This is a genomic window from Shewanella sp. SM20 (genome assembly GCF_025654545.1).
Lineage (GTDB): Bacteria > Pseudomonadota > Gammaproteobacteria > Enterobacterales > Shewanellaceae > Shewanella > Shewanella oncorhynchi.
The window spans coordinates 1-57,671 of sequence record NZ_JAKKRK010000009.1 but is presented as its reverse complement, the minus strand read 5'-3'; the positions used below and the strand labels follow the sequence as shown (position 1 = coordinate 57,671).

At 44.8% G+C, this 57,671-nt stretch carries 47 protein-coding genes, 1 tRNA gene and 1 pseudogene (1 of these 49 running past the window's edge); 34 read left to right on the top strand and 15 right to left on the bottom strand.

The window, feature by feature from the left end; all coding sequences use genetic code 11:
- The 3 genes in view from L5M18_RS05805 to L5M18_RS05795 are tightly spaced (at most 11 nt apart) and all read left to right on the top strand, a layout consistent with a single transcriptional unit that may run on beyond the window.
- Positions 1-1,002, top strand: the 3' end of a protein-coding gene (locus L5M18_RS05805) for a pilus assembly protein (protein ID WP_263196199.1). Its footprint begins 2,505 nt before the window's first position; only the last 1,002 of its 3,507 coding nucleotides appear in the window; the start codon falls outside the window, past its left edge; its stop codon occupies positions 1,000-1,002.
- Positions 1,003-1,013: 11 nt separating this feature from the next.
- Entirely contained in the window at positions 1,014-1,406 is a 393-nt protein-coding gene (locus L5M18_RS05800; protein ID WP_263196197.1) for a type IV pilin protein, read from the top strand.
- Entirely contained in the window at positions 1,403-1,708 is a 306-nt protein-coding gene (locus tag L5M18_RS05795) for a TapY2 family type IVa secretion system protein (protein ID WP_263196195.1), read from the top strand. Before L5M18_RS05800 ends, L5M18_RS05795 begins: the two co-directional genes overlap by 4 nt.
- 91 nt (positions 1,709-1,799) lie before the next feature.
- On the opposite strand, the gene L5M18_RS05790 is transcribed toward L5M18_RS05795, so the two are convergent.
- Both L5M18_RS05790 and L5M18_RS05785 read right to left on the bottom strand, forming a co-directional pair.
- Positions 1,800-2,294, bottom strand: a complete 495-nt coding sequence (locus tag L5M18_RS05790; RefSeq protein ID WP_028760913.1) for a GspH/FimT family pseudopilin — start codon at positions 2,292-2,294, stop codon at positions 1,800-1,802.
- Positions 2,295-2,437: 143 nt separating this feature from the next.
- Positions 2,438-2,950, bottom strand: coding sequence for a GspH/FimT family pseudopilin (locus L5M18_RS05785; protein WP_113941308.1), 513 nt, complete (start codon positions 2,948-2,950; stop codon positions 2,438-2,440).
- Positions 2,951-3,191: 241 nt separating this feature from the next.
- On the opposite strand from L5M18_RS05785, the gene glnB reads away from it, so the two are divergent.
- Both glnB and L5M18_RS05775 read left to right on the top strand, forming a co-directional pair.
- Positions 3,192-3,530 (top strand): nitrogen regulatory protein P-II, encoded by a 339-nt coding sequence (gene glnB / locus L5M18_RS05780; RefSeq protein ID WP_028760911.1) that lies wholly within the window; start codon positions 3,192-3,194, stop codon positions 3,528-3,530.
- Between the two features lie 196 nt (positions 3,531-3,726).
- Positions 3,727-5,016, top strand: coding sequence for an NAD(P)/FAD-dependent oxidoreductase (locus L5M18_RS05775; protein ID WP_263196193.1), 1,290 nt, complete (start codon positions 3,727-3,729; stop codon positions 5,014-5,016).
- A 49-nt stretch (positions 5,017-5,065) separates the two neighbouring features.
- Here L5M18_RS05775 and L5M18_RS05770 read toward each other — a convergent pair whose 3' ends face one another.
- Positions 5,066-6,082, bottom strand: coding sequence for a LacI family DNA-binding transcriptional regulator (locus tag L5M18_RS05770; RefSeq protein ID WP_263160894.1), 1,017 nt, complete (start codon positions 6,080-6,082; stop codon positions 5,066-5,068).
- A 388-nt stretch (positions 6,083-6,470) separates the two neighbouring features.
- On the opposite strand from L5M18_RS05770, the gene L5M18_RS05765 reads away from it, so the two are divergent.
- The 3 genes from L5M18_RS05765 to L5M18_RS05755 all read left to right on the top strand — a co-directional run bounded on the left by L5M18_RS05765 (position 6,471) and on the right by L5M18_RS05755 (position 11,508).
- Positions 6,471-9,149, top strand: a complete 2,679-nt coding sequence (locus L5M18_RS05765) for a TonB-dependent receptor (protein WP_198573931.1) — start codon at positions 6,471-6,473, stop codon at positions 9,147-9,149.
- A gap of 95 nt (positions 9,150-9,244) precedes the next feature.
- Complete coding sequence (locus L5M18_RS05760; RefSeq protein WP_198573932.1) at positions 9,245-9,949, top strand: SapC family protein; 705 nt, start codon at positions 9,245-9,247, stop codon at positions 9,947-9,949.
- Positions 9,950-9,969: 20 nt separating this feature from the next.
- Complete coding sequence (locus L5M18_RS05755) at positions 9,970-11,508, top strand: tryptophan halogenase family protein (RefSeq protein WP_263169573.1); 1,539 nt, start codon at positions 9,970-9,972, stop codon at positions 11,506-11,508.
- A gap of 54 nt (positions 11,509-11,562) precedes the next feature.
- On the opposite strand, the gene L5M18_RS05750 is transcribed toward L5M18_RS05755, so the two are convergent.
- On the bottom strand, positions 11,563-13,089 hold the full coding sequence (locus L5M18_RS05750) for a tryptophan halogenase family protein (protein ID WP_263196192.1): 1,527 nt from the start codon (positions 13,087-13,089) through the stop codon (positions 11,563-11,565).
- 14 nt (positions 13,090-13,103) lie between these two features.
- Positions 13,104-14,021 carry a sulfite exporter TauE/SafE family protein gene (locus L5M18_RS05745; protein ID WP_263196191.1) on the bottom strand — a complete coding sequence of 306 codons (918 nt, stop codon included), beginning with the start codon at positions 14,019-14,021 and terminating at the stop codon, positions 13,104-13,106.
- Positions 14,022-14,516: 495 nt separating this feature from the next.
- Here L5M18_RS05745 and L5M18_RS05740 point away from each other — a divergent pair, with 495 nt between their 5' ends.
- The 8 genes from L5M18_RS05740 to nagP all read left to right on the top strand — a co-directional run bounded on the left by L5M18_RS05740 (position 14,517) and on the right by nagP (position 26,138).
- Positions 14,517-15,509, top strand: coding sequence for a substrate-binding periplasmic protein (locus L5M18_RS05740; RefSeq protein ID WP_263196190.1), 993 nt, complete (start codon positions 14,517-14,519; stop codon positions 15,507-15,509).
- A complete protein-coding gene (locus L5M18_RS05735; RefSeq protein WP_263196189.1) occupies positions 15,509-16,996 on the top strand; it encodes a methyl-accepting chemotaxis protein in 1,488 nt (495 codons plus the stop codon). The genes L5M18_RS05740 and L5M18_RS05735 overlap by 1 nt, the downstream gene beginning before the upstream one ends.
- A gap of 28 nt (positions 16,997-17,024) precedes the next feature.
- A complete protein-coding gene (locus L5M18_RS05730; RefSeq protein WP_263196188.1) occupies positions 17,025-19,853 on the top strand; it encodes a family 20 glycosylhydrolase in 2,829 nt (942 codons plus the stop codon).
- A gap of 222 nt (positions 19,854-20,075) precedes the next feature.
- On the top strand, positions 20,076-21,011 hold the full coding sequence (gene nagK, locus L5M18_RS05725) for an N-acetylglucosamine kinase (RefSeq protein WP_263196187.1): 936 nt from the start codon (positions 20,076-20,078) through the stop codon (positions 21,009-21,011).
- Positions 21,012-21,028: 17 nt separating this feature from the next.
- Positions 21,029-22,027 carry a glucosamine-6-phosphate deaminase NagB-II gene (nagB-II, locus tag L5M18_RS05720; RefSeq protein WP_259513229.1) on the top strand — a complete coding sequence of 333 codons (999 nt, stop codon included), beginning with the start codon at positions 21,029-21,031 and terminating at the stop codon, positions 22,025-22,027.
- 55 nt (positions 22,028-22,082) lie between these two features.
- A complete protein-coding gene (nagA, locus tag L5M18_RS05715; protein WP_263196186.1) occupies positions 22,083-23,219 on the top strand; it encodes an N-acetylglucosamine-6-phosphate deacetylase in 1,137 nt (378 codons plus the stop codon).
- 137 nt (positions 23,220-23,356) lie between these two features.
- Positions 23,357-24,511, top strand: coding sequence for a transmembrane glucosamine N-acetyltransferase NagX (gene nagX / locus L5M18_RS05710; RefSeq protein ID WP_263196185.1), 1,155 nt, complete (start codon positions 23,357-23,359; stop codon positions 24,509-24,511).
- Positions 24,512-24,839: 328 nt separating this feature from the next.
- The gene (nagP, locus tag L5M18_RS05705; protein WP_263196228.1) at positions 24,840-26,138 is read left to right on the top strand and encodes an N-acetylglucosamine MFS transporter NagP; all 1,299 of its coding nucleotides are present in this window, start codon (positions 24,840-24,842) and stop codon (positions 26,136-26,138) included.
- Positions 26,139-26,220: 82 nt separating this feature from the next.
- On the opposite strand, the gene L5M18_RS05700 is transcribed toward nagP, so the two are convergent.
- The 4 genes from L5M18_RS05700 to L5M18_RS05685 all read right to left on the bottom strand — a co-directional run bounded on the left by L5M18_RS05700 (position 26,221) and on the right by L5M18_RS05685 (position 30,420).
- Complete coding sequence (locus tag L5M18_RS05700) at positions 26,221-26,943, bottom strand: TorF family putative porin (RefSeq protein WP_113941294.1); 723 nt, start codon at positions 26,941-26,943, stop codon at positions 26,221-26,223.
- Positions 26,944-27,126: 183 nt separating this feature from the next.
- Positions 27,127-27,492, bottom strand: coding sequence for a cupin domain-containing protein (locus L5M18_RS05695; protein ID WP_219234048.1), 366 nt, complete (start codon positions 27,490-27,492; stop codon positions 27,127-27,129).
- Between the two features lie 30 nt (positions 27,493-27,522).
- Positions 27,523-29,013 carry a CoA-acylating methylmalonate-semialdehyde dehydrogenase gene (locus L5M18_RS05690; RefSeq protein WP_263196184.1) on the bottom strand — a complete coding sequence of 497 codons (1,491 nt, stop codon included), beginning with the start codon at positions 29,011-29,013 and terminating at the stop codon, positions 27,523-27,525.
- 69 nt (positions 29,014-29,082) lie between these two features.
- Entirely contained in the window at positions 29,083-30,420 is a 1,338-nt protein-coding gene (locus L5M18_RS05685) for an aspartate aminotransferase family protein (protein ID WP_263196183.1), read from the bottom strand.
- Between the two features lie 280 nt (positions 30,421-30,700).
- Here L5M18_RS05685 and L5M18_RS05680 point away from each other — a divergent pair, with 280 nt between their 5' ends.
- The 6 genes from L5M18_RS05680 to L5M18_RS05655 all read left to right on the top strand — a co-directional run bounded on the left by L5M18_RS05680 (position 30,701) and on the right by L5M18_RS05655 (position 35,971).
- Positions 30,701-32,197 (top strand): aldehyde dehydrogenase, encoded by a 1,497-nt coding sequence (locus L5M18_RS05680; protein WP_263160875.1) that lies wholly within the window; start codon positions 30,701-30,703, stop codon positions 32,195-32,197.
- Between the two features lie 440 nt (positions 32,198-32,637).
- Complete coding sequence (locus tag L5M18_RS05675) at positions 32,638-33,045, top strand: hypothetical protein (protein ID WP_263196182.1); 408 nt, start codon at positions 32,638-32,640, stop codon at positions 33,043-33,045.
- Between the two features lie 106 nt (positions 33,046-33,151).
- Entirely contained in the window at positions 33,152-33,547 is a 396-nt protein-coding gene (locus tag L5M18_RS05670) for a hypothetical protein (protein WP_105249914.1), read from the top strand.
- Between the two features lie 261 nt (positions 33,548-33,808).
- Positions 33,809-34,222: a septal ring lytic transglycosylase RlpA family protein gene (locus L5M18_RS05665; RefSeq protein ID WP_173246207.1), complete on the top strand. Its 414-nt coding sequence runs from the start codon at positions 33,809-33,811 to the stop codon at positions 34,220-34,222.
- A 276-nt stretch (positions 34,223-34,498) separates the two neighbouring features.
- The gene (locus L5M18_RS05660; protein ID WP_263196181.1) at positions 34,499-35,356 is read left to right on the top strand and encodes a sulfurtransferase; all 858 of its coding nucleotides are present in this window, start codon (positions 34,499-34,501) and stop codon (positions 35,354-35,356) included.
- A gap of 108 nt (positions 35,357-35,464) precedes the next feature.
- A complete protein-coding gene (locus L5M18_RS05655) occupies positions 35,465-35,971 on the top strand; it encodes a DUF2937 family protein (protein WP_105249911.1) in 507 nt (168 codons plus the stop codon).
- Here L5M18_RS05655 and L5M18_RS05650 read toward each other — a convergent pair.
- Entirely contained in the window at positions 35,955-37,262 is a 1,308-nt protein-coding gene (locus L5M18_RS05650) for an NAD(P)/FAD-dependent oxidoreductase (RefSeq protein WP_263196180.1), read from the bottom strand. The two genes, L5M18_RS05655 and L5M18_RS05650, sit on opposite strands and share 17 nt — an antisense overlap.
- 236 nt (positions 37,263-37,498) lie before the next feature.
- Between L5M18_RS05650 and L5M18_RS05645 the strand changes: the two genes are divergently transcribed.
- The 7 genes from L5M18_RS05645 (at position 37,499) to L5M18_RS05615 (ending at position 45,608) form a co-directional block, all read left to right on the top strand.
- Positions 37,499-38,047, top strand: coding sequence for a cupin domain-containing protein (locus L5M18_RS05645; RefSeq protein WP_028760885.1), 549 nt, complete (start codon positions 37,499-37,501; stop codon positions 38,045-38,047).
- A 713-nt stretch (positions 38,048-38,760) separates the two neighbouring features.
- Complete coding sequence (locus L5M18_RS05640) at positions 38,761-39,522, top strand: gamma-glutamyl-gamma-aminobutyrate hydrolase family protein (protein WP_105249909.1); 762 nt, start codon at positions 38,761-38,763, stop codon at positions 39,520-39,522.
- 2 nt (positions 39,523-39,524) lie between these two features.
- Entirely contained in the window at positions 39,525-40,880 is a 1,356-nt protein-coding gene (locus L5M18_RS05635) for a glutamine synthetase family protein (RefSeq protein ID WP_028760883.1), read from the top strand.
- Positions 40,881-41,479: 599 nt separating this feature from the next.
- Positions 41,480-42,580 (top strand): polyamine ABC transporter substrate-binding protein, encoded by a 1,101-nt coding sequence (locus tag L5M18_RS05630; RefSeq protein WP_028760882.1) that lies wholly within the window; start codon positions 41,480-41,482, stop codon positions 42,578-42,580.
- Between the two features lie 177 nt (positions 42,581-42,757).
- Positions 42,758-43,894, top strand: coding sequence for a polyamine ABC transporter ATP-binding protein (gene potA / locus L5M18_RS05625; protein ID WP_028760881.1), 1,137 nt, complete (start codon positions 42,758-42,760; stop codon positions 43,892-43,894).
- Positions 43,891-44,796, top strand: coding sequence for an ABC transporter permease subunit (locus L5M18_RS05620; protein WP_028760880.1), 906 nt, complete (start codon positions 43,891-43,893; stop codon positions 44,794-44,796). The genes potA and L5M18_RS05620 overlap by 4 nt, the downstream gene beginning before the upstream one ends.
- Entirely contained in the window at positions 44,793-45,608 is an 816-nt protein-coding gene (locus tag L5M18_RS05615) for an ABC transporter permease subunit (RefSeq protein ID WP_105249905.1), read from the top strand. The genes L5M18_RS05620 and L5M18_RS05615 overlap by 4 nt, the downstream gene beginning before the upstream one ends.
- On the opposite strand, the gene L5M18_RS05610 is transcribed toward L5M18_RS05615, so the two are convergent.
- Positions 45,609-45,764, bottom strand: a complete 156-nt coding sequence (locus L5M18_RS05610) for a hypothetical protein (RefSeq protein WP_263196179.1) — start codon at positions 45,762-45,764, stop codon at positions 45,609-45,611.
- A gap of 105 nt (positions 45,765-45,869) precedes the next feature.
- On the opposite strand from L5M18_RS05610, the gene L5M18_RS05605 reads away from it, so the two are divergent.
- From L5M18_RS05605 to gabT, 3 genes are read left to right on the top strand one after another with little or no spacing between them, the layout of a single operon-like run.
- Positions 45,870-47,156, top strand: coding sequence for an NAD(P)/FAD-dependent oxidoreductase (locus L5M18_RS05605; RefSeq protein ID WP_261273644.1), 1,287 nt, complete (start codon positions 45,870-45,872; stop codon positions 47,154-47,156).
- Between the two features lie 60 nt (positions 47,157-47,216).
- Positions 47,217-48,665, top strand: a complete 1,449-nt coding sequence (gene gabD, locus L5M18_RS05600; protein WP_220777569.1) for an NADP-dependent succinate-semialdehyde dehydrogenase — start codon at positions 47,217-47,219, stop codon at positions 48,663-48,665.
- Between the two features lie 32 nt (positions 48,666-48,697).
- A complete protein-coding gene (gene gabT, locus L5M18_RS05595; protein ID WP_263196178.1) occupies positions 48,698-49,975 on the top strand; it encodes a 4-aminobutyrate--2-oxoglutarate transaminase in 1,278 nt (425 codons plus the stop codon).
- 144 nt (positions 49,976-50,119) lie between these two features.
- Here gabT and L5M18_RS05590 read toward each other — a convergent pair whose 3' ends face one another.
- Together L5M18_RS05590 and L5M18_RS05585 are read right to left on the bottom strand one after the other, a co-directional pair.
- Positions 50,120-51,127, bottom strand: a complete 1,008-nt coding sequence (locus L5M18_RS05590) for an LLM class flavin-dependent oxidoreductase (protein ID WP_263196177.1) — start codon at positions 51,125-51,127, stop codon at positions 50,120-50,122.
- Between the two features lie 525 nt (positions 51,128-51,652).
- Complete coding sequence (locus tag L5M18_RS05585) at positions 51,653-53,218, bottom strand: peptide MFS transporter (protein ID WP_263196176.1); 1,566 nt, start codon at positions 53,216-53,218, stop codon at positions 51,653-51,655.
- 426 nt (positions 53,219-53,644) lie between these two features.
- On the opposite strand from L5M18_RS05585, the gene mak reads away from it, so the two are divergent.
- Positions 53,645-54,541 carry a fructokinase gene (mak, locus tag L5M18_RS05580; protein ID WP_028760873.1) on the top strand — a complete coding sequence of 299 codons (897 nt, stop codon included), beginning with the start codon at positions 53,645-53,647 and terminating at the stop codon, positions 54,539-54,541.
- A 230-nt stretch (positions 54,542-54,771) separates the two neighbouring features.
- Positions 54,772-56,892 (top strand): methyl-accepting chemotaxis protein, encoded by a 2,121-nt coding sequence (locus tag L5M18_RS05575; RefSeq protein WP_263196175.1) that lies wholly within the window; start codon positions 54,772-54,774, stop codon positions 56,890-56,892.
- A gap of 243 nt (positions 56,893-57,135) precedes the next feature.
- On the opposite strand, the gene L5M18_RS05570 is transcribed toward L5M18_RS05575, so the two are convergent.
- Both L5M18_RS05570 and L5M18_RS05565 read right to left on the bottom strand, forming a co-directional pair.
- Positions 57,136-57,212: transfer RNA gene (locus L5M18_RS05570), tRNA-Ile, on the bottom strand.
- 223 nt (positions 57,213-57,435) lie between these two features.
- Positions 57,436-57,671: pseudogene (locus L5M18_RS05565) on the bottom strand (IS4 family transposase); the annotation flags it as partial.

The following is a 57,671-nucleotide window of genomic DNA, read 5'->3' as shown; positions in this document are numbered from 1 at the left end:
CCTTCATCTTCTCCGGTAGGTCGTGCGGTTTATATTGTCGATGCAGAGAAGGGAACTTTGATTCATTCATTTGGTGGCTCTGCATCGGGTGCAACAGTACTTTCTGGTATTCAGGATAGCATTCCAAACTCAGTCGCCGTACTTGATAGTAATAATGATGGGTATACAGATAGGATTTATGCCTCCGATGTCGGTGCAAATGTCTGGCGCATTGATCTTCCAAGTGCAAGTAAGTCGAGTTGGAGTGCATTTAAATTTGCTTCTTTAGGTGGTACAGATAGTAATAATCGTCGTTTTTATGCAGAACCTGTTGTAGCACAAACGATGTTTACTAATTTATCCGAAGTTAAGGTGACAACAGAGAGTGGTACTACTACGACTAAAACTTATCAAAATGTTCCCTATGATGCGGTGGTGATTGGAAGTGGAACGCGACCCCACCCATCATCTACTGATATCAATGATATGTTTTTTACATTGCAAGATCGTAATGTGGTGACTAAGAGTTTTACTGGCGGTGATGTTCCCGAGGCGATCACAATCAATGATCTCTATGATGTGACTTCTAATGCACCTGCGTCTGAAGCCGACAACATAAGTTTCGGTAAAAAACTCGGCTGGTTCTATGATTTTAGTGGTCTAGGTGAAAAGAGTTTAACAGCTGCCTTGATTGTCCAAGGCAAAGTTTATTTCACTTCTTATTCTCCCCCTGCAGACTCGGTTGCCGATAACGTGTGTTTGGTGTCTGGTTCTGGCAAATTATATCCGTTCGATCTGCACAAAGGAACGAGATCCTTTTCTCAATTATATTATGAACTGGGTGAACGTGTACCGGATACACCGCAGATTGTTATTCCTGCACCTGAATCCGGTAAAGATCCCTATATCTATATTATTGGAGTTGGTAAAGGTGAGAAAAATGAAAATGGGGATTATACAGGTACAATCAACGTTGCTTCTGGGTTAGGTGTTAATAAAATTTATTATCATATAAATGAATGAGTTATTAATTTATGAAGGTTCAACTTAAAGGTTTTACCCTGATAGAGGTGATGATCGCCGTCGTGATCATTGGTATTTTGGCATCGATTGCATACCCTTCTTATACGCAGTACATTGCTCAGAGTGCAAGATCAGAAGGGTTAGCTGCTTTGATGCGTATAGCAAACTTGCAGGAACAGTATTATCTCGATAATAAAAAATATGCTACTGATTTAACAAAACTTGTAGGGGCCAACCCTTATATCACTGAACACAAACATTACTCTGTATCATCAAGTGGTGCATCAAGCTTTACGATTAAGGCAGTTGCTCAAGGGGGTCAGGCTAGCCGTGATGCCTCGTGCTCTCCTTTAACAATATCAGATACTGGGGCAAAAGGTCCGAGTGCGGAGTGTTGGAAATGAAATTAATAAACCTCTTTATAACGGTGGCTTTCTTACCAAGCTTAGTTTGGGCTGACTCTGGAGCAACAGTCAGCGAACAAGACTTCAAATGCTACATTACATCAAAGAAAAGTGCTGAGATTGCCTTCTATCATTGGAAGAGTAGTGAAATGAATGTGAGAATGGCTAGCCTTGTTGGTACTACTCGCCAATCAAATGATGGATTGAAATATTACATCTATAGTGTTGAGGAGTGTGTCGCATTAAACGCTGAATTTACTAATACTAAGGCACAAGTTTTGGATAAGTTAACACCTAGATAAACATCAGCATGTATTTTTAAATGTTAACAACGAACGATTTAAGGATAATATTATTTTAGGGTAGTGAACGATAGATTTAGTCTCCCATATTTTATGTGCAGCTTTTCCCATCTGCGCCCTCTTTTATTAAACCTGAAGTGCTAATGTTTATGCTTTTAGAATTGTCACTTTGCCCATTTGAACAATAGATAATTGATGTTTCAACTGAGACTAAACCATCGGGTGTAAAATCAATTTTTTTATCGGCGGGCCCTGATAGGGAAATTACATCGTGTGTATTGAAACTATCGATCACTTTCAATACATTCTTGGCACCTCCATTGTCAATATATACACTGAATCCTTTATTCCAGTCTGTGCCGCATGGTGATGCCGCGTATGGGCAGACTGTTACTGTTGCGCCATAGTTGACAGCTTGGTTTCTTGCAAAAGCAAACACATCACTAATTTTTCGTATTTCATTAGCGCTGCGTGTCCCTTCGTATAGCGACGTAAGTGATGGAACCCCTATGGCTAGTAGGATTGCTGCTACGGCAATTGTGACCATCAGTTCGACTAAGGTAAATCCTCTTGAAATAATTAACATGTAGCTATCCTCGTTAAAACTTAGCTAAGTATATGCGAGGAGACTCTAATGGTCAGTATCTATTCTATATTTTCAATATACCCAATAAATTGATTTTCTTGCTTTTATATAATTAAATTTAAATAGGGAGTATATATTTAAATTTAATCGCAATTGATATTCTTTGCGGTAGAAAGGCGAACTCTACCCGCCTGATTAACAACGATTGCACGGGAATTTTTGCTATCAATTGTTCGTGGGCAATACTTGAAAGTACCATTACTTCCAGAAGCTAACCCATCAGGTTGAAACTTTATCGAACTTTTATTGTATGTTAAAAAATCTTTCGAATCGAATTCATCAATGACCCTAATAATTTTATCGTTAGCATCGAAGCTTTCGACTACACCTGTATCAATGAAAATTGTTAATCCCTTTTGCCAATCTTGAGTACATTTCCCATTTACGAGTGGGCATACTGTGACCCTATAACCATAACTAACAGCTGTATTTCGCGCAAATTGAAGTGTCTGCTGGATAGTTTTAATATTGGTATCAGCTCTTATCTGATCGCTGAGCTCGGTCAAGGAAGGAGCTCCAACTGTTAACAAGATTGTTGAAATTGATATCGTAGTGATAAGTTCTATCAGGCTAAAGCCTTTTCGATGGGAGTTCATAACAGATCCTTGTTATTTTTCGCTTGCATCCCGCGAGCGAGTTAGTGCTGACTAGAATGTAAGTATAAAATCTGAGGCAATATTCATAGTACTTTTTTTAGACTTTTATGTGCTAAAAGCGATTTTATAGAAACTGTGTTTTATGAGTAAAGCACTACATTCACTTCAATATTGACGTAACCCCGTGTAAGCTAGTGTTATTCTGTTTGTTTATGTTATTGCAAGGGATGAGGAATTTTTAATGAAAAAAGTTGAAGCCATTATTAAGCCATTTAAGTTAGATGATGTGCGCGAATCACTTGCAGAAATTGGTATAACTGGGATGACGGTACTGGAGGTTAAGGGTTTTGGTCGTCAGAAAGGGCATACAGAGTTGTATCGTGGTGCCGAATATATGGTGGATTTTCTGCCAAAAGTAAAAATAGAGTTAGTGATCCAAGACGATCTGCTCGACCAAGCAATTGATGTCATTGTTGAAACGGCCCGCACAGGCAAAATTGGTGATGGTAAAATTTTTGTCACTGATGTTGAACGTGTTATCCGTATTCGAACGGGTGAAGAAAACGAAGAAGCGGTATAAACTGCTTACGAACGATTCTAAAGGGCCTAGTGGCCCTTTTTTGTTGCCTAAGCATATGGAAAAACTAAGTAGTACTGCTGGGTTTCTGAAATATCTTTAATGGAAAATCACCTGTTTTACTCAACTAATGTAGTTATCTCTTATCTGTAACATGGTATAACTTAGCCTCGCAAATGAGTTTTATGAGGTTGTCATTTTGGCTACAAAAAGAATAGTGATCGTGGGTGGTGGTGCTGCTGGTTTAGCGCTTGCATCGAAGTTGGGCCGTAAATGGGGCGGTAGTGATGTCGTCGATGTGTGCTTAATTGATAAAAGTCCTATTCATATATGGAAGCCTAAATTACACGAAGTCGCTGTTGGTGTGATAGATCAATCTATTGAAGGTTTACTCTATCGCGATCATGGACTTAAAAACGGTTATCGCTATATTCGTGGTGAGATAGAGCAGTGTGAGCCGGATGCTAAATCGATTCAGTTAGCCGCAGTCTATAATGATGAAGGCGAGTTGCTCCTAGAGCAGCGACAAATCGATTATGATTTTTTAGTCCTTGCATTGGGTGGAGTTTCTAATAGTTTCAATACATTAGGTGCTGATGAGCATTGTATTTTCTTAGACAGCCTTGAAAATGCCAATTTATTTCATCATAAATTACTCGACGCTTTACTCCAATTAAATGAAACGCAAGAAAGAGTCAGCATTGGTATTGTCGGTGCGGGTGCGACAGGTGTTGAATTGGCAGCAGAGCTTCATCATGTCATTGAGTCTGTTAAAGAGTACGGTTATCTGAATATCGCTAAGCATCATCTTGATGTGCATTTGATTGAAGCATCACCCAAAATCCTTCCTCAATTACCAGAGCGTGTAAGCGCTAGGGCTCAAGCTGTTCTTGATCAGATTGGTATACGTTTACATATCGGTGTTCAAGTTAAAGAAGTGACTCGTGATGGTTTCATTACCCAAGATGGCGATGTGATTAAAGCAGGCTTAAAAGTATGGGCTGCCGGTGTAAAAGGGCCAAAAGCATTTCAGCATTTTGCAAAACTGCCCATTACTCCGCGAAATCAGGTAGAAGTTGATGATTGTATGCGAGTTAAAGGTCATCAAGATATCTACGCCCTTGGCGATTGTGCTCTATTGCTCCAAAGTTCTGGTCAGCCTGTTCCACCAAGGGCGCAAGCAGCAGCTCAGATGGCTGATACCTTGTTTGATAATATCGTTAATCGATTACAAGGTAAGCCTGAAAAGGCATTTATTTATAAAGATTACGGCTCATTAGTGTCTTTAAGCCGCTTCTCTGCGGTAGGCAATTTAATGGGGAACCTACGCTCTGGCACTTTCTTTGTTGAAGGCCATATAGCAAGATTGATGTATATCTCTTTGTATCAGAGGCATTTAGCCAGCCTTTATGGTTGGTTTTCGGCAATTGTGTATCGAGTGGCACAAAAGTTATTGAAGTGGCAGCGTCCGAAGCTCAAATTACATTGATTTCTATGTGATTTAGGAGATAGAAAGAGAGCATATATGCTCTCTTTTTTTATTGTTTAGGAATTGCCGACGAGTCACGAATGATAGGTTCAGGAGTAAAGGTTTTAGAATATATGGCATCTTGCTCGCGACGTTTTGCTATTAATAATTCAGTAGCAACCTGAGCTATTTCTGCGTTTGGCTGATGTACTGTGGTAAGTTTAGGCCAGGTTTGACGTGAGAATGGGCTATCTTCGAAACCGACAATTGATAAATCAACGGGTATGTCTAAACCCGCTAAACGAGCCGCAAAAAGTGCACCAGCGGCAATTTCATCGTTACAAGCAACAATCGCCGTCGGGCGATTTTTTAGTTTGATGAGCTTGTTAGCACCATCAACACCGGACTCAAATGAGTACTTCCCTTCAATTATGTAGTTTTCATTCAGCTTTAGGTTATTTATTGTTAATGCCTGTTTAAAACCAAGTAATCTCTCTTTGGTGGATTCATGGTGTAAATCTCCGCTTAAAAAAGCGATATGCTTGTGGCCTAAATCAATCAGATGCTGGGTGATTTGAACTGCACCGAATTTATCGTTGACTAAAATAGTCAATCCATTCTGATCGTTGTCTTTTTCTCCCGCAATAATGCGCACATAGTTAGCATCAATTTCAGTGAGTGCTTTGAGTACTTTAGGATCTTCTGACAAGGGAGGTGTTAGTACTAATCCTGCGAGCCTAGAATATTTGACTAGTGCTGTAAGCTCATCACATATGGTCTCTGATTTGGCATTGCAAGGGTGGATGACAAGTTCATAGCCCTTGTCTTTACAGGCTGACAAGATCCCATTTTGCATATCAATAATATAGTAAGCGTTTGGGTTATCGTAAATAAAACCAATAGCATAGGATTTAGTTCCTGCTAGATTTCTTGCCGCTAAATTAGGTTGGTAGTTAAGTGCTTTTATCGCCTCGTTCACTTTGTCAACGGTGGCCTGCTTCACTGAAGGTTCGTTATTGGTTACACGGGATACTGTCTTGATAGACACTCCAGCATATTTAGCTACGTCGTTGATAGTGACTTTCATTGATGTAAAAACTCTTTGTCTAAGGTCGCGAGGGGTTTAACTGTTCTATGAACGTAAATTCTTTACCAGCAATTTACAAGCTTACATTTTTTATCAGTTTTTTCTGACTTATACATCTTATAGTGCGAGCTTTTGATGTGCTTAGCAATCCTGAATTGTTACAAATTGGCGTTAATTTATCATTGTTACAATTATGCTTGGAGTTGTAAGTTTACGTCATAATATTAAAGCTCATGTTTTATAATGATTTTTAATAAAAATACTGATTCAACATTCTGCTTTATGACATTTTTTTGCTTCCATCGTTATTTTGTTGTGGCAAGGCTGTTAATTATTGTGTAATGTTTGCACTAGACATGACAGCGTTGTCATTCCTCAGGGAATGGTTATGAATACTAAAACGATAATAAAGTTATGGAAGGGAAACGAGATGCGACCATCAACCTTTAAGAAAACTGTACTAGCTACAAATATTGCTATCCTACTCGGCAGTGCTGTATCCATCAGCGCTGTTGCTGCAGACGCCGTGGCAACCACCGCAGCACCTGAAAATATTGAAAAAATTGAAGTTCGCGGTATTCGCGCTTCCCAGCAAGCTAACTTAAATGCTAAACGCTTCTCAGACAGTACTGTGGATGCGATTACTGCTGAAGACATTGGCAAATTTCCGGATAAAAACGTTGCAGAATCTCTGCAACGTATTCCTGGTGTCACGATCCAGCGTCAATTTGGTGAAGGCGCGGGTGTTTCAATTCGTGGTGCGGGTCAAGATCTGACTTTGACAACTCTGAATGGACAAAACGTAGCTTCAACAGGTTGGTTTGTTCTTGAGCCTGCAAAACGTTCATTTAACTATGAATTATTACCATCTGAATTAGTTGGTAACTTAGAAGTCTATAAATCATCTCAAGCGGACTTAGCTGAAGGTGGTGTGGGTGGTACTGTTGTAGTTAATACCCGTAAGCCATTGGATATGGATTCAATGACTTTCTTTGCTTCTGCTGAAGCTCAATATCAAAGCGATTCGGGTGAAACAGATCCACAATTTTCAGGCTTAGGTAGCTGGAAGAATGATGATGAAACTTTTGGTGTATTAGTTTCTGGCGTTATGCAAAATCGTAGCTTGCAGCGTCAAGGTGATGAAGCTTTTTGGGAATGGGGTGCTGGCCCTGTCGCATTTGAACAAGAGCGCGAACGTTCAGCTATTGCTGCAACATTCCAGTATGCCCCGTCTGATTCATTAAACTTTGTGTTTAACGCGATGGACATGCAAATGGCCGCGGACAACACCAACTACGCATTATGGTTTACGCAAGCTGACACTTCATGGTCAGGGGCTCCAGGTTCTGGTGCTTGGGATAACACGGAATGGATTGGTGGCTGCGGTTTATGTGGTGGTGATAAGCCAGATGCATCACAGTCAGGTTCTCAAGTTGCAGGCCCTGTTAACTTAGCATATTGGCAAGCTCGCCCTCGTGAAGCGACAATGAAGTCTCAAGTTTTCGACTTGAAGATGGAATATAGCGGTGATGGATACCAGTTTACGACTCAAATCGGTGATACAAGTTCTACTGGTGGTACCGATTTTGAAATGGTTGTTGAAGATGGTCTGGGTGGTACAGCATTAAATGGTGCGACTTATGACTTTACCAATGGTCATCAAACTTGGGATTTAAATGGTTTTGATACAGCCACTTATGATCCAGGTTCGCTTGCAATGGGTACTGGCAGTAACTTTAATAAAACACCAAAAACAGATGATGAAACTTATATTCAAGCAGATATTAAGTTTGATGTAGATCTAGGTGTGGTTAATGCCATTAAAACGGGTCTGAAATATGCGAAGCATAATACAACGAGTCGCCGTTTTGACTTTGTACAAGCCGATGACTTTAATCCCGTCATATCAACAGCAGGCTTAAATACTGGTACTTTTGCTGTAGGAACAAGTGAATACGATATTATTCGTTTTGATCCAGATGCACTAAAAGATTGGGCTAAATCGAGCATCATCGGTGAGACTGAAGATTTTGGTTCATACCGTGAAATTGATGAAGATAACTATGCTGCTTATGTGATGGCTAACTTTGCATCAGAAGGTGTACGCGGTAACTTTGGTGTGCGTTATGCGGGTACTGAAGCGACCTCAACGTACTATGTTGATGGTAAGAAAACCGATGCTTCAGCTAATTATGGGGAATGGTTACCAAGCTTAAACGTAGCATTCGACTTAGCACCAGATCTCATATTGCGCGCATCAGCGGCTCGAGTTATGGCTCGTCCACAGTATGATGACATGTATGTTAACCCTAACGTTTTAGGTGCAAATGATGATGTGCCTAATAACCAAAAATGGGTTGTTGGCAATATCGGGTTAAAACCATTTATTGCTAATCAAATAGACTTAGGCATTGAATGGTATTTCAATGAAGAGTCATTACTTTCTGCGGCTTTATTTATGAAGGATGTTAAAAACTTCGTAACCTTTAGTGAGTACCATGCAGATAGCGCCGATATCCCATTTACTGGCACGTTAAAACCTGATGAAGTTGCTGGTGGTTGGACTGTGCAAGAGAAAGCCAATGGCGAATCTGCGACAATCCAAGGTTTAGAGCTGCAATATCAACAAGACTTTGGGAACGGCTTTGGCTCAATTGTTAACTACACTTATACTGATAGTGAAACTAGCCCAAATACATATACAGATCGCAACCCGTTCTTAAGCGATAGTTCAAAGCACTCATATAACTTAACTGGTTATTTTGAAAACGATTTGTTCCAAGTTCGTTTAGCATATAACTGGCGTAGTGAATATATGATCCGTGAAACTGGTTCATACGGTAATCGTTTACACGATGCATTTGGTAGTTTGGATTTGAGTGCAATTTGGCATGTTACTGATTATATGGATATTAAACTTGATGGTAATAACCTGTTAGAAGAAGGTTCACGTCAGTTTGGTAACAATCAGTTCCAATCTAATCTAAGTGGTTTTACGGATGGCTTCCCTGTATTTGAATACAACATGGCCCGCCGAATTACATTAGGCGCTAGCGTACGATTCTAATCTCGGTTTAACTCAGGTATAAATGAAAAAGGGAGCTTGCTCCCTTTTTCATATCTCAATAATATTCAATCAGAAGAAGCCCTCAAGGAGCTCATATGACTAATTCAATCACCCCACTTGACTCAGCAAAACATGCGCACCTGAAAGTGACTCCTACCACTTATGAACATGTTGCTGCGCAACACTTACTACCCATTTCAATTTATGAGTTTGCCTTTGCTGCTGTAGATGCTCCTGTTGTTTTTGTTAAAAATAGTGAAACAGGAGAATATCAGTCCGTAATTATGCTTGGATTAAAACCTGGACAGAATTTGAAGCAAAAAGATGGCAAATGGTTAGGGCTGTATATTCCAAATATACTTAAAAACTATCCGTTTGGTTTAATGTTGAGTACTGAACAGCAGGATAAAGTATGGGTGGGGATACGAGAAGAAAGCGCTCATGTGAGCACTGATAAGGGAAATGCATTGTTTGAAGGAGGAGAGGAAACTGCGTTTTTAAGATTGCGTAAAGACAGTATTATAAAAAACTTCGAACAAGAGCAAATGAGTAAGGCAATTATTGCATTTTTTGCTCAAAAAGAATTATTTTCTCCCCAAAGTCTTACCGTTGACATCAAAGGCGAAAAACGCGGCATAAATGGTATCTATTTCATCGATGAAGCTAAGTTAAATCAACTCAGCTCAGATGAGTTCTTAGATATCAAGCAACGAGGCCTTTTAGCGCCAATTTACAGCCATTTGAACTCATTACATCAAATTAATCGCCTAGCGAAAGAAGAAATCGAGTTGAGCGTTTAAGTAATCAGCAGGCATAGGTCATGACTTCAATAAAAAATATAAAGAGTGTCGTCATTGTTGGTGGCGGAACTGCAGGTTGGATTTCTGCCTGTCATTTAGCTAAAAAGTTGAATGCTAGAACACCTAAAATACAAGTTATGTTAGTTGAGTCCCCGAACATTCCTACTATAGGCGTTGGTGAAGGGACAGTGCCTATGTTACGCGAAACATTAAAGTATTTTGGTATTCGAGAAGATGAGTTTATTCGTTGCTGTGATGTAACATTTAAGCAGAGTGTTAAATTCATTGATTGGAATAAACCCAATTCAGGGGAGTACTATCACCATTTATTTGATTATCCCTACTTTAAAGACGTTACTTCAACGTGGCTTAATAAATCTCTTTCAGATAGAGGCCGCTACGCTGATCTTGTGTCAGTTCAAGGTCATTTGATTGATGCGGGACTTGGACCTAAAGTGATGACACAGCCTCAATATCGAGGTGCTATGCATTACGCGTATCATCTCGATGCTGCAAAGTTTACCAAGATGTTGACCAAATTTGGTGTTGAACAGTTAGGCGTTAAACATCTTCTTGCAGAAGTCATTGATACAAAAATAGACGCTCAGGGACATATCTTAGAGTTACATACTGATAATGCTGGTGTATTGAATGCGGACTTGTATGTTGATTGTACTGGATTTAGTGCTCAACTCATTGGCAGCGCATGTAACGTTCCCTTCGTTGATAAGAGTGACATTTTGTTTGTCGACTCAGCATTAGTTGTGCAGCTTCCTTATGAAGATAAATATACGCCTATCCCTTGTTTCACTAAATCAACAGCACAAGAGGCTGGCTGGATATGGGATATCGGTTTGTCTGAACGTCGTGGTGTTGGTTATGTGTATTCCAGTCAATATTCATCAATAGAGCAAGCTGAGAGTGTATTGCGGGAATATCTTGGTAAAGCAGAACAAGTCTCGTTTCGACACATACCGATGAAGGTGGGGTATAGAGAGAAATCGTGGCAAGGTAACTGTGTTGCGATTGGTTTGTCGAGTGGTTTTGTTGAACCTTTAGAAGCGACTGGTCTGCTTATGTTTGATGCGACAGCCAGAATGTTAGCTGAATGTTTTCCTGCTAATACTGACGTTATGCCACTTGTGGCTAATCGTTATAATCAGCGAGTATTGAATGCTTGGAATCGGGTGATTGATTTTATTAAACTTCATTATGTCATAGCCAAACGAATGGATACGCCATTTTGGGTTGATAATAAAAATGAAATAAGTATTCCAGACACATTAAAAGAACATTTAGAATTGTGGCGCTATCACATACCGACTGCCTATGACTTTACTTCTACGCTAGAATTTTTCAATTTAGAAAATTATTTATATGTACTCTATGGCTCAGACTTTGAGTCAAAATTAGAGAGGAAATTAAATGATGAAGAGGAAAGGCTTTTCACGGTAATGACCGAGAAATTAGGCAAGCAGGTTACATTACTCAAATCGCAATTATTACCCCATAGAGAGTTAATTGAACGTATTAAGTTGTATGGCATCCAACTTAATTAATGGTTGAATTAAATGGTAAGTAGAGCAAGATTTTTAATCTTGCTCTTTATGATTTTAAATATTTTTAATTTTCGCTAAGAATTCTTGATGTGATAAAGATTGCTCTTTTGCTCTAAACTGTTGTGTTTTTAAGTTGTCGAGTATTCTTGATATTTCATTTTTTGGACAAGGTATATGGATTTCAGGAATATGCTGCATACCATAAAGTACGTAGCGATAATTCTCATCTGTAAAAACTGAACTATATCCATTGGCAAGATCGACATACTCACAAACCTTGTCTTTCCATAGTGTCATTTTTTGTTCTAGAGCAGGTATGAATGCTGAGCTTTGTGCAGCTTTTTGCCAGAATTCATTATCATCTCTATCAGTTAAACAGTAATGAAGTACGATAAATTGTCTAAGATCGGTATACAATCCGTTCATTGCGATATTATATGACGTCCTTATCGCTAGGGAGGGATTAGATGAAGTTAAATGCGTCGCTAGCAATCTTGCTCCTAAGTTTATAAGATGCAAGCCTGTCGATTCTAAGGGTTCAATAAATCCACCTGCGAGCCCCATTGCAATACAATTTCCAACCCAAAATTCACGTCTACAACCTATCTTCATATCTAAGTGAACAGTTCTTATGATCTCTTGTTCATCGCCAAGATAAGCTTTTAATTCAGCCTCAGCTTGCTCCCTCGTTAGACTATGTCCATCGTAGACATAACCCGTTCCTTGACGATTCGTTAGGTCAATTTCCCAAGCCCAACCATGACTAAGTGCTGTTGCTGTCGTATAGGCTCTTGGTAGCTGGTGAGGCAGATATTCCCGCTGCATTGCAACGGCTTTATTGCAAGGTAATTCGGTTTCGAATGATTGCCAGTTATCATTCTTTAGGCTTTGAATTAAAAGCCCTTTAAAGCCTGTACAGTCGATAAATATGTCACTCTTGAATGAGCCTTGGTCAGTTACAACCTCTATGATGTTGCCATCATTAACCAGAACGTCCGTTACATTTGCTTCAACATGATCTACCCCTGCTTGGGTGGCTTTGCGCTTTAAAAAGGTCGCCATAAGTGTCGCGTCTAAGTGGTAACCATAGGGGACAATACCTTGATATTGATTCAAGTATTGCGTTTTAGGGCTTAAGTTATTTTGCATTAAGCTAAATGAAAGGCTTGTTGCTTCAGCAAAGGAAGTGCTGTTTGATTCATTAATCTGATTATTTAAAATCCAAGCACTTGCATTATCAACTTTTCCAGATGGTTTTTGTTGCTCAAATGGATGGAAATACTCATGAATTTTGCCATCGACTGGTTTCATCCAGTTACGAAATAAGATGCCAGTCTTTAATGTTGCGTTAGTTTCTTTAAGTAGTTCATTTTCATCTAATCCCATAGCTGCAAAGAAGAATCGTAGACTATGAACTGTAGCTTCGCCAACGCCAATAATACCAATTTCTTTACTTTCGATAAGTCTAATATCTATGATATTAGATGAGTGGTTATATAACTTACTCAAGTAGAGAGCCGTCATCCAGCCTGTGCTACCGCCACCGACAATCGTGATACTTTTTAGCGGAGAATTATTCATCTTAATGTTTCCTATTAACTCGCCAACATGACGCTACCCGTCAAAATGATCCAAATGGAGAAAAAGTGTTTTAATACTTTTACTGGGAGAAAGAGTGCTAATTTACGAGCGAGTAATCCTCCGATAATGGCGCCAGGGCCTGCGAATAACACTAGCTCAAAGAGGGCATGGCTATTTGTTGAAAAAATATGGATAGGGCTTGCTGACCAGACTGTAATCGCAGAAACAACAACGCCAGTGGCGACCGACATTTTGGCGCATAGTCCCCTTATCATGAGATAAATGACGACTAATTCACCGACGCCTACCGATAACCAAGCTGTGATAATACCGCCGAAATAGCCAATGAGAGCGAGCCAAAGAAAATCGACCGGCATTATAGAGCGAGTGATTTGTGTGCTACTTTTGCTACTGATAATGATGGCGATACCAAGCACTATCGAGAAAATGCTAAAGCTGGTGTGTAGCGAAGAGGGCGAATTGAGTTGTAGTAATTGGCTACTCCAGAAACCTAAGACAGAAAAGAAGGCTGCAAGTAATGATGCTTTTACAAAACCAGACCATGCATCATCTTCTCGGTGGTGCTTTTTATAATGCAGTGACCATGAAATCGCGCCTGCGGTCATGCCAAAGCATTGGATCATAAATGAAGTCGAGACACTTTGAGACTCACTAAAGTTGAGGCTCGAAAATACCGGAATAAAGATGACTCCACCGCCAGCTCCAGTCGAGTTTGCAAATATCGCTCCTGTGATGCCTAGAAAAACGAAGCGTCCATATTCTTGGATAAGATCAAATAGCGAATGAAAATGGCTCGCCCAAAATAACCAAGTTCCACAGAGTAGCAATACCAAACTGAGGTTTAGGTAATACCGATTTAAGCGCGGAGCAGGCTGGGTATTATTGGGCACAAGTGTGTTAATGGGATTCATCAATAGCTACCGTGATCTTTGTCATGTTATCGCTATGTTATCAATGAAAGACAGCGTTGTCACATAAGCTTGAATAAATAAATTAAACATTTTAAGTATATGAAAAAATAGCATTAATTATGTCTATTCATAAAAAATAACAATAATTGTCAAAAAAATGTAGAAATCCTGTTCTTTCTTGTGTACTTTAATAATGACAACGCTGTCATCTGCTTGTGTGACGCGTTGTTTGTAAGGTCTGCATGAGAGGATGAGGTCTCCTTATCATGTGTTTGGCAGGAGTATTGCTGTCGGGCGGCGATACGTTTGTCTTTGATATTTTGATAGTCTCTCCCCAGAAACTAGCGTGGGCTGGGTACTGTAAGCAGTGCCCAGCCATTTTTTTAGGATGTTTTTACGGTATTACTCAATTGCCTACCTCAGCACTTGAACGTTAGCGGCATAGATAAATAAAACTCACTGGTATAAACCAGATAATAAAAGAGGCTGCAATTTATGGCGATTCATTTAACGGCTGCGATGCGTGTCATTGCTCATGTCACCGCACGCATCATGACAAGAAGAACGGTTTGCATCCCCCTGTTTATAATGGCATTAGCGTTTTTTTCGGCATTTTCCTCTTTTGCTGTATTTGCTGCCGACACAGCCACAAATAATTTAGCTTTAAATTCTGATGTGTCTAAATCGTCTGCACAGGTTTCAAAAACAATCACCACCGCGATACAGCAGGAATGGTTGCTAAAGTTACTTGATGAAGCACTGCGGCGCTCGGATTCGGGTTATCAAGCGCAAGAAATGTCGACTCAAATGAATCAAAAGCGCAAGGTTGAAGAAGCACTCGCTGGGACAGTCGACGTGTTTTGGAGCATGACCTCAAAAGAATTGGAAGAAACTGTGCTTCCCGTGCGCATTCCATTGTTTAAAGGGTTACTTGGTAATCGGCTGCTGATTATCCGTAAATCGGATGAGGCACGATTTGCTAATGTGAAAACCATGGCGGATTTTAGGCAGTTAAAGGCGGGGCAAAATCGTTATTGGCCCGATGCCACGATTTTAGAAGCCAATGGATTACCCGTCGTCACTAGCTATCAGTACACCAATTTATACTCCATGTTAGAAGGCGGGCGTTTCGATTATCTTGCCCTCGGCGCTCAGGAAATTGGCGAAGAACTCGCAAATCACCCCGATCCCGCACTTAAGGTCGATAGCCATATCCTACTGCAATATCGCTCGCCAGCTTATTTCTTTGTTTCCCCTAAGCGCCCCGAACTTGCTGCGGCCATTTTAGCCGGGCTTGAAAGTATGGTAAGCGACGGCTCTTTTGATGAGATGTTTAATCGCGAGCTTAAAATTGAGCAACTGTACTGTGAGGCTAAGTTTGAACAACGGGTGATTATCCGTCTTGATACACCTGATTTAAGTCCATTAACACCAATAGAACGCACAGAATTATGGTTAGATCTTTTTAGTATGCAAGGTGCAAAATAATGAAAACATTAGCCTTAAAAGTACAGATTGGATTAGCGGCAGCAATTTTTATGATTGTTAGCGTTCTGTTCGGTGCATCTTACTGGTTGGCGAGCGATAAATTGGCTGCCAGTGAAACTGAGTTTGAAGAAAATACCGTCGCCAATTTACAAGTGACCATGGCGCAGCCCATCTTCACCTACGACTATGAACAAATCCAAGCCGTGTTGTCTGTGATGCTTAAATCTGCGCAAATTTATCATATTGTCGTGAGTGACCATCGCGGTAAAGTATTAGCCGAGAGTCAACAGGCTCAAACAGTGGCCGATGAGTATCTAGTGAAACGTGAAATTCAATTTGCTGAGCAAGGTAACCCAACGGGCCAATTGGTCATTCAGTTTTCTATGTTACCTATTCGCGCTCAGTTGTCAGATTTACTCTTAGGTTATTTCTTGCAGGCGTTGTTAATTCTCGGTGGCAGTTTAATTGTTATCTTCATTATTCTTAAACGTTTAGTGATTAATCCACTTGGGAATGTGGTCCGTGCTATGGAAGAAATTGCCAGCGGTGACGGTGATTTATGCCACAGATTACCCGTCGAGAGTCAGGATGAGATTGGTCAGCTTGCCAAGGCATTTAATGGTTTTGTTGAGCAAATTCACGGCACGATTTCCAGAGTGCACGAAACCTCAGGGCAATTACTGGGCGATGCCAAAGTGCTGGGGTCTCTGTCGCAAACCAACAATGATCGTGTGCAAACCCAATTAAAAGAAACCGAGGCGGCAGTGACGGCTGTAACTCAGCTGAGCGCCAGTGCCAATGAAGTCGCCATTAATGCGAAACGCACCGCGGATGCGGCGAGTCAGGCCGATAAAGCGGTCGATGACAGCCAGCGGCAGTTCGATTCGGGATTAGACATTACTCGTAAACTGGCATCTGAATTAGCCCGCTCGGCATTGTCCGTCTCACAGTTACAGCAAGAAACGCAAAAGATTGATGAAGTCGTTGTAGTCATCAACAGTATTGCCGAACAAACCAACTTACTGGCGCTTAATGCTGCCATTGAAGCGGCAAGGGCGGGTGAACAAGGGCGCGGTTTTGCTGTGGTGGCCGACGAAGTGCGTACGCTGGCGAGCCGAACCCAACAGGCAACTGGTGAGATCCAGAAAATGATCCAGCAGGTCCAGAACCGAGTGGCTGAAACTGTCACTGTGATGAAAGCGAGCCAAGCACTCTCAACTCAGGGCGTTAACCGCTCAGAAGAAATTAAGTTAGTGCTTACTAAAGTGACTGATTTAGTCTCAAATATCAGTAATATGAACATCGAAGTTTCCCATGCGGCACAGGAGCAAACCTGCGTCACCGAAGCGATTTCTCGTACGTTAAATGATCTTGCCAATGTCTCAGGTTCAGCCTCACTCGATAGCGAGCACTTAGCGCACTCGAGCGAGCGACTGTTTCACCAAGGGGAAAGACTGCGGACGTTAGTAACTTCCTTCAGATTGTAGCCATTTCTGGAGCTAGATAAGGATAATCATGAAAAAAACACTTTCAGCAAGCGCCATTTTACTGGCTTTAGGATTAGCGGCCTGTTCCGAGGCGCCTGTGACGCCTTCCGCAGCGTCAGCCGATAAGGCTGTGGCTCAAACACAGCAAGCTCAGGACGCATTAACTCAAGCGCAGCAAGCTCAGGACGCATTAACTCAAGCGCAGTTACAACAACTCGGGGATTCGTTAGTCGTAACTTACCGTGTTGTGACCAATGTGCCAGACGATAAGTGCCTAAAAGATAAAGCCGATGGTCGCTGTTTTGTCGCTCAAATTGATTTCGTGCCCGGTATGGATTTAGCCAGCCAAGATTGGGAAATTTATTTAAGCCAAATGCGCCCTGTGCAATCGGTTGAAAGCGGTGAATTGACGATAACGCACGTTAAAGGCGATTTACATCGTATTACGCCAACGGCTGCTTTTAAGGGGTTTGTTAAGGGCGAGAAAAAGCAATTGACGTTCCGTGGTGAGCCGTGGCAATTGGCTGAAACCGACGCTATGCCAAACTATTACCTCGCAGCAAAAGGATTAGAACCCGTCATTATCGCCAGCACTCAGGTGGGTAAAGATGCTGAAACGGGTTTAGAGACGCGTCCGTATGTTGAAGGGGTTACGAATTTTCAAACCCAATATCAACGCACTGAAACAGATAAACTCGCACCAGCCGATGCCGCGCAATTATTTAAAGCTAATCAAAGCGTGAGTGAAGATGCCGCCTTGGCTGTGGATACCATTATCCCAACGCCACAAAAGGTGAAGATCCATTCAACCGATACACCAGTATCCCTTGCTGGTGGTATTAAGCTCGAATATCAGCAAGATAACCCTGAGCAAAAGAGTCAAGTTGCGGCGGCTGTGGCACGTTTAGCTCGCCTGGGTGTGGCTGAATCTGCGAGTGGCATTATCGTGAAATTTGCCAGCCAAAAAGGGAATGAGGGCAGTTATCGCTTAGATATTCAGCCAACTGAAATTGTGATTACTGCTAATGATGCGGCGGGCTTCTCTTACGGTTTGTCATCATTAGCAAGCCTTGTGGATGTGAATTCGCTGAAAGTGAATGCTATGACCATTGAAGACAGCCCACGTTATCCGTTCCGTGGTATGCACATTGATGTAGCACGCAATTTCCACAGTAAACAATTGTTGCTGGATTTACTCGACCAAATGGCGGCATATAAGCTCAATAAACTGCATTTACACATGGCTGACGATGAAGGTTGGCGACTCGAAATCGACGGGCTACCTGAGTTGACCGACATCGGCAGTAAACGTTGCCATGATTTAGATGAAAATAGCTGCCTATTACCGCAGTTAGGCAGTGGGCCGTTTGGCGATACTAGCGTCAATGGCTACTACACCAAACAGGACTATATCGACATAGTGAAATATGCCGAGGCGCGTCAAATTCAAGTGATCCCATCGATGGATATGCCGGGTCATAGCCGCGCCGCGATTAAAGCGATGGATGCGCGTTTTCGTCGATTACAGGCTGAAGACGTAGAGCTTAAAAACACGGGCAAAGTGCAGGTTGTTCCTGTGCAGGAAACGGAAAATCAAGCTAGCACAGCGGTAAAAGCGTTAGATGCGGGCGCTCGTCAATTGCAAGCTGAAGGGAAAACCACTGCAGCTGAGCAATATTTGTTATCCGATGCAAACGACAAAACAGTTTATTCTTCAGTGCAATATTACGACGACAACACGCTTAACGTATGCATGGAATCGACTTATCACTTTGTCGATAAAGTGATTGATGAAATTGCCAAGTTACACCAAGCCGCGGGTCAACCATTGACGCGTTACCACATTGGTGCCGATGAAACGGCGGGAGCTTGGAAACAATCTCCGCAGTGTTTAGCATTTGTCGCCAATAACGATAAAGGCGTTAAGTCGATAGATGACTTAGGCGCTTATTTTATTGAACGAATTTCGACTATGTTAGCGGCAAAAGGCATTGAAGCAGCAGGATGGAGCGATGGTATGAGCCATGTTCGCCCTGAAAATATGCCCGCTAAGGTGCAGTCTAATATTTGGGATGTGATTGCCCACAAAGGTCATTCGCGCGCCAATCAGCAGGCGAATCTCGGCTGGGAAACCGTACTTTCTAATCCTGAGGTATTGTACTTTGACTTCCCCTATGAGGCCGATCCTAAAGAGCATGGCTATTACTGGGCGAGCCGCGCGACCAATAGCCATAAAGTCTTTAGCTTTATGCCTGATAATTTAGCCGCTAACGCCGAGCAATGGACCGATATTGAAAATCAGCCATTCGAAGCGGATGACAGAATAAAACTTGATGAGGCGGGTAACAAAGTCTCGGGTCCAAGGGAGAAAGGCAAACCCTTTACTGGCTTGCAAGGGCAGGTTTGGAGTGAGTCGATTCGCAGTGACGATACGATTGAATACATGGTGTTCCCGCGTTTGTTGATGCTGGCAGAGCGGGCTTGGCATCAAGCCGAATGGGAAGTGCCCTATCAGTATCAAGGCGCTGTGTATAACCAAAGCTCGGGGGCTTTTACCTTAGCCATGCGTGATGCACAGGCAAAGGAGTGGCAACAACTTTCGAATACCTTGGGCCACAAAGAGTTTATCAAGCTTGATAAAGCGGGGATTGATTATCGCGTACCGACGGTCGGCGCCGAGATCCGTGACGGAAAACTGTTTGCCAATATTGCCTATCCCGGGCTTAAACTCGAATACCGAAGCCTCAATGGGCAATGGCAAGCTTATCAAGCGGGATTGGCGGTTACTGCACCGATTGAGATCCGCGCCATTGCGGCCGATGGTATTCGTAAAGGCCGAAGTTTAATTGTTAACTAAATCATTTTTATATCTGGCTGTATTTTAAAGATAAAATACAGCTTTTTTGTTTTTCTGTGTCAGTGATTTCCGAAATTTTATTTTAGATGAAGAATTGCCTTAAAAAGTAAATGACAACGCTGTCATTTTTGCTGTAACATTGAGTTAACTAAAGTTGAGCGCTGTATTAACGGCAAATAATAAGCAACGGTAGCGCTGCATTGATAGGTGAAGAGGGGTGTCATGGGGTTAGTCCAGACAAAAGATCAACCACTGTTTATAGGTGTAGATGGAGGTGGTAGTAAATGCCGAGCCACCATCTACTCAGCAGAGGGTACCGTTTTAGGGACAGGTGTTGCAGGACGTGCAAATCCACTGCATGGTCTCACACAAACATTTGAATCCATTGAAGCATCGACTCGCCTGGCGTTGCTGGATGCGGGCATGAACGAGAGCGATAGTCACTTGCTGGTGGCGGGTCTTGGTCTTGCTGGCGTAAATGTCCCTAGGTTATATCAAGATGTTATCAACTGGCAGCATCCTTTTGCGGCCATGTATGTCACCACAGATCTGCATACCGCTTGTATTGGTGCACACCGCGGTGCCGATGGCGCTGTGATCATCACGGGCACAGGTTCTTGCGGTTATGCCCATGTTGGTGATACCAGCTTGAGTATTGGCGGTTATGGTTTTGCATTAGGTGATAAGGGCAGCGGTGCTTGGCTTGGATTAAAAGCCGCCGAACACGTGTTGTTAGCACTCGATGGCTTTGCCGTACCAACCCGATTAACCGACATGCTGCTGAGCTACTTTAAGGTCACCGATGCGCTCGGTATTGTCGAAAATCTAGCGGGTAAATCATCAAGTTGCTACGCCGCATTAGCCAGAAGTGTGCTCGATTGCGCCAGTGAAGGTGACGCGGTCGCGACGGCGATAGTGCAAGAGGGCGCAGATTATATTAGCGACATGGCGCGTAAGCTATTTAGCCTAAATCCGGTGCGTTTTTCGATGATCGGTGGCCTTGCAGAGCCTTTACAAGCCTGGCTCGGTGCCGATGTGGTCGCCAAAATTTCAGAAACCTTAGCCCCACCCGAACTCGGTGCTATGTATTTCGCCCAGCAAGAATTTAATAAGTCGTTATCAGTGCAAATAGGCACTGAAGCCAAATCCTGTATTTGAACGTGAAGGTAAAAGACATGACAAACACTATTATGGAGCAAGAAGCTCGCACCGCACCGCAAAAAATCGCTGGCCAGTTAGACGCTAACGCTGAAATCATGCAGCAGTTAGGTGAAAAACTGCGCGCCTTCGCCCCCCGTTTTGTAATGATCGTTGGTCGTGGTTCATCGGATCATGCGGGTGTTTTTGCTAAGTACTTATTTGAAATCGAAGCGGGCGTACCGACGTTTGCTGCAGCACCATCAGTGGCGAGTGTGTATGGTAAGACCTTGAAACTCGAAGGTGCGTTAGTGATTGTGATTTCACAATCTGGCCGTAGCCCTGATATTTTGGCGCAGGCGCGTATGGCAAAAAATGCCGGCGCTTTTTGTGTTGCCTTAGTCAATGATGAAACCGCACCGATTAAAGATATCGTCGATGTTGTTGTGCCTTTACGTGCCGGCGAAGAAAAAGCGGTTGCCGCGACTAAGAGTTACCTCGCGACCTTGTCGGCGATTTTACAGCTCGCCGCCGCTTGGACTCAAAGCGAATCGCTTGCTAGCGCCGTCGCTTCTTTACCCCAAGCGCTGCAAACGGCGGTGGACGCTGAGCCACAACTCACGCCAGAATCCGTTGCCGACGTGAAGAACTTAGTCGTACTTGGCCGTGGTTTAGGTTATGCGGTATCTAAGGAAATCGCGCTTAAGTTAAAAGAAGTGTGTTCAATCCATGCCGAAGCATTCAGTAGCGCCGAGTTCCTCCACGGTCCTGTGACCTTAGTTGAGAAAAAACTCACTATCGTTGATGTGTGTATTGGCGATGAATCCTACGCTAGCCACATAGAACAGATTGAAAACGTGAGCCAACGCGGCGCCGATTTAGTGCATCTGAATCAAACCTCGACTGACATTCACCCACGTGTTGCTCCGTTAGCATTATTACAACGATTCTATATCGATGTGGCTGCGGTTGCGATTGCCCGCGGTATCGACCCTGACCAACCGGCGGGCCTTAAAAAAGTGACGCAAACGCTCTAAGCTGCCGAAATTAAAGACTTAAGTCACTCGTGTTATTTATTGAAAGAGGTTTGCGATGAAAATCACCCTGATCGCCGAGTGTATTTTCGATGGTGAATATTTCCATCAAGATGTGCCTGTGACTGTTGAAGACGGGCACATTCTGGCGTTTGATACGGTTGTTGGCGCGAAGGACATCCGCCAAGCCGGAACGCTGGTGCCAGGTTTTATCGATGTGCAAGTGAACGGTGGCGGCGGGGCGTTATTCAATGCCGATCCGAGTGTTAATTGTATTGAGACTATCGGCCGTGCCCATGCGCGTTTTGGTACGACCGGATTTTTACCTACGCTAATCACAGATGATGTTAGCGTGATGGCAAATGCAGCCGATGCAGTGGCCGAGGCTTTAGTCAAAGGTAGCGCTGGCGTTTTAGGGGTGCATTTTGAAGGGCCGCATTTATCTGTGCCTAAAAAAGGTGTGCATCCGCAGGGTTTTATTCGCGAAATCACCGATGCTGAACTCGCGGTATTTTGTCGTCAAGATTTGGGGCTTAAAGTGGTCACGCTTGCGCCTGAAAATGTGTCGCCGGAGGTGATCCGCACGCTTGTCGCTTCGGGCGTGAAGGTGTGTTTGGGCCATTCTAATGCCGACTACGACACTGTAGTTGCAGCATTAGCGGCAGGCGCGACGGGCTTTACCCATCTTTATAATGCGATGTCACCACTGGGCTCCCGTGAGCCGGGCATGGTTGGCGCGGCGATTGAGAGTGAAACTGCGTGGTGTGGTTTGATTGTCGATGGTCACCATGTGCACCCTGCGGCGGCAAAGGTTGCACTAAGGGCAAAACCAAGGGGCAAGATGATGTTAGTCACTGATGCTATGCCACCTGTCGGTATGGACGATGAGACCAGCTTCGAGCTCTTTGGTACTCGAGTGCTGCGAGTCGGTGACAGATTAAATGCCGTGACAGGTGAGCTGGCGGGCTGTGTGCTCGATATGGCAACTGCGGTCAATAATACCGTCAACTTGTTGGGTTTACCTTTGGCGGAAGCCTTAAGAATGGCGGCGTTATATCCCGCGCAATTCCTTGGGATTGACCATAAGGCTGGCCGTTTAGCACTGGGACACAGGGCTGACTTTGTCTTGCTCGATGCGCAGAACAAAGTGCAGGCAAACTACATTGCTGGAAATGCAGTTTATGTTCGCCCTTAGTGTGCGTTGAGTCAGCAAAGCGTTAACCTTGGCCCTTGTCGTATTTTGATGACAGGGGCTAAGTTTTTTTATTGTACAGCATTAGTTTTGCTCAACTTTACTAAAAGCTTTTAATAACAATAATAAAGGATGATGGCATGGGGACGACACAGACAAATGCAATTGCGCCAGTAAAGGTGAATAAACCTAGGTTGATGTCGCTGGATGCACTGCGCGGCTTCGATATGTTTTGGATTTTGGGCGGTGAGGCTTTGTTTGGTGGCTTGCTTATTCTAACGGGCTGGGCAGGTTGGCAATGGGGCGATGAACAAATGCACCATAGCCAATGGCATGGTTTTCACTTCTACGATTTGATTTTTCCGCTGTTTATTTTCCTCTCTGGTGTGGCCTTAGGTTTATCCCCTAAACGTTTAGATAAATTACCTATGAAGGAGCGATTACCTGTGTATCGTCATGGGATTAAACGACTCTTTTTATTGCTGTTACTAGGCATTTTATACAATCACGGTTGGGGAACTGGCGCGCCTGCCGATCCTGAAAAAATTCGCTATGCCAGTGTGTTAGGTCGAATCGCCTTTGCATGGTTTTTTGCCGCATTATTGGTGTGGCACACGAGTCTACGAACCCAAATTATCGTCGCCTTGGGCATTTTGCTCGGTTATGGCGCAATGCAACTTTGGTTGCCTTTCCCTGGTGGACAGGCAGGCGTGCTCTCGCCAACGAAATCCATCAATGCCTATGTCGATTCGATTTTATTACCCGGCGTGAGCTATCAGGGACGCACGCCCGATCCAGAGGGGTTACTGTCGACTATTCCCGCCATCGTCAATGCGTTAGCGGGTGTGTTTGTCGGCCACTTTATTGTTAAATCCCATCCTAAAGGTGAGTGGGCTAAAGTGGGATTGCTCGCCGCTGCGGGTGGCATTTTCTTAGCCTTAGGTTGGCTGTTAGATCTTGTTATTCCGGTCAATAAAGAGCTGTGGACCAGTTCATTTGTGCTGGTGACGTCAGGCTGGAACATGATTCTGCTGGCGGTATTCTATGCCTTAGTCGATGTGCTTAAGTGGCAAAAATCCGCATTTTTCTTCGTGGTGATAGGCACGAACGCCATCATTATTTACTTAGCGTCGAGCTTAGTGGATTGGAAATATATCGCTCAAAGCGTGTTTGGCGGCTTAGTGCTGGCCTTGCCTGAAAGCGCTCAAGCGTTAGCTGCGGTTATCAGCTTGCTTGCGGTGCAGTGGCTGGTTTTATATTGGATGTATCGCCGCAATATTTTTGTCAGAATTTAGTCAGTTGGCTTAATAACTTGAGATAAGCCGCACGCACTCAGTGTCTGCGGCTTTTTTGACATTATTTTCTGGATGTGAGTCATCACTTACTTATAACTTATCAGTTAGCCAATCGATGATTACGAGGGAATATTCGCGAGAATTTATTAAATGACAGCGTTGTCTTTTTGTGTTATTTGTTTTAACATCACTGAAACAATGGTGCGTTTGGATGATAACATTAGCCATTGCGGACGAGTCGCGATACGGATATTCGGGAACTTAGGCATTAATGTCAACCCCGTTATCACCTCAATAATTAATTACTATAAGAAGCAGGTTTATGGAAATGACACTCGATAAAAGCCAGCAAAAAAGCAGCTTTCTCCCCATGGCCATAGTGGCCGCTCTCTTTTTCATCCTCGGATTCGCCACTTGGTTGAATGGTTCTTTGATGCCGTATTTGAAACAAATATTGCAACTCAATCCCTTTCAAGCGTCGTTGATCCTGTTTTCTTTTTATATCGCAGTGACCTTTACTGCCTTGCCATCCGCTTGGCTTATTCGCAAAGTCGGTTATAAGAATGGTATGGCGATTGGCATGGGTGTGATGATGTTGGCGGGTTTACTGTTTATCCCCGCCGCGGAAACCCAAATATTTGCCTTATTCCTTTTCGCTCAATTAGTGATGGGCGCGGGCCAAACTCTATTACAAACTGCGGTTAACCCTTATGTGGTGCGTTTAGGCCCTGAAGAATCCGCCGCTGCCCGTGTGAGTGTGATGGGTATTTTGAATAAAGGTGCGGGTGTGATTGCGCCTTTGGTGTTCTCTGCACTGATTTTAGACAGTTTTAAAGACCGTATTGGTACTGAACTGACCCAAGTACAAATTGAAGAAATGGCCGACGGTCTAGTATTCCCTTATTTAGGCATGGCGATTTTTATCGGTATTTTAGCGCTAGCGGTAAAAAAATCCCCATTACCAGAATTATCCAATGAAGATGAAGTGGCTGAAAATACCGATAAAGGGCAACTTAAAGCGGCATTATCTCACCCTAACTTAGCCTTTGGCGTGTTAGCGCTGTTTGTTTATGTTGCTGTAGAGGTTATTGCTGGCGATACCATTGGCACATTTGCTTTGTCTTTAGGCATAGAGTCATACGGTGTTATGACTTCCTATACTATGGTGTGTATGGTATTGGGTTATTCTTTAGGTATCCTGTTAATTCCTCGTTTTATTTCACAGCCTAAGGCTTTGATGGTGTCGGCTATTCTGGGTTTGTTACTGACGTGCGGTATTTTGTTTGGCGACAATAATTCCTACGCTATTGCTAATGTTTTGTTAGTGCCTTTTGGCGGTGTGGCGCTGCCCGATACTTTGTTGATGATTGCCTTCCTCGGTTTAGCCAATGCGATCGTTTGGCCTGCAGTATGGCCGCTAGCCTTGTCTGGGATGGGCAAATTGACCAGTACAGGTTCAGCGCTTCTCATCATGGGGATTGCTGGTGGCGCCTTTGGTCCAGTGTCTTGGGGCTTAATGAGCTCGGCGACTGATATGGGCATGCAGGGCGGTTATATTGTGATGTTGCCCTGTTATCTGTTCATCCTGTTCTACGCGGTGAAAGGCCATAAGATGCGTAGTTGGTAGTCAAGTCTGTTTGAACAGCTAAAAAGAAGCCCTCGATGATGAGGGCTTTTTTGTGTCTTAGTTAATCTAACCTAAGGCGAAATTAGAACGCGTAACTTACGCTCGCAAGCACGGTATCTGAGTTTTTGAATGCGCCATCAGAGACCTTTTGGTCACCGCTGAGATCTGTGCCTAACCAAGCGAGAGAAAGCCCAAAGCCTGCCAATTCGGTCGATACGCCAACAGAGTAATCAGAGTAGCTATCAAAACCTTCACCATCATCTAAGGCATCACCCACGTTATAGCCGTAGTGCAGATCGAGACTCCAGTTTTCAACAAATTCGTAGGAGTAGTTTAGCTCTCCATAGTGATAATCTAAGTCAGTACCACCGTAATCATTGGTAAACCAATAGGCTAGGCGAAAGCCCTTAAATTCCATACCCGTAATCACTTCGAAATAACCTATATCACTCTCGCCTGAGTAGTTATAACGGTTAAGGGTGATGTCGTAGGTCAGATCTTCGTTGATCTCACCACCATAGGCGACATAGAAATCGTATTCGATCGCTGGGCCGTTATAACCTGGCTCATCAAAATCCACGTTACTTGCCCAAGCGCCGACAGAGAAACCTGAGTCGAAGCTCCAATCAATACCGCCTTGCAGGGCAGGATCGCCAGCGGTTTGTGATACGCCGCGAAAACGATAGTCGTTAGTAAGACTAATTTCCCCTGTCACTTCGGCGGCGGCAATGCCGGAGAATAGGGTCGTGGTTAGCGCGAGTCCGACAAGCTGTACCAGCCGTTTTTTTTTCAGATTATTATGCACGGTATTTCTCCCATTTTCTTTGTTGACTCGGACGTGTTACTGGCGACCATGGTTATTCAATCGCGCTAGTGCATCCGTTGGTTTGCCAAACAACAGCCTAGGAAAACCCGTTGCTGTGACCTCATGGCGAGTTATTGCTAAGATAACTTAGCTTTTTTGAGGCTAACATCAGCCTCGTTGATCTCACTTTTGTTCGAAAATGACGTAAACCTTGCGGCAGGGCTCCACGACTTCCCAAGTGCCTTGAAAACCCGCGGGTATAATAAACCTGTCGCCCACAGTGAAAGTCTGCGATTGACCTTGAAGATCTGTGATAACACTTATCCCTTCGAGGATTTCGCAGTACTCGTATTCAGTGTAGTTTATTTTCCAAGCGCCTGATTCACTTTGCCAAATCCCACTGTGAAATTGATCACAAGGGCTAGAATAATGATTCTCTAGCCCTTGAGTTGGATTGCCAGTTAACAACTTTTCCGCCGGTAACTGGTAGGTTTCGACGGGTGTTTGCGCCGTAGCAAAGCGAATAATGGCGTTGATACTCACAGTCATTTGCGATTTCCTTGTTGAGCTGATATTCGGCTATTTCATCGTTGGCATCACAAACTCGGCTTGAGTCTGTTTACCCACCGGCCAGCGGGCAGTAATTGCCTTACGCTTAGTATAAAAACGCACGCCATCGGGGCCATGCATATGCAGCGGCCCAAACAGTGAACGCTTCCAACCGCCAAAACTGTGGAACGCCATTGGTACCGGGATCGGCACATTCACCCCAACCATACCGACTTGCACGTGGTGGCAGAAATGCCGCGCCGCTTCACCACTTTGGGTGAAAATCGCCGTGCCATTGCCAAATTCGTGTTGGTTAATCAGCTCAAGCGCCGTCGGGTAATCTTTCACGCGCACAATCGCCAGCACTGGGCCAAAGATTTCTTCGCGGTAGATGCTCATATCTGGCGTGACATGGTCGAACAAACAGGCGCCGAGGAAATAGCCCTGTGGATTTTCTTCAACACTCAGTTTACGGCCATCGACCAGCAGCACTGCACCTTCTTGCACACCGGCTTCAACATATTGGGTGACCTTGGCAAGGTGTTGTTTTGAGATCAGCGGACCCATTTCCATCTCTGGCGTCAGGCCGTTGCCGACTTTTAAGGTTTGGATTTGCGGTAGCAGTTTTTCCACTAACGCATCGCCCACATCGCCTACCGCGAGTACGACTGAAATTGCCATACAACGCTCACCAGCACTGCCGTAAGCGGCACCCATTAAGGCGCTAACGGCTTGATCTAAATCTGCATCTGGCATGAGTAACATATGATTTTTCGCGCCGCCTAAGGCTTGCACGCGTTTGCCATGTTTAGAGGCTGTGCTGTAGATGTATTCGGCAATCGGCGTTGAGCCTACAAAGCTCACCGCTTGCACATCTTTATGGGTGAGTAAGGTATCGACGGCTTCTTTGTCGCCGTTAATCACGTTAAACACGCCATCGGGAAGCCCCGCTTCTTTAAGCAGCTCAGCAATACGCATCACCGAGCTTGGGTCTTTTTCCGAGGGTTTCATAATAAAGGTGTTACCGCAGGCAATCGCGATTGGGAACATCCACATGGGAACCATCACGGGGAAGTTAAAGGGCGCTATGCCTGCGACAACACCTAAAGCTTGATTAACTGACCAAGAATCGACGCCGCCACCCACTTGCTGGGTGTGTTCACCTTTAAGCAAGTGCGGAATACCACAGGCAAATTCGACCACTTCGAGACCTCGGATCAACTCGCCCTTAGCATCGTCTATCACTTTTCCGTGCTCGCGGGTGATAAGCTGCGCCATTTCATCTAGGTTCTGCTCAACTAAGGCTTTGAATTTAAACAGCACTCGAGCACGGTTGAGCGGCGTGACTTGCGACCAGGTTTCAAAGGCGGTTTTAGCGATCGCGATGGCTTCGCCGACTTCGGTTTCGCTTGCTAGTGAGACTTGGCCACGTAGTTCACCCGTGGCAGGTTCAAAAATATCTTGGGTTCTGGTACTGGCAGGAGTGTGCTGACCATTAACAAAGTGAGTGATCTTGAGCATAGTTAACCTTTGATGTTCCCCGCCGCAGCGGGGTGTTAAATGTAAGAGTGGAACGAACCGCTGGTACTATTATCCAACGGCGTTAATGGCATCGCTTAGGCTATTAACCATTTGGTCAATCTCGCGTTTATCGACAATCAGTGGTGGTGACATGGCAATAATGTCGCCCGTGGCTCGCACTAAAGTGCCGTGGCGGAAGCAGTGTTCAAACACGCCGTAACCCCGTTTACCCACGCCTTGAGCGTTAGGGGAGAATTGAATCCCCGCCACTAAGCCTGTGTTGCGGATATCAATCACATTCGGCAACCCTTTGAGGCTGTGCACGGCGTCTTCAAAGTAGCGCTCAAGCTCAAAACTACGTTCGAATAATTGCTCATTCTCATAAATCGATAGTGTGGCAAGTGCGGCGGCGGCTGCGACTGGATGACCTGAATAGGTGTAACCGTGGAAAAACTCAATCAGTTCTGTGGGGCCTTGCATGCAAGTGTCGTGGATAAAATCTTGCACAAACACTGCGCCCATAGGGATGGCGCCGTTATTGATGGCTTTAGCAGTGGTGATCATGTCTGGAATAACGCCCCAACGTTGACTCGCAAAAGCGGCGCCAACGCGGCCAAAAGCGGTAATGACTTCGTCAAAAATCAGTAGGATGCCGTGCTTTTTAGTGATTTCACGCAGACGTTTTAAGTAACCTTGTGGCGGCAATATCACCCCTGCTGAGCCTGACATTGGTTCAACGATCACGGCGGCAATATTCTCGGCGCCATGCAGGGTCACTAGTTGTTCTAATACTTCGGCTTTTTCAGCGCCAAAGTGCGAGAGTCCACGGGTAAATGCCGCATTTTGGATATCTAAGGTGTGCGGTAAGTGATCGACGCCTTGCAATAATTGGCCACTAAATGCTTTGCGGTTATTGCTTAATCCACCGACAGATATACCGCCAAAACCTACACCGTGGTAACCCATTTCTCGGCCGATAAAGCGGGTGCGTGAGGCTTGACCGTTGGCTCTGTGATAGCAAAGTGCCATCTTAAGTGCAGTATCGACGGACTCAGAACCTGAGTTAGTAAAGAAGACCTTGTTCAATCCCTCAGGACTGAGCTCGACTAAGCGCTCGGCAAGTTCAAAGGCAATCGGATGACCCATTTGGAAGGAGGGCGCGTAGTCCATCTCTTTAATTTGTTTGCTGACCGCTTCGCTGATTTCTTTGCGACCATGGCCTGCGTTACAACACCATAAACCAGCGGTGGCATCTAATACCTTATTACCATCAATATCCGTGTAATACATGCCTTCGGCCTTGGCGAGTAACCGCGGACTGGCTTTGAATTGGCGGTTAGCGGTAAAAGGCATCCAGAAATGTTCAAGTGAGGGTGCGCTTGAGGAATTGAGCGGCAAATCGGCCATAGTGTCTACCTTGTCCTGTATTTTCAGGTCTTGTTTTAGGGTGGCTAATATTTGCTATGCTATGTTAGAAATAATGAACATGGAAGAGTTGTGTGCAGTTATTTGTGGCAAAAAAGCTATTTTTGTAAAAAATATTGAATTTTATTGCTTAAACAGCGTAACCTGAAGCTCGGATTATGACTGTGATGATGTTTAGCATTTGCGTTAAAGTCGTCACAGACCACTATTTTCTTGTCGATGAACGATAAACCACACCTATACGAATTATTAAGAGGTCATCATGAGCACACCGAAGAAACGCAGCGAATGGGAAAGTCTAGCTGCCAGCCTGTCTATTAATGGTAAGGCGTTTATCAATGGTGAATACCAAGATGCCGTTTCGGGTAACACCTTTGATTGTATTAGTCCTATCGATGGTCGCTTGTTGGTAAAAGTGGCGAGTTGCGATCTTGCAGATGCTAATCTTGCGGTTGCTAATGGCCGCAGCGTATTCGAGTCTGGTGTTTGGTCGCAGCAGTCTCCGGTAAAGCGCAAACAAGTGATGATACGTTTCGCCGAGTTACTGGAGGAAAATGCCAATGAGCTCGCGCTGTTAGAAACCCTCGACATGGGTAAACCAATTCGTTTCTCCAAAGCGGTGGATGTGGCGGGTGCTGCCCGTGCGATTCGCTGGTCTGGCGAAGCGATTGATAAAATTTACGATGAACTCGCGCCAACGGCTCACAATGAAATTGGCATGATCACCCGTGAGCCTGTGGGGGTTGTCGCCGCGATTGTTCCGTGGAACTTCCCAATGCTGATGGCGTGTTGGAAGCTCGGGCCCGCGCTGGCCACGGGTAATAGTGTAGTATTAAAACCCTCTGAAAAGTCACCCTTAACGGCTATCCGTATGGCGCAACTGGCTATTGAAGCTGGGATCCCAAAAGGCGTACTCAACGTGTTGCCAGGATTTGGTCATACTGTGGGTAAAGCCTTAGCGTTGCATATGGATGTGGATACGCTGGTTTTCACAGGTTCCACCAAAATTGCCAAGCAATTAATGATTTACGCTGGTGAGTCGAACATGAAACGCGTGTGGCTAGAGGCGGGAGGCAAGAGCCCTAATATCGTCTTTAATGACGCGCCAGATCTCAAAGCCGCTGCTGTTGCTGCTGCCGAAGCCATTGCTTTTAACCAAGGTGAAGTTTGCACCGCAGGTTCGCGTTTGCTGGTGGAGTCCGGGGTGAAAGATGAGCTTATCGCGCTTATCGCAGAGGAGTTAGCCTCATGGCATCCGGGGCATCCACTCGATCCCGCCACTGTGAGCGGCGCCGTTGTCGATAAACAACAGTTAGATACAGTACTCAGTTACATCAAAGCGGGTAAAGACGAAGGTGCAACCTTAGTCCACGGTGGCTGCCAAGTTATGGCCGATACGGGCGGTGTATATGTGCAGCCAACGGTATTTTCTAACGTAAACAATCAGATGAAAATTGCCAGCGAAGAAATCTTTGGCCCTGTGTTATCTGTTATTGAATTTAATGGCATGGAAGAAGCGATATCAATAGCCAACGATACCATCTACGGTTTAGCCGCTGGCGTATGGACTTCGGATATCAGCAAGGCCCATAAAACCGCCAAAGCCCTACGCTCTGGCATGGTATGGATCAACCATTACGATGGCGGCGACATGACAGCGCCATTTGGTGGCTATAAACAGTCAGGTAATGGCCGAGATAAATCTCTGCACTCCTTCGACAAATACACAGAATTGAAAGCGACTTGGATCGTGCTATAAGCGTTCTGTTTTTATAACCGCTCTTTTTTGTCTATATAAAAGAAGGAGCCGCTTTCGCTCAATACTAAAACCTCTTTTCATAGTACATGGAAAGAGGTTTTTTATTTTTTGGAGCTCAAGCCGTCCCCATTTTTTCTAAGCCATATTTTACTTGTAAAATCTGCATCTGTTACCGTGAATAACATGTTACCGTATTGGTTCGTAATGTTGTTGCTCACTTATACCCGATAGAATATTGACTTTAAACACTCCCATTAATATCTCAATTTACTTCCATTTTTATCTGCTTCATAAATATCGTAAGTTATCGCTTATAAATTTGTGGCTTTCAAACATTACCATTAATGCATTTAGTCATAGTGTAGTGGCATAGTGTGAAAAGTGTTGTAAGTTATTTGTGATATTATAGGGTGCTTAGATCATTGAATAAGAAGGCAAGTATGAACAACGTAGAAGAGTTTGGGGCAATCGTCAGTAAAGCTCTCGATAGTTACAAATCTGATTTTATGGAACTTGTTAGGGAATATGCGATTTCTTGTAAGAATCAAGGTGAGGCATATTGCGATTTTTTTGTCGACATCGCCTCTATGATGAATGGCGCATGGCTTTTAACCGCAGTATGTGAGTTTGAGGATGTTTCTGAATTTAAAGCCTTTAATTGGTATCAATTATTGAATGTTGATATAGAAAATATGCCAGAAGATGATTTGTTCTCCCTACAAAATAAGCTATATGAAATCGGTTATATTTGGTTCGTGGAGCAATTAATTTCCTCTAAAAAAGAAATAAAATGTATCGAAATTAGGTTCTTTCATAATGGCAGCAATGAATACCAATCTTTGGCATAATTAGCTTCTAACAGAGCTAAACGACATCAGTCACTGGGCTCATTGGATAGAATTTTTTGTGTGTGGTTATGTCATACCGTTGGTAGTATTTATCTCTAGGGCAAGTATGAAGAACTTTATTAGCAAAGATCTAGATATTGAAGAGTTCAAAAAAAGATTTGATAACACCAGAGAAAGTTTTATAAATTCTCTAAAAACAGCAAGTAAAGGTTATCGAAATGTAAGGTTCTTCGCTTGTGATGAAAGTGGAGTCCCCATTAAATGGGTATGGGATGATGAAACGTTCACACATAACTGGGAAGAGGGCACTCTTGAAGACGCTATTCAGTTTGCCCGTCACATGATAAATAGTGGAATGTATTTTGCGTTTATGGGTTGTTTGTCTGGTTCCAGTGATCTTGATATTTGGCTGACCACCTTTGAAAACCCCATAAAGAAACCTACATGGCCAAGTGGTAAAGAACCCAAATTTGAGATTATCCATGAAGTGTTAACTCGTTAGGGCTTTGTTTACCGATCTAAATTAGGAAACAAAGCCTCGTTATGACTGCATATTTTATCTCAACGTAAGAGCATTCACCTGTAAATACGTGATTTTAGCGTGCAACTGCTGTAGCCTCGTGGAAATTTATTGTTTCTTATTTTGATCTTTTAGGATGCAGGTCTTGAGCTTTGCCATCTAAGGTTGTTCGTTATTTCCCTGTGATTTTTGCTGAGCCTATCACTCGTCAGCAAAGCGTTCACTCATTAGAGAGGGTGTCATGTGAATGCACTTCAAAACCCAATTAGGCAGTTCAATGTCGTCAAACTAGCTGTACTGGCATTGCTAAGCTTTTTGGCCGGCTGTTCTTCAATGCAGACGGGTGAAAATGGTAACTGGGTGGGATTCACTGAAGCTGGTCAGGCTTCCTTTTATGGGGATAAACATCAGAATAAGCAGACGGCCAGCGGTGAACTTTACAAACATAAATTAAAGACAGCAGCGCATAAAAAGTTACCCTTTGGCTCGAGTGTTAAGGTCACCAATGTCGATAATGGCAAAAGTGTGATTGTGAAAATCAATGATAGAGGGCCTTTCGTGCGTGGCCGCATTATTGATCTGTCTAAATCGGCGTTCAGTAGTATAGGCAATACTTCTTCTGGCTTGATTGACGTGAAAATAGAAGTCATTAAATAGCGGCTATTTTGAAAACAGTTGTCTCGAAACGGACTTTTGCGAAAACGGCTATCTCGAACACGGCCATATCAACAGGATCGTTTTGAAAGCACTCTCTTCAAAACACGGCTTCGTCGCAATCTAATGATTGAATGCACTAATAATTGAGCGCATAAAACCGAGCCGGCGCTTTTAAATAAAATCCCAAAGCAGACAATTTGTTAAGCTGATATTTGGGCTTTACGGCATTTGGTGAGAGACTATCGGCAGATTTGGATAACAGTAAAAGGACCCGCTATGGAATACCCACTTGTTAGTACGCAGTGGCTCGAAGCACACCTCACCGATCCCCATTTAGTCTTACTCGATGCCAGTATGGAAACCGTTATTGGTAAAGAACCCCTAGTTTACGATGAGCCTATTTGCATTCCGCGCTCACGTCGATTCGACTTGGAAAATGTGTTTTGCGATAAGACTTCAACCCAAATTCATGCCTTGCCGACGTTTGAGCAATTCATCCAAGGGATAGCCCAACTTGGGATTGAGGTCGACAGTGTTATTGTTATCTATGATAACCAAGGCATTTATTCATCTCCACGGGCGTGGTGGACCTTTAAAGTCATGGGCTTTAATCGAGTCTATGTGCTTGATGGTGGCTTGCCTCAATGGATTGAAGAAGACCGCATTACCTCATCGGGTTATCAAGCCGAAGGCGTCGATTATGGCCCGACGGATATCGATACTTTGGCGGATGTGCTGCAATACCACCCTGAGCTTGTGATGGATGCGCAAGCTGTCCTATCAAGAATTGAAGATGCCGAAACGGCGATTGTCGATGCCCGTGGTGCGCCACGCTTTTTAGGGCAAGTGAGTGAGCCGCGCCCCGGTGTGCGCTCAGGGCATATTCCTCGTTCTGTTAACTTACCCTTCGCTCAAGTGCTCGATGGCAATAAAATCAAAACGACCAGTGAGCTACAGTCTATTTATCAAGGGCTAGCAGCGGATAAATCCGCAAGGATATTCAGCTGTGGTTCTGGGATTACGGCGTGTATTTTGATCTTAGCTTCGGTCGCCGCGGGGCATAAAAATCCTATCCTCTATGACGGTTCATGGGCGGATTGGGGCAGCCGTAACGATCTGCCGATAGAGTGTTAATTGAGTATCACCATTGAAATTAGTGCTGTAGATTAATTAAGTTAGCGTGGTTTTTGTTGAACATCATGTGACTTTTACGTCGTTTGGCGAAATGCCAAGGAGAAACCTTTGATAGCGAGATTGATCGACAAGTTGGTATTTGGATTTATTTTAGTGATTGCCTTACAGTTACCACAACTGGCTGATCATTATCAGCAATTTTTATCAGGCCTTTATGAATCGACTCGATGGCAGGTAGAAGGTTACGAGGCAACGGCTAAGGAATATCATTACGCCGATGTTGATGCCATGATTGCCAGCCACCAGCAAAATGAGGAGCCAAGTGTGCGTGCCGACGCTGAGCAAAAGGTACAGACACTGGCGCTTTATAAAGCGTTAACACAGGGCGTGGCGATCTTTAATACGGGCAATTTGTTTGAGAAAACTGCCTATATGTTTAACCCTGTTCGCTTTGATTATCTTGAGAAAACCATCAGCAACTTTAAGCCAGGGATACCTTTAACTTCTAGTGGTATTGGCTTTGGCGTCTTGGTGGCTTTAGTCGTGCATTATCTTGGGTCTATCCCTTTTATCCTGTGGGCAAGGCGTAACAAGCGACTTAAAACAAGTCCTTAAATCTGTGATACAGCATGCCTGCAGCGAGCATAGGTGAGCGGAACGTCGGGCCGCCGGGGAAGGTGATGTGTTTGATTTTAGCAAACACATCGAAATGTCCCGCCTGTTGGCAAATGGCCTCGGCAAGCAGTTTTGCCGCCGTGTGAGTGGCATTCACGCCGTGTCCCGCATAGGCTTGGGCGTAAAAAATATTATTTGCATCGGGAAGGCGACCAATTTGTGGCATACGGTTAGCACCGATACCTATCATGCCGCCCCATTCATAATCGATACGTACCCCTTTTAATTGCGGGAAAACCTTCTCAAGATTCGGTCTCAGTGCCGCTTCAATGTCTTTCGGATCTTTACCCGAATAGGTACAAAGGCCGCCAAACAGCAAACGACGATCTGCCGATAAGTGAAAGTAATCTAGGGCAATTCGCATATCCGCGAAGGCCATATTCTGCGGGATAATACTCGCGCATTGGGCCTCAGTTAAGGGCTCTGTTGCCAATAAATAACTGCCAGCAGGTAATACTTTCCCCCCTACAAAGCTATTAAGTTTGTGGCCGATATAGGCATTGCCCGCCAGCACTACGTATTGGCATGTGACTTCGCCCTTAGCGGTAATGACCTTAGGTTTGGCGCCTTGAATGATTTTTTCAGCAGCGCTGTACTCAAACAACCTAGCGCCGAGATTGCGGGCGACGCGAGCTTCACCCAGAGCAAGATTCAGCGGGTGTAAATGGCCGCTACCCATATCAACTAGCGCGCCTTGATAAAAGTCTGAGCCTATGACTTCACCTAATTGCGCCTTAGTTAACAGCTTGATTTCTTGCTGATAACCCATGGCCTTGAGTGCGCAAAATTCTTCTTCAAGCTCATCCATGTGACGAGGTTTTACCGCTAAGTCGCAATAACCCATTTGCAGATCACAGTCGATACTGTGTTCTCGTATGCGATTTCGCACTATCTCGACGGCTTCAAAGCCCATCTGTTGAATTGCTTGAACACCTTCAGTGCCTATTTCACTTTGAAATTGTGTAGGGTCATGGCCTATGCCGCGAATGAGTTCGCCGCCATTACGCCCCGATGCGCCCCAGCCAATTCGCCTCGCTTCTAACAGCACAACACTCATACCGCGCTGTGCGAGTTCTATGGCGGTATTGATACCGCTAAAGCCGCCGCCCACTATGCAGACATCGGCACTGATATTGCCTTCGAGTTGTGGGTGCGCGTAAATTTCTTTAGCAGTATCAACATAATAAGAGTGTGGATACTGTTCGCTGTGCACTGGAGGTTTGCTTGCCATTATGGCTCCCAAAAATTGTTTTTATTGTAAATTGGACTTGTCTCAGTATACTCATCACACTTTTAACATGACGCAAAAAAGTGTTCGTTTTATTTAACACGCTTTTTATGTAGAATACAATGAAAGCAGTAAAACACGCGCTTTTTGGGCGAAAATGCGTTCTGGATGGTGTTTATCCTGAACAACCTGTTCGTCATCTATCGGGATTGACCCGAGCCTTTAGGGGGATGTGAAATTTGGATATTGGAGCCAGCCTCAAAACTGTTCGAAAAATGAAAGGCTTATCTCAACGAGAATTAGCCAAACGTGCTGGTGTGACTAACAGTACGATTTCAATGATCGAGAAAAACAGTGTTAGCCCGTCAGTCAGCTCTTTAAAAAAAGTGCTGTCGGGTATCCCGATGTCTTTAGTGGACTTTTTCTCCATTGAAGCCTCAACGGATAGTGAGCAAAAGGTCGTCTATCGATCCAATGAATTACTGAATATCGGTACTGGGCCACTTGAATTTAAACTGATTGGCCGTGATTACCCGAACCGTGCAATGTCAGTGATGAATGAGATTTACCCACCCGGTTCAGATACGGGTGAAGAGATGCTAAAGCACGAAGGTGAAGAGGCCGCTATGGTGATAGAAGGTAAATTCGAACTCACTGTTGGGGATGAAGTGTATATTTTGGAAGCGGGTGACAGTTATTATTTTAACAGTGAATTACCCCATAGATTCCGCAATCCCTTCGATGAACCTTGTCGCCTTGTGAGTGCGACTACGCCTGCAAACTTCTAATTAAGTCATTAACTTACCCTATTATTCAACATATTAGGCCACTTATTAGCTAAAGGTGAGTGGCGTAATACTGTTATTCAACATTCCTGCGGATTTATACCAATCACATTAAATATCTCATCAGTTCAGAGCCTCACAGGCATTTCAATCCAAGGCGCATTGACGCAGAAATGGTCATTCCCTTTTAAGTCAATGCAACACGGGAGTGGCATGCCAGTGAGGCTCCCGAAGGGCGGCTGATGTTCACTACATGGCAACGCACTTTATACTGCGTTTAAGGCTTTCGACAGAGCACCACTATGCCTTCAAGCCTTCGCCTTGTCTAAAGCGCGTTGAACTCCCGCTGAATGAACAGATATTTAATACGATTGGTATTACCTACTTTTTAACCCTGTCATATTGGTTATGTATCCTCTTCTTTGTGTAAATAATATTGGTTCAAATTTGGTTCGAATACGGTTTAATTTACCCTGTAAAAAGTGAGCTTTATGCTGGTGTAACCGCCGGTTTATATACATGAATTAGCGTGAAATGGGAAAAATATACATTTAACTACATGTTATTTATGCTTATTAAGAATAAGTGGATTAAATAATCTTTAACAAGTGTTTAACCTCTTGCCTAGTGCTAAATTTCGGTGTACTGTGTGAAAAAATGAACATTTAAAGGCAAAGTGTTCGTTATGCTAGTAAAATCAATTCTAAAGGTGAGATATGTCAGCCGATTTACCCCTCATAGGTGTTATTGCATGCAATCAACAATTGGGATCACACCCCTTTAATATTGTTGGTGAAAAATACCTTTTAGGCGTAGTTAATGGCGCGAAAGGCTGGCCGTTAGTGATCCCATCTTTAGGTGGCGATTTACCGATAGACGCTATTTTAGAGCGTCTTGACGGTATTTTGTTTACTGGCTCTCCTTCTAATGTAGAACCCCATCTTTATGCAGGCCAGCCGAGTGAGCTTGGTACACACCATGATCCTAAACGTGACGCGACAACTTTGCCGCTGATCCACGCTGCTATTGCTGCTGGGGTACCTGTATTAGGTATTTGTCGCGGTTTTCAAGAAATGAATGTGGCTTTTGGTGGCAGTTTGCATCAGAAGCTCCATGAGGTGGGTGGCTTTATTGAACATCGAGAAGATAAAACCGCATCCTTAGATGTGCAGTATGGGGCTTCTCACAGTATTACTGTTGAGCCCGGGGGGCTTATTTACGAGGCCTGGGGCCGTAACTCTGCAGAGATTAACTCTGTACATACTCAAGGCGTGGAGCGTCTGGGTGTTGGGTTGCGGCCAGAAGCTTATGCTCCAGATGGGTTAGTGGAGGCTTTCTCCGTAATTGGTACTAAAGAATTTGCCCTCGGTGTGCAATGGCATCCAGAGTGGAAGGTGAGCGAGAATCCGTTTTACCTCTCCATTTTCAATGCCTTCGGTGATGCATGCCGACGTAGGGCTACAACTCGAGTGAAATAATAATGAATAAGCTAATCGCTTTTTTAAAAGAACGAAAAATCACAGAAGTCGAATGTGTTATCAGTGACATGACTGGCATCGCCCGCGGCAAGATTGCTCCAGTCGATAAGTTTCTCGATGAAAAAGGCATGCGTTTGCCCGAAAGTGTGTTGTTGCAAACTGTGACGGGTGATTTTGTCGACGAAGAGATTTACTACAGTTTGCTCGATGCAGCCGACATCGATTTTGTTTGTGTACCCGATGAAAATGCCGTTTTTATGTTGCCTTGGACCATCGAAGCCACGGCACAGGTTATCCACGATTGCTACGACAGAATGGGTAATCCTATTGAGCTTTCACCACGTAACGTATTGAAAAAAGTGTTGTCTCTCTATGACGAACAGGGCTGGGAACCTGTTATCGCTCCCGAAATGGAGTTCTATTTGACTCGTCGTAGTGACGACCACGATTTACCCCTAAAGCCTCCAATTGGTCGTTCAGGCCGCCCCGAAGCGGGTCGCCAGTCATTCTCTATTGATGCTGCCAACGAATACGATCCTATGTTTGAAGACATGTACGATTGGTGTGAGCTTCAAGGTTTAGATATCGATACTTTAATCCATGAAGATGGTCCCGCACAGATGGAGATTAACTTCAGCCATGGCAACGCATTATCTTTAGCTGATCAAGTGTTTATCTTTAAACGCACTTTACGGGAAGCAGCGCTGAAGCACGATGTGTGTGCCACTTTTATGGCAAAACCCGTGACGGATGAACCTGGCAGTGCGATGCATATTCATCAAAGCGTGATCAATAAAGAGACGGGCAAGAATATTTTCACTAATGAAGATGGGACTAAGAGCAAGCTATTCTTGGGATATATTGCAGGCCTACAAAAATTCATTCCTGAGTTGCTGCCACTGATGGCGCCAAATGCGAACTCGTTTCGTCGTTTCCTCCCCGGCACTTCTGCACCTGTAAACTTAGAATGGGGCGATGAAAACCGTACCTGTGGTTTACGCATTCCAGAATCTTCACCACAAAACCGTCGCATTGAGAACCGCATTCCCGGCGCCGATGCTAACTGTTATTTGGCGATTGCCGCGAGCTTGTTGTGTGGCTATATCGGCATGGTTGAGTCGCTAAAACCTTCGACTCCTGTGCAAGGTAAAGCCAATGAAAGCCGTAGCAATAATACCCATTGTTTACCGCTGACATTAGAGGAAGCATTAGCGGCGATGGAAGAAAGTGATGCCTGTAAGCAATATTTAGGCGAATCCTTCACCACTGGATTTGTGGCGGTAAAACAGGCTGAACTTGAAAACTTCCGCCGTGTTGTCAGCTCATGGGAACGTGAATTCCTATTACTCACTGTGTAATGTTTTGGATTGATTGCACTGACCGTGTTGCCGCGTTAACCCAAGGAATAAGGGGTTAACGTTGGCCATAACGATACTGATGCGTGCACTGTTTTAGTGAGGTTGCACTTAACTGGTGCAACTCGCTTGTTAAATAATATGATGGTTTTTAATGGCTTGTCCGTTAAAGTGATTATTCAATTCCATTGCTTGTCTGCAAGGGAAGTAAAATAGGCTTAACAATTTTAGGTTGTTCGCTTGCTAGCGTTACTAACTAATTGTTAGTCATATTTAAAATGTGTTTATCTAAGTGTTTTTTTGCGATTGCTTAGGGACTTGAGGCATTTGCCTTAATGTTGCAAAATGTACAAGCAGTGTCATATCTAGTCTATTTTTTTGAGTGTTAATGCAATACCGATGCCTCGAAAATTTGGCACGAAACCTGATACTTAACAAATTGCAGCAAGATATAAAGTAGGCATGGTTATCATGCCGTAGAGACTGCCGATGCGGTTTTTAAGGTGTAGCATTGGTCGAAAATAACAACAATATCCGGGCAGCCCGGTGACACAATGTCAGAATTTGCTTAAGCAGTTCTGCTACCCGAGAAAGGAGAAAGCATGAAGCTATTTAATAAGATGACCACATTAGCGCTGGTGACTGCGAGCGTATTTGCGAGCGCAGTAGCCCAAGCGGAAGAAGTGGTTCGCGTGTATAACTGGTCAGATTATATCGCGGAAGATACCTTAGAAAACTTCAAGAAAGAAACGAGCATTAGGGTAATTTACGATGTATTTGATAGTAACGAAGTGCTTGAGGCTAAATTACTGTCTGGTCGTAGTGGCTACGATATCGTTGTACCTTCTAACCACTTTCTCGCTAAGCAAATCAAAGCGGGTGCTTTCAAACCTTTAGACCGCGCTAAGTTACCTAATTTTAAAAATTTAAATCCAGCCCTGATGAAGTTGCTTGAAAAAGCCGATCCGGGTAACCAATATGCCGTGCCTTATTTATGGGGAACCAATGGCATTGGTTACAACATAGATAAAGTGAAAGCCGCTGTGGGGGAAGATGCGCCATTTAACTCAATGGAACTGATCTTCAATCCTAAATACGCTGAAAAAATTTCTAAGTGTGGCTTTGCTATGTTGGACTCTGCCGACGACATGGTGCCACAGGCGATGATTTATTTAGGCTTAGATCCTAACAGTACTAAGGCTGAAGACTATGAAAAAGCGGGTGAGCTACTGGAAAAAATTCGTCCTTATGTGACGTATTTCCATTCTTCACGTTATATTTCTGACTTAGCGAACGGTGACATCTGTGTCGCTTACGGTTTCTCCGGTGACGTATTCCAAGCGAAGGCCCGTGCTGAAGAAGCAAAAAATGGCAATAAGATTGGCTACTCCATTCCAAAAGAAGGTGCCAATCTGTGGTTCGATATGTTAGCTATCCCTGCTGATTCAACGAACGTCGATAATGCACTCACGCTGATTAACTATTTTCTACGTCCAGAAGTCATAGCGCCTATCTCTAACTATGTGGCGTATGCTAACCCGAACGATCCCGCTCAACCTCTGGTTGATGAGGCTATCCGTACCGATCCTGCGATCTATCCACCACAAGAAGTGTTAGACAAACTTTATATCGGTGAAATTCGTCCTTTGAAAATTCAGCGCGTATTAACCCGTGTTTGGACCAAAGTGAAGTCAGGACAATAGTCGATAGGGGGCAAGCCTAGCTTGCCCCCAGCTTGGCAAACTTCTATGTCCAATCCTATGCATAGTTAATCCACGTATAGGATTTGACACAGTTTGTTTAACCACTTTTCATTCATTAATCGTGTTGAACCTAGAGTTTGAGCGTATCTACGCCTCATTTTCGGGTGGAGAAGTACTATGGCAATCACCTCGAGCGTCACCAATAAACCGACAACAAAGACGCAAGAAAAAGTACTGCTCAAGATTGAGCGAGTAAGCAAATTATTCGATGACGTGCGGGCTGTCGACGATGTGTCATTAACTATCAATAAAGGCGAAATTTTTGCCTTACTTGGCGGGTCAGGTTCGGGTAAGTCAACACTACTGCGCATGTTGGCGGGTTTTGAAAAGCCCACCTCTGGCCGTATTTTCCTTGATGGGGAAGATATCACCGATTTACCGCCATACGAACGTCCCATCAATATGATGTTTCAATCCTATGCTTTGTTTCCCCACATGACAGTGGCACAAAACATTGCATTTGGTTTGAAGCAAGACAAGCTGCCTAAAGCCGAAATTGAACAGCGTGTGCAAGATATGCTGAAACTCGTGCATATGGAGCAATACGGTAAGCGTAAACCGCATCAGTTATCCGGTGGTCAGCGCCAGCGTGTTGCACTGGCCCGTTCACTGGCGAAACGACCTAAATTATTACTGCTCGATGAGCCTATGGGCGCATTGGATAAAAAATTGCGTACCCAAATGCAGCTAGAAGTGGTTGAAATCCTTGAGCGTGTCGGCGTGACCTGCGTGATGGTGACCCACGATCAGGAAGAAGCCATGACAATGGCAGGTCGAATTTCGATCATGAGTGATGGCTGGATTGCTCAAACTGGCTCGCCAATGGATATTTACGAAAGCCCGAACAGCCGCATGATTGCTGAGTTTATCGGTACTGTGAATTTGTTTGGTGGCGCGATTGAAGTGGATGAAGTCGACCATCTGATCATTAAGTCTAATGATTTGGCCCAACCTTTTTATGTCGGTTATGGCGTCACGACTAACGTTGAAGATAAGAATGTTTGGCTAGCAGTGCGTCCCGAAAAGACCATTATTAGCCGTGAACAGCCCGAAGGTCAGTACAACTGGGCGAAAGGAATCGTGCATGATATCGCGTATTTAGGCGGTATTTCAGTCTATTACATTCGTTTAGAGAATGGTCAAATCGTACAGTGCAGTATGACTAATCGTGAACGCCGAGCTGATCATGCCACATGGGATGACGAAGTGTTCATTAGTTGGGAGGACACCAGTGGCGTGGTGTTGAGATCATGAAGAAACCCATTAAATTAAAGTGGCTTAAGGGCCGCTTCTGGACCATAGGTATTCCCTACGCTTGGCTGCTGTTGTTTTTTGCCCTACCGTTTGCGATTGTCCTTAAACTGAGTTTTTCGACGGCGGCGATTGCTATTCCGCCCTATGAAGCAACATTCCAATATGCTGACGATGTATTAAATATCTTCCTGCATTTGGGTAACTATTTGATGTTGCTCGATGATTCGCTATATTACATGGCTTATCTCAGCTCATTGAAAATGGCGTTAATTTCGACCTTGGGCTGCTTGATTATTGGCTACCCAATGGCCTATGCCATTGCCCGTGCCCCTGCGCGGTTGCAAACCGTGCTGCTGCTGTTAGTTATGTTGCCTTCTTGGACCTCATTTTTAATCCGTGTTTACGCTTGGATGGGGATCTTAAGTAACACAGGGATCATCAACAATTCACTGATGTGGTTGGGGATTATTTCTGAGCCGTTACAGATCCTCAATACCAATATTGCCGTGTATATCGGCATCATCTATGCGTATTTACCCTTTATGATTCTGCCCTTGTACGCCACCTTAGTGAAACTTGATATGAGTTTGATTGAAGCTGCGTCTGACTTAGGTTCAAGCCGTTTGAATACCTTCTGGAAAATCACCTTCCCGCTATCAAAAAGTGGTGTGATTGCTGGTTCTATGTTGGTGTTTATTCCTGCCGTGGGTGAGTTTGTGATCCCTGAGCTACTCGGCGGTCCCGATTCCTTAATGATAGGTCGAGTGTTATGGCAAGAATTTTTCAATAACCGCGACTGGCCTGTGGCTTCGTCACTGGCGATTGTGATGTTGGGTCTATTGATTATTCCGATCACTTTATTCCATCGCTATCAGGCGCGTAGTTTGGAGAAAGACCTATGAAAAAATTAAGCTTTTCTTCAGTGATGCTCTGGTTTGGCTTGTTTTTCTTGTATGCACCTATGTTAGTGCTGGTGATTTATTCCTTTAACGACTCTAAATTAGTGACGGTATGGGGAGGATTTTCCCCTAAATGGTATGGTGAATTATTTCAAGATCAACAGATTTTAGATGCCGTATGGACCAGCCTGCGGATAGCGTTTTATAGCTCAACTATGGCGGTCATTATCGGTACTATGGCAGCCTTTGTGATGACACGCTTTAAGCGTTCATGGGCAAAACTGACCCTGTCGAACATGATTACTGCACCGCTGGTAATGCCTGAAGTGATCACTGGTCTGTCTTTGCTTTTACTGTTTGTGCACATGGCAGATTTGTTGGGCTGGCCTAGGGAGCGTGGCATGATGACAGTGTGGATTGCACACTCAACATTTTGTGCTGCCTATGTGGCTGTGGTGGTGTCTTCAAGATTGCGCGAGCTTGATATGTCAATCGAAGAGGCGGCAATGGACTTAGGGGCAACACCGCTCAAGACTTTCTTCTTGATCACTGTGCCTATGATTTCGCCGGCGCTGGTGGCGGGTTGGTTGTTGTCATTCAGTTTGTCCTTAGACGATTTAGTGATCGCAAGCTTTGCCTCAGGTCCTGGTGCAACGACCCTGCCTATGGTGGTGTTCTCTTCGGTACGTTTAGGAGTTTCTCCTAAGATCAATGCCTTAGCGACGCTGATCATACTGTGTGTTTCACTCATCGCTTTCCTTTCTTGGTATATGGCAAGACGGGCAGAGAAACGCGACCGCACACCGATGAACTAGTTAGCTTAATCTTGGGGTGGCTTTGGTATCGCCAAAGCCACCCTTGTTAAGTGTCACCACTCCCATCACCGCTTCGCTTTGCAGGCCAGTTCTGCGACTCGACACCATTAGCATGACATCGCTGCGCTTAAGAATATTGCGTGTTTGAAATATCAAACAAAATGTAAATTATTGCACTTTTCTGGCTAGTGTTTCGTTTTCTGAAGGTGTAGGATGTGATGGCTGTTTAAAATAATGAACATTAGAATTCAAGGGAACAACATGTCTGCCATAGCTCACGCTGGATCATATTATGCGGCATCGGCCAACGATAAGGTTGAACGTCCGCGCCTAGAGGAATCGATTGAAGCCGATGTTTGTGTGATTGGCGCGGGTTATACGGGCCTTTCTGCTGCGCTACATTTATTAGAATCTGGCTTTAGTGTGGTGGTGTTAGAAGCCGCTCGCATTGGCTGGGGCGCCTCGGGCCGTAATGGCGGACAAATCGTCAATAGTTTTAGCCGTGACATTGATACTATTGAAAAAACAGTCGGCAAAGAACAAGGTAAACTCTTTGGCCAAATGGCCTTTGAGGGCGGAAAAATCATCCGCGATCGGATTGCTAAGTACAACATTCAATGCGATCTAAAAGATGGCGGCGTGTTTGCCGCGATGAACGAAAAGCAAATGGGTCATCTGCGCCATCAAAAGCAACTGTGGGAAAGCCACGGTCATGTTAATCAGCTTGAGCTCCTCGATGCCAAAGGTATTCGCGGTGTAGTAAATACTGAGCGCTATGTCGGTGGTCTGCTTGATAAAAGCGGCGGCCATATTCACCCGCTTAACTTAGCTCTTGGCGAAGCGCGCGCGGTCGAATCCCTCGGTGGCAAGATTTATGAAGACTCTGCAGTGCTGAGTGTCGATGAAGGCGATAGCCCAGTTGTGCATACGGCGCAGGGCAGTGTTAAAGCCAAGTTTGTGGTCGTGGCGGGTAATGCTTATTTAGGCAAGTTATTACCAGAACTGCAGGCGAAATCTATGCCCTGCGGCACGCAAGTGATAACCACTGAGCCCTTGAGTGACGATCTAGCGGCGAGCTTATTACCGCAGGATTACTGCGTCGAAGACTGTAACTATTTGCTCGATTATTTCCGCCTGTCTGGCGACAAGCGGATGATTTACGGCGGCGGCGTAGTGTATGGTGCCCGTGATCCGGCGGATATCAAGTCGATCATTATTCCGAACATGCTCAAAACCTTTCCGCAATTAAAAGATGTGAAGATTGATTATGCCTGGACAGGTAACTTCCTACTGACGCTGTCGCGCCTGCCACAGGTCGGTCGTATCGGTAAGAACATCTATTATTCACAGGGTTGCAGTGGCCACGGTGTCACTTATACCCATCTGGCGGGCAAGTTACTGGCCGAAATGCTTAATGGCCAAGCCACGCGCTTCGATGCCTTTGCTGCATTGCCACATTATCCCTTCCCCGGTGGTCACGCACTTCGCGTCCCTTTTAGTGCTATCGGAGCTTGGTATTACACTTTGAGAGACAAATTAGGTATCTAGTATGTTTCATTTATTTTCATTCGAGGCAAGTGATTGCCTCACTAATGCGAGGACGTCCTTGTGTTGCTAAAAGATCCGAGTTTGCTGCGTCAACAATGTTATATCAACGGGCAGTGGTGTGATGCCGAGTCGAAAGAGACTGTCGCCATCGCCAATCCTGCTACGGGCGCTGTGATTGCAAGCGTCCCTGTAATGGGGCAAGTCGAAACCCAAGCTGCGATTAAAGCGGCGGAAGCGGCGCTGCCAGCTTGGCGAGCGCTCACAGCCAAAGAGCGCGGCGCTAAATTAAGACGCTGGTTTGAGTTACTTAATGAAAACAGTGATGACCTCGCGTTATTGATGACCACAGAACAGGGCAAACCGCTGGCGGAAGCCAAGGGTGAAGTGACCTACGCGGCCTCGTTTATCGAGTGGTTTGCCGAAGAAGCGAAACGTATCTATGGCGATACCATTCCCGGGCATCAAGGGGATAAACGCTTGATGGTGATTAAGCAGCCCGTTGGCGTAACGGCGGCGATTACGCCGTGGAACTTCCCTGCGGCGATGATCACTCGCAAAGCGGCTCCGGCTCTCGCTGCGGGTTGTACTATGGTGGTTAAGCCTGCTCCGCAAACGCCGTTTACCGCATTAGCCTTGGCCGAACTTGCCGAGCGTGCGGGCATTCCGGCAGGGGTGTTCAGTGTGGTCACAGGCGATGCCGTCGCGATTGGTAATGAAATGTGCAGCAACCCGATAGTGCGTAAGCTGTCGTTCACTGGCTCGACCAATGTCGGCATTAAGCTGATGGAGCAATGTGCGCCAACTCTTAAAAAATTATCTTTAGAATTAGGCGGTAATGCGCCATTTATCGTGTTTAACGATGCCAATATCGATGCCGCTGTCGAAGGCGCCATGATCGCTAAGTACCGTAATGCCGGCCAAACCTGCGTCTGCGCTAACCGTATATATGTGCAAGATGGCGTATACGATGAATTCGCCCTAAAACTCAGCACTGCTGTGGGCAAGCTCAAAGTCGGAGAGGGCATCAAGGAGGGCGTCACAACGGGCCCGCTGATCAATGCTGCCGCAGTCGAAAAAGTGCAAAGTCACCTTGTCGATGCCATTGCCAAAGGCGCATCAGTGGTCGCTGGCGGCAAAGTCCATGACCTTGGCGGTAATTTCTTCGAGCCAACCGTGCTCACTAATGTCGATAAAAGCATGCTTGTCGCCCGTGAAGAGACCTTTGGTCCACTTGCGCCGCTGTTTAAATTCAGTGATGTCGACGATGTGATTAAACAAGCTAACGATACGGAATTTGGCCTCGCCGCTTATTTCTATGGTCGCGATATTTCACTGGTGTGGAAAGTCGCCGAAGCCTTGGAATACGGCATGGTTGGGGTCAACACTGGCTTGATTTCGACGGAAGTGGCTCCCTTTGGTGGGATGAAATCTTCAGGGCTTGGCCGTGAAGGTTCTAAGTTCGGCATCGAAGAATATTTAGAAATGAAGTATATCTGCATGTCCGTTTAATACGGTCCGATTTGGCGTGTGAGGAACACTAAATGACAACAACCAATGATTCATTGATGGCACGTCGCCAAGCCGCAGTTGCGGGTGGTGTCGGGCAAATTCACCCTATTTTTACCGCTCGCGCCGAAAATGCGACTGTGTGGGACGTTGAAGGTCGCGAGTTTATTGACTTTGCGGGCGGCATTGCCGTGCTTAATACCGGTCATCTTCACCCTAAAGTGAAGGCGGCGGTTGCAGCTCAGCTGGATAATTTCTCCCACACTTGTTTTATGGTGCTCGGTTACGAGAGCTATATCCAAGTGTGTGAAAAGCTTAATCAATTGGTGCCAGGGGATTTTGCTAAGAAGACGGCATTATTTACCAGTGGCTCAGAAGCGGTTGAAAATGCAGTTAAAGTGGCGCGAGCCTATACCAAACGTGCTGGCGTGATTGCGTTTACGTCTGGCTACCATGGTCGCACTATCGCGGCCTTGGCATTGACCGGAAAAGTCGCGCCTTACAGTAAAGGTATGGGGCTGATGTCGGCGAATGTGTTCCGCGCTGAGTTCCCCTGCGAGCTGCACGGCGTGTCCGATGACGATGCTATGGCCTCGATTGAACGTATCTTTAAAAATGATGCCGAGCCAAGTGATATCGCCGCCATTATTTTAGAGCCAGTGCAGGGCGAGGGCGGTTTCTACGCCGCATCACCCGCCTTTATGCAGCGCCTGCGCGCACTGTGCGACCGTGAAGGCATTATGCTGATCGCCGATGAAGTGCAAACGGGCGCAGGCCGTACTGGCACTTTCTTCGCTATGGAACAAATGGGTGTGGCTGCGGATATCACGACTTTTGCTAAATCTATCGCGGGTGGTTTCCCACTTTCTGGCATTACTGGCCGCGCGCAAGTGATGGATGCGATTGGTCCGGGTGGTCTTGGCGGTACGTATGGTGGCAGCCCGTTAGCGTGCGCCGCAGCGCTTGCTGTTATTGAAGTGTTTGAAGAAGAAAAGCTGTTAGACCGCGCCAATAGCATAGGTGAGCGCATTAAGTCTGCATTGAATGTGATGCAAGTTGAACATGCACAAATCGCCGATGTGCGTGGTTTAGGCGCGATGATCGCCATTGAATTGATGGAAGATGGCAAACCTGCACCGCACTATTGCGCGCAAGTGTTGAGCGATGCCCGTGACCGTGGATTGATTTTATTATCCTGCGGTACTTACGGTAATGTGCTGCGCATTTTGGTGCCATTAACGGCGCCGGATGCACAAATTGATGCAGGCCTTGGTATTCTTAAAGCCAGCTTCAATGCCGTACTGAAAAGCTAATATTGCTTTGATATAAAGCTGTTTTAGATGACAGTTTTACATAATGAAAATCCCGCTTCGGCGGGATTTTTATTGGGGCGATTGTTTTGGAGTTGGCTGTTTTTACTGCCAGTGACTTTCAGCACTCCTCAGTTAAATGAATCACTACTTTTTAATATCCATTAGGATCTGTAATGCTTTTTTGCGTTTATCAAGATCATACAAGTCATTGGTGAAGATAAACTCATTCACGCCGAGTTCTTTGACGATCATTTCCAAACGATGCTTAATCGTCGCTGGGCCACCAGTAACGGATAAACCTAAGAAATTATCGACATAGGTTTCTTCTTGCGCACTCCACAAGCCATCCATAGTATCAACTGGTGGCTTTAGCCATAACTCGTGACCACGGATAAGTGCCAGCACGCGCTGTTTTGAGGTCGTGCCCAGAAATTGCGCTTCTTCATCAGTGTCGGCGGCAACTAACGGTAAGCCAAGCATCACATACGGCTTATCAAGCACTTGAGAAGGTTTAAAGTCGCGGCGATAGATTTCAATCGCATCGTAGAGAAAGCGTGGTGCAAAGTGGCCCGCAAACACATAGGGTAAACCGCGCTGCGCCGCTAACTGTGCGCTAAAGAGACTCGAGCCCAATAACCAAATCGGCACATTAGTGCCTTCTCCGGGAATCGCTCGCACTGCATGGCGACCATTGTAAGGGCCAAGTAGAGTTTGTAATTCACTGACTTCTTCGGGGAATTGTTCGGCGCGACTGGTATCACGGTTCAGTGCTCGACTGGTTATTTGATCGCTGCCGGGCGCGCGGCCCAGTCCTAAATCGATTCGACCAGGATATAAGCTTTCAAGGGTACCGAACTGTTCGGCGACCACTAAAGGCGCATGGTTTGGCAGCATAATCCCACCCGCGCCGACGCGAATACGCTGAGTATTGCCAGCAATATAGCCAATTAATACCGAGGTCGCCGCGCTGGCGATGCCGGGCATATTATGGTGTTCGGCAAACCAAAAACGATTGAAGCCGAATCTGTCGGCTTCCTTGGCATACTGCAAACTGCTGTGCAGCGTTTCACCCACGGTTGAGCCTTGGCGCATGGGCGCGAGTTCCAATAGCGAGAAGGGAATATCGGCCAATATTGATGTCTGTTGTGACATAGTGTCTCCAAGTGACTGCCGTTTTTGCTAGCGACAACAAGAGGCGCTAACTGTGTTAGGCGTATTGTTTGTTGCATTGCTAGGCTCATTGCTAAGAAAAAGCGTTAACGGCTCAGTCTTGATGAATAAAAGGTATTCAGTGTTATTGATATGGGGTTAACGACACGGCTTCTCAAGCTTGAACGGCTAACTCTTTACCCTTCGTTATTTCATTAGTCATGTCAATTTGAGTTTGCACTTGAGCAGCTCCATGCAACTGAGTGTGTACTCGCTTTGTAACAAATCGAGGGGCTGAAGTCATCCGCGTGTGAGGGCCGATAATGTGGGACTGAAGATCTTATTCTCAGCAACTCAGCGTTAGGCCAGTTACTGCGGGATTGGGTGATGTTTGCTACAGCTCATTTGGTTATGAGTAGCAATATAAGGGTATAAACGATGTTGAATGAAGTGATAAAAAACTGCCGATAGCAGGGCTACCGGCAGTAAATGTTATGCAATAGATAAATTGCTATTGTCAGTCGCGCATTATTGCTCGGCTTTCACATCTCTTAGCGATGCTGCAGCACTTTCATTAATATCATGATCAGCAGCATTGTTATGTGAATGGTGAGTCTCAGTCAGGCGACGCATCAGAGGTAATACCGCAAGTGCGATAAAGGTACAGACCACAGCGGCTATACCCAATTTATTAAACAGACTTGTGTATACGGGTAAGGTTTGCAGTGGGTCGAGTAAATCTTTTGGTACACTGGCGAAGTTAGCAACCACACCGCCCAAATACTGGGAAATACCTGATGCGACGAAATAGGCACCCATCATAAAGCCGCCCATGCGTGCAGGTACGTAGCGAGCAATCATGGCAAGTCCAAGACCACTCACCAGCAATTCCCCTAAAGAGTAAGAGGCATAGCCCCAGATCATGATCCATGAAGAGGTTTTACCATTGACGGCAAATTGGCCTGCAAAGCCATAGATAAAGAAGCCAATAGCTACAACGGCAAAACCGAGGGCAAACTTCGCCGCGATAGAAAAGTCTTTATCATTGCGTCCAGCCCACGAATAGCTCCATGCGAGTACTGGACTTAATACCATAATCCATAATGGATTTAATGCTTGGAACTGGGCAGGTGACCAAGTCCACAAGTGGGTACCAAAAACTTGAAAATCCCAATCCACGTTACGCAGGGCAAACAGCGCGAGTGACGTTGACATTTGTTGATAGAAAATAAAGAAGAACACGGTTTGCACGGTAAGGATCAGTGCTGCAATCAGTCCAGCTCTTTCACTGGTTTCGCTGGTGCGGATCAAGTGGAAGAAGATTGCCAATACGGCTACGCCTGCTGCATAAACGAAGACGCGCGCAACAGCTTCGTATTCAAGAATAATCGCTGAAGCGACAACCGACAATGCGGATAGACCCAATACAATCGCGAGGTTTTTCTTGTTCACTGGGCGAGTGTCTGGCTCAGAACCGTAATGGACTAGACTCTTACGCATGAGTGCATAGTTACCTAACCCCACCAATATACCGACACAGCACACGGCAAAGGCTGCGTGCCAGCCAAATTCGTTACCATACTGGGCGTTAACGTAATCTTTAATCCAAGGCGTGAGCAACATAGAGAAGGTCGAACCCACGTTTACCGCCATGTAATAGATGGTAAAAGCACTGTCGATTTTAGAATCGTCACCTTCATAGATTTTACGGACTAAGTTACCCGCATTCGGCTTGAATAGGCCGTTACCGACCACAATCACGCCGAGCGCTGAAAACATAAACCACGTATTTTCAGTGGGTACGGCCATTAGCGCATAACCCAGAGAGAGGATCCCCGCACCGAGTAGCATAGTGCGTTTGGTGCCGAGGATTTTATCCCCAACCCAGCCACCAATTGCCGGTGATACATAAATAAGTGCCGCACAGGCACTCCATACTAAGTTTGCACGTGAGTCATCAAAGCCAAGGCGCTGCACCATAAAGTACACAATCAGCGCTTGCATGCCGTAATAACCAAAGCGTTCCCATAATTCGATAAGAGACACAGTCATAAATGAATGTGTTTTACTTACCGGAGCAGTCCCAATAGTCATATCGCTTGCTTCCAACATTGTTGTTTTAATATTTGAGCTCAAAAGTATAAGGCGATAACCAATTCAAACCAATGGCAGACATAGGCAAAAACAGACTTTGTTACAAATGACCTGATCAATTTTAAGGTGGATTTAAGCGGGGACAGTTCTATCCAAGTTTTTCTGCTGCGGATAAATCAAGGAACATTCGCAGTACTATCGGATAAGCAGATAATGGCATGTGCGGGTATGCGCTATGGTGTATTTAAATACATTGAGGTTGATTGCTGTTTGTCCAGCAGGCATAGTGCGCTTGGAAATTCTAATGTAGATCACTTTAAAACGAAAAGTTCTACTTAGCAGCTAGCAGCGTCTCTACAGTTGCAGATATGCATCAGGTTGTTAATGCACCGCTTTGCGTTAAATATATTTAAACGGAGTATATGAATGTTACGAATTGGTATCGATCTTGGTGGCACAAAAATCGAGGTAGTCGCATTAGATAGCGATGGTAACGAAGTCTTTCGTAAACGCATCCCGACACCGAGAGAATATGTTGCGACAGTCAATGCTTTGGTTGCACTGGTAACTGAAGTCGAAGACAGCCTGCAGCAAACCGCCACTATCGGAATTGGTATTCCTGGGGTTGTTTCTCCTTTTACTGGCCTAGTAAAAAACGCTAATTCAACTTGGATCAATGGTCATCCACTTGATGTGGATCTGGGGACTCGATTAAATCGTAAAGTAAAAATTGCTAATGATGCGAACTGTTTTGCCGTATCAGAAGCGGTAGATGGCGCTGCCGCAGGAAAGTCAGTTGTATTTGGTGCCATTATTGGAACGGGATGTGGTGCTGGTATCGCAATTAAAGGCCAAGTACATGACGGTGGCAATGGTATTGGTGGTGAGTGGGGCCATAATCCTTTACCGTGGATGAAAGCCGATGAATTTAATACCACGACGTGTTTTTGTGGTAATAGAGACTGCATCGAAACGTTTATATCTGGAACAGGCTTTGTTCGCGACTTTCGCGCTGCGGGCGGTGTTGCTGACAGCGGTATTGAAATTGCCCAAATGATGCAAGCGGGAGATCCGCTGGCAACTCAAGCATTTAACCGCTTTATTGACCGTTTAGCCCGTTCATTGGCCCATGTGATCAATATGATGGATCCTGATGTTATCGTCCTTGGCGGTGGCGTGTCTAACATCGATGCTATTTACACCGAATTACCAAAAATTTTGCCGCTATATGTGGTTGGCCGAGAGTGCCATACACCCGTTGTTAAAAATTATTATGGTGCTTCATCGGGAGTGCGTGGCGCCGCTTGGTTGTGGGGACGCTAATCCTAGACTCAATCAAGAATAGTGTTTGATATTAAAGGCTGAATTCATTTATTTGAATTTGGCCTTTTTTTAATTTAGTCATTCAAAAGTTTTACATTCCATTGACAACTCTTTATCTTAAGTACTGGTAATTCTTACCCTAAGTGCTATTTTTAATGCTGTATAGAAAGTATAAAAATAAAGTAGATCAAAATAATTACGCTATTGTCGTTCTCTTGGGAGTTTACTAGATGAAGCATTTGTCCATCAGTACTAAGTTGTTGTGGATTACATCAGCATTATTTTTATCGATAGTGGCTATTTTATCTATCAGTTTATGGTGGACACTGTCGACTCAAAACGCACAATTATCGGATCAAGTTCAAAATACCCTACAAACTGAAACGCGGGATAAACTCGAAGCCCGCGCCGGTGAATATGGCGAAATGGTCGCTGGATTTATTAACGAAGCCTATCGTATTCCTTACTCTTTTGCCGGTATGGTTGAGAGTACGGCAGAAGAACTTCCCTTAAAGCGTGATCGTTTAGAACTCACTGTGGCGGCTGTGCTTAAGAAGAATGCGCAAGTTTCCTCCATGTATGCCCAGTTTGAACCTAATGGTTATGATGGGCTCGATACTGAGTTTCTGAATATTAATTCCAGCCACAGTGTAACGACATCGGGTGTGCTAGAGGTTTACTATACCCGTGATGATAATGGCACTGTTGCACATCAACAGGTTGAAGATTCGGCAGAAAAATATCTTACTAGCCTAAATGAATTTGGGATCCGTGATGCAGAATGGTATTTATGCGGTAAAGAAACCCTAAAGCCCTGTCTAATGGAGCCGTATTTATACGAAATCACTCCCGGTAACAAAGCATTAATGACCTCGCTAACTGTGCCTGTGCTTAAGCGTAAACAGTTTATCGGTGTGGTCGGTGTTGATTTAAACTTACCAGTCTTTCAAACTCTTATCGATAAGTTATCTAAGAGCCTCTACGATGGGCAAGCGAAAGTAACTTTATTGAGTACCCGAGGTTTAGTGGTTGCAGCAAGTCATTACAGCAAAAAGGCTCGTCCTTTAGCTGAGTCAATAAATCCAGCTATAGCCTCACAAATCATCTCGTTACACAAGAACTCGGGTTACATGGTTAACGATGATGAAATTATTGTTGCCTACCCAATTAAGATCCCTTTAGCGAATGCCGAGTGGTCCTTAGTGATCCAAGTGCCGACTGCACAGGCGTACAAGAGTTCGATTGTGTTGAATCATGATATGGATGAAATGGCAACTTCCTTGGGAAGTTTGTTGCTCATGGTCGGTGTTGTCGTGTCGATTGCTGCTGTGATTACGATTAGCCTAGTGATCCGTAGCATTATTTCACCCTTAAAGATGATCCAAGGCCGTGTAGAACACTTGGCAAGCGCTGATGGCGATTTAACGCAATCGATAGAAGTGGACTCCCATGCAGAGTTGATTGCGTTAGCAAAAGGTTTCAACTCCTTTATTTATAAACTGAAAAACTTGATTGCCGAACTTAAAACCCTCGCGAGTCGTTCTCAGGAAGAAAGCCAAGCTTCAGCGAAAATTGCCCAGCTCACACGTGATAGTGTCAATCGTCAATATGGTGAAATTGAGAGTGTGGTAACGGCCGTAAACCAAATGAGTGCCACCGCACTTGAGGTTGCTAAGGCGTCTGAGCAAACCGCTGCAGAAACAGAAGCTATGTCACGCAACATTCGTCACAGTGAAGAAAGTCTGACTAAGGCGATGGGCTTTGTGGCGACTATGTCTAAAGAGTCAATGGAAGCTAAGCTGGCCGTGAGTAAAGTCGCTGACAGCAGTATGAATATTAGTCGTATTCTTGAGGTGATCAGCTCCATTGCCGCACAAACAAACCTGCTGGCACTAAATGCGGCGATTGAGGCGGCGAGGGCGGGTGAACAAGGACGGGGTTTTGCTGTGGTGGCTGACGAAGTCCGTGCGCTGGCATCTAAGACTCAAAGCTCGACGAATGATATTAGTACTCTTATCGATGCACTGCAAAAAGAAGTTCAAAGTGCTTCTGGCATCATAGATAAAGGTGCTGAACGGGCACAAATGGCCGTATCTCAAACTGAGCAAGCGCTGAACTCATTGAACTCAATGGTGAGTCAGATTGAAGAAATTTCGGGCCAAGTTACCCATATCGCGGCAGCGGCAGAAGAGCAGAGCGCGGTGACTGAAGAGGTTAATCGCAATATTACAGGCATTTCTGATTCGGCTTCTGAACTTGCACGTCTTGCGGGTGAAGCACAGCAAAGCAGTGTAGTTTTAGCAAGCTTAGTGAAGCAGCAACATGAGCAGTTAGGCAAGTTAAAAACCTAGCACTCAGATATTTGTGGAATTAGCTCATTGATTTTAAATAGACTCTTTGATTGTGTTGCTGCTTAACACTTATCAAAGAGCCTATTTTTATGGATATTTAAATAACATCGAATAGGCTAAAAATTTAAAACAGTTCAGCGAGGGGAATGTGTAAATACACGGATATTGTGTGATAACTAGCGGAGATCAGTTTTTAGATACAAAAAAGCCCATTGAATCAATGGGCTTTTTTGTTGAATCGGGTGGTGGCCCCTCACGGACTTGAACCGTGGACCTAACGATTATGAGTCGTGTGCTCTAACCAACTGAGCTAAGGGGCCGACTTAAGGTAATCGTCATTACCTGAAGCGGGAGGAAGTATACTAAGCTTACTTACGCTTGTCACCCGTGTTTTGGCTGGAAATTCACGCAACTGATTCAATTGGTTATCTGTTAATCAACTTAAATGCTATCGTCGCCTAAATTTAAGGCTTCGATGCTGTGCTTGTGCATAAATTGAGGTGATAAAGACAATAAAAAGCCCTGCATGGGCCTGTCTCTTGATCACATCTTTTGCTCAAGAGACAAGGCTAGCTGGTAACCTTCAAGGATGGTTTGCAGTTTAAACCATCCTTGCCATAACCTTTCCCAGCCCACAATTCCGCTTCGTTTGCTGTCATTCCAGCCCGCGAGTTTTCCTAATCTTAGATAAGCCCAATGCACACTGGGGACTTGTTCGGGCGGTTGGCTTTTTTCCGTCTTTAGCCATAACAACTTCCAGGCCAATGGGCTTAACAGGC

What these genes read in the sequence shown, in the direction of transcription:
- L5M18_RS05585 (WP_263196176.1), bottom strand. Translation starts at nt 53,218, where the DNA reads ATGACTATTGGGACTGCTCCGGTAAGTAAAACACATTCATTTATGACT.
- L5M18_RS05605 (WP_261273644.1), top strand. Translation starts at nt 45,870, where the DNA reads ATGTCTGCCATAGCTCACGCTGGATCATATTATGCGGCATCGGCCAAC.
- L5M18_RS05650 (WP_263196180.1), bottom strand. Translation starts at nt 37,262, where the DNA reads ATGGCAAGCAAACCTCCAGTGCACAGCGAACAGTATCCACACTCTTAT.
- L5M18_RS05760 (WP_198573932.1), top strand. Translation starts at nt 9,245, where the DNA reads ATGACTAATTCAATCACCCCACTTGACTCAGCAAAACATGCGCACCTG.
- L5M18_RS05660 (WP_263196181.1), top strand. Translation starts at nt 34,499, where the DNA reads ATGGAATACCCACTTGTTAGTACGCAGTGGCTCGAAGCACACCTCACC.
- L5M18_RS05740 (WP_263196190.1), top strand. Translation starts at nt 14,517, where the DNA reads ATGGCGATTCATTTAACGGCTGCGATGCGTGTCATTGCTCATGTCACC.
- L5M18_RS05800 (WP_263196197.1), top strand. Translation starts at nt 1,014, where the DNA reads ATGAAGGTTCAACTTAAAGGTTTTACCCTGATAGAGGTGATGATCGCC.
- L5M18_RS05670 (WP_105249914.1), top strand. Translation starts at nt 33,152, where the DNA reads ATGAAGAACTTTATTAGCAAAGATCTAGATATTGAAGAGTTCAAAAAA.
- nagA (WP_263196186.1), top strand. Translation starts at nt 22,083, where the DNA reads ATGAAAATCACCCTGATCGCCGAGTGTATTTTCGATGGTGAATATTTC.
- L5M18_RS05640 (WP_105249909.1), top strand. Translation starts at nt 38,761, where the DNA reads ATGTCAGCCGATTTACCCCTCATAGGTGTTATTGCATGCAATCAACAA.
- mak (WP_028760873.1), top strand. Translation starts at nt 53,645, where the DNA reads ATGTTACGAATTGGTATCGATCTTGGTGGCACAAAAATCGAGGTAGTC.
- L5M18_RS05620 (WP_028760880.1), top strand. Translation starts at nt 43,891, where the DNA reads ATGAAGAAACCCATTAAATTAAAGTGGCTTAAGGGCCGCTTCTGGACC.
- L5M18_RS05765 (WP_198573931.1), top strand. Translation starts at nt 6,471, where the DNA reads ATGAATACTAAAACGATAATAAAGTTATGGAAGGGAAACGAGATGCGA.
- L5M18_RS05745 (WP_263196191.1), bottom strand. Translation starts at nt 14,021, where the DNA reads ATGAATCCCATTAACACACTTGTGCCCAATAATACCCAGCCTGCTCCG.
- potA (WP_028760881.1), top strand. Translation starts at nt 42,758, where the DNA reads ATGGCAATCACCTCGAGCGTCACCAATAAACCGACAACAAAGACGCAA.
- glnB (WP_028760911.1), top strand. Translation starts at nt 3,192, where the DNA reads ATGAAAAAAGTTGAAGCCATTATTAAGCCATTTAAGTTAGATGATGTG.
- L5M18_RS05790 (WP_028760913.1), bottom strand. Translation starts at nt 2,294, where the DNA reads ATGTTAATTATTTCAAGAGGATTTACCTTAGTCGAACTGATGGTCACA.
- nagB-II (WP_259513229.1), top strand. Translation starts at nt 21,029, where the DNA reads ATGACAAACACTATTATGGAGCAAGAAGCTCGCACCGCACCGCAAAAA.
- L5M18_RS05575 (WP_263196175.1), top strand. Translation starts at nt 54,772, where the DNA reads ATGAAGCATTTGTCCATCAGTACTAAGTTGTTGTGGATTACATCAGCA.
- L5M18_RS05680 (WP_263160875.1), top strand. Translation starts at nt 30,701, where the DNA reads ATGAGCACACCGAAGAAACGCAGCGAATGGGAAAGTCTAGCTGCCAGC.
- L5M18_RS05755 (WP_263169573.1), top strand. Translation starts at nt 9,970, where the DNA reads ATGACTTCAATAAAAAATATAAAGAGTGTCGTCATTGTTGGTGGCGGA.
- L5M18_RS05635 (WP_028760883.1), top strand. Translation starts at nt 39,525, where the DNA reads ATGAATAAGCTAATCGCTTTTTTAAAAGAACGAAAAATCACAGAAGTC.
- L5M18_RS05750 (WP_263196192.1), bottom strand. Translation starts at nt 13,089, where the DNA reads ATGAATAATTCTCCGCTAAAAAGTATCACGATTGTCGGTGGCGGTAGC.
- L5M18_RS05675 (WP_263196182.1), top strand. Translation starts at nt 32,638, where the DNA reads ATGAACAACGTAGAAGAGTTTGGGGCAATCGTCAGTAAAGCTCTCGAT.
- gabT (WP_263196178.1), top strand. Translation starts at nt 48,698, where the DNA reads ATGACAACAACCAATGATTCATTGATGGCACGTCGCCAAGCCGCAGTT.
- L5M18_RS05795 (WP_263196195.1), top strand. Translation starts at nt 1,403, where the DNA reads ATGAAATTAATAAACCTCTTTATAACGGTGGCTTTCTTACCAAGCTTA.
- L5M18_RS05695 (WP_219234048.1), bottom strand. Translation starts at nt 27,492, where the DNA reads ATGACTGTGAGTATCAACGCCATTATTCGCTTTGCTACGGCGCAAACA.
- L5M18_RS05770 (WP_263160894.1), bottom strand. Translation starts at nt 6,082, where the DNA reads ATGAAAGTCACTATCAACGACGTAGCTAAATATGCTGGAGTGTCTATC.
- nagP (WP_263196228.1), top strand. Translation starts at nt 24,840, where the DNA reads ATGACACTCGATAAAAGCCAGCAAAAAAGCAGCTTTCTCCCCATGGCC.
- L5M18_RS05685 (WP_263196183.1), bottom strand. Translation starts at nt 30,420, where the DNA reads ATGGCCGATTTGCCGCTCAATTCCTCAAGCGCACCCTCACTTGAACAT.
- L5M18_RS05630 (WP_028760882.1), top strand. Translation starts at nt 41,480, where the DNA reads ATGAAGCTATTTAATAAGATGACCACATTAGCGCTGGTGACTGCGAGC.
- L5M18_RS05730 (WP_263196188.1), top strand. Translation starts at nt 17,025, where the DNA reads ATGAAAAAAACACTTTCAGCAAGCGCCATTTTACTGGCTTTAGGATTA.
- nagX (WP_263196185.1), top strand. Translation starts at nt 23,357, where the DNA reads ATGGGGACGACACAGACAAATGCAATTGCGCCAGTAAAGGTGAATAAA.
- L5M18_RS05690 (WP_263196184.1), bottom strand. Translation starts at nt 29,013, where the DNA reads ATGCTCAAGATCACTCACTTTGTTAATGGTCAGCACACTCCTGCCAGT.
- L5M18_RS05785 (WP_113941308.1), bottom strand. Translation starts at nt 2,950, where the DNA reads ATGAACTCCCATCGAAAAGGCTTTAGCCTGATAGAACTTATCACTACG.
- L5M18_RS05590 (WP_263196177.1), bottom strand. Translation starts at nt 51,127, where the DNA reads ATGTCACAACAGACATCAATATTGGCCGATATTCCCTTCTCGCTATTG.
- L5M18_RS05735 (WP_263196189.1), top strand. Translation starts at nt 15,509, where the DNA reads ATGAAAACATTAGCCTTAAAAGTACAGATTGGATTAGCGGCAGCAATT.
- L5M18_RS05615 (WP_105249905.1), top strand. Translation starts at nt 44,793, where the DNA reads ATGAAAAAATTAAGCTTTTCTTCAGTGATGCTCTGGTTTGGCTTGTTT.
- nagK (WP_263196187.1), top strand. Translation starts at nt 20,076, where the DNA reads ATGGGGTTAGTCCAGACAAAAGATCAACCACTGTTTATAGGTGTAGAT.